Annotated in this window: 31 protein-coding genes; 24 read left to right on the forward strand and 7 right to left on the reverse strand. The window is 70.0% G+C overall.

Features of this window, described 5'->3' with window-relative positions; genetic code table 11:
* From CCN37_RS15185 to CCN37_RS15220, 8 genes are all read left to right on the forward strand, one after another.
* The coding region (locus CCN37_RS15185) for an AfsR/SARP family transcriptional regulator (protein ID WP_210408036.1) at positions 1-2,060 on the forward strand (2,060 nt) is incomplete at its 5' end.
* Positions 2,061-2,103: 43 nt separating this feature from the next.
* Entirely contained in the window at positions 2,104-3,243 is a 1,140-nt protein-coding gene (locus tag CCN37_RS15190; protein WP_143261613.1) for a nucleotide disphospho-sugar-binding domain-containing protein, read from the forward strand.
* Between the two features lie 36 nt (positions 3,244-3,279).
* Positions 3,280-4,068 carry an ABC transporter permease gene (locus CCN37_RS15195; protein WP_246843062.1) on the forward strand — a complete coding sequence of 263 codons (789 nt, stop codon included), beginning with the start codon at positions 3,280-3,282 and terminating at the stop codon, positions 4,066-4,068.
* A gap of 51 nt (positions 4,069-4,119) precedes the next feature.
* Complete coding sequence (locus CCN37_RS15200) at positions 4,120-5,115, forward strand: NAD(P)-dependent oxidoreductase (RefSeq protein ID WP_086821422.1); 996 nt, start codon at positions 4,120-4,122, stop codon at positions 5,113-5,115.
* Between the two features lie 163 nt (positions 5,116-5,278).
* Positions 5,279-10,225, forward strand: a complete 4,947-nt coding sequence (locus CCN37_RS15205; RefSeq protein ID WP_086821423.1) for a non-ribosomal peptide synthetase — start codon at positions 5,279-5,281, stop codon at positions 10,223-10,225.
* A complete protein-coding gene (locus CCN37_RS15210) occupies positions 10,222-20,814 on the forward strand; it encodes a non-ribosomal peptide synthetase (RefSeq protein ID WP_086821424.1) in 10,593 nt (3,530 codons plus the stop codon). The genes CCN37_RS15205 and CCN37_RS15210 overlap by 4 nt, the downstream gene beginning before the upstream one ends.
* Positions 20,811-26,264 carry a non-ribosomal peptide synthetase gene (locus CCN37_RS15215; protein WP_210408037.1) on the forward strand — a complete coding sequence of 1,818 codons (5,454 nt, stop codon included), beginning with the start codon at positions 20,811-20,813 and terminating at the stop codon, positions 26,262-26,264. The genes CCN37_RS15210 and CCN37_RS15215 overlap by 4 nt, the downstream gene beginning before the upstream one ends.
* The gene (locus CCN37_RS15220) at positions 26,261-27,451 is read left to right on the forward strand and encodes a cytochrome P450 (RefSeq protein WP_086821425.1); all 1,191 of its coding nucleotides are present in this window, start codon (positions 26,261-26,263) and stop codon (positions 27,449-27,451) included. Before CCN37_RS15215 ends, CCN37_RS15220 begins: the two co-directional genes overlap by 4 nt.
* A 52-nt stretch (positions 27,452-27,503) precedes the next feature.
* Here CCN37_RS15220 and CCN37_RS15225 read toward each other — a convergent pair whose 3' ends face one another.
* The gene (locus tag CCN37_RS15225) at positions 27,504-28,685 is read right to left on the reverse strand and encodes a cytochrome P450 (RefSeq protein WP_086821426.1); all 1,182 of its coding nucleotides are present in this window, start codon (positions 28,683-28,685) and stop codon (positions 27,504-27,506) included.
* Between the two features lie 115 nt (positions 28,686-28,800).
* Here CCN37_RS15225 and CCN37_RS15230 point away from each other — a divergent pair, with 115 nt between their 5' ends.
* From CCN37_RS15230 to CCN37_RS15275, 10 genes are all read left to right on the forward strand, one after another.
* On the forward strand, positions 28,801-29,583 hold the full coding sequence (locus CCN37_RS15230) for an ABC transporter permease (protein ID WP_246843063.1): 783 nt from the start codon (positions 28,801-28,803) through the stop codon (positions 29,581-29,583).
* Positions 29,584-29,652: 69 nt separating this feature from the next.
* The gene (locus CCN37_RS15235; protein WP_086821428.1) at positions 29,653-29,868 is read left to right on the forward strand and encodes an MbtH family protein; all 216 of its coding nucleotides are present in this window, start codon (positions 29,653-29,655) and stop codon (positions 29,866-29,868) included.
* Positions 29,865-30,818 (forward strand): ATP-binding cassette domain-containing protein, encoded by a 954-nt coding sequence (locus tag CCN37_RS15240; RefSeq protein WP_086821429.1) that lies wholly within the window; start codon positions 29,865-29,867, stop codon positions 30,816-30,818. Before CCN37_RS15235 ends, CCN37_RS15240 begins: the two co-directional genes overlap by 4 nt.
* Before the next feature lie 79 nt (positions 30,819-30,897).
* Positions 30,898-33,231 (forward strand): amino acid adenylation domain-containing protein, encoded by a 2,334-nt coding sequence (locus CCN37_RS15245; RefSeq protein WP_086821430.1) that lies wholly within the window; start codon positions 30,898-30,900, stop codon positions 33,229-33,231.
* Complete coding sequence (locus CCN37_RS15250) at positions 33,231-34,187, forward strand: TauD/TfdA family dioxygenase (RefSeq protein ID WP_086821448.1); 957 nt, start codon at positions 33,231-33,233, stop codon at positions 34,185-34,187. The genes CCN37_RS15245 and CCN37_RS15250 overlap by 1 nt, the downstream gene beginning before the upstream one ends.
* A 27-nt stretch (positions 34,188-34,214) precedes the next feature.
* Positions 34,215-35,243 (forward strand): 2,3-diaminopropionate biosynthesis protein SbnB, encoded by a 1,029-nt coding sequence (gene sbnB, locus CCN37_RS15255; RefSeq protein ID WP_086821431.1) that lies wholly within the window; start codon positions 34,215-34,217, stop codon positions 35,241-35,243.
* Between the two features lie 13 nt (positions 35,244-35,256).
* On the forward strand, positions 35,257-36,264 hold the full coding sequence (gene sbnA, locus CCN37_RS15260) for a 2,3-diaminopropionate biosynthesis protein SbnA (protein WP_086821432.1): 1,008 nt from the start codon (positions 35,257-35,259) through the stop codon (positions 36,262-36,264).
* Positions 36,261-37,247, forward strand: coding sequence for a clavaminate synthase family protein (locus CCN37_RS15265; protein ID WP_086821433.1), 987 nt, complete (start codon positions 36,261-36,263; stop codon positions 37,245-37,247). Before sbnA ends, CCN37_RS15265 begins: the two co-directional genes overlap by 4 nt.
* A gap of 75 nt (positions 37,248-37,322) precedes the next feature.
* The gene (locus CCN37_RS15270) at positions 37,323-38,867 is read left to right on the forward strand and encodes a tryptophan halogenase family protein (RefSeq protein WP_086821434.1); all 1,545 of its coding nucleotides are present in this window, start codon (positions 37,323-37,325) and stop codon (positions 38,865-38,867) included.
* Between the two features lie 4 nt (positions 38,868-38,871).
* Positions 38,872-39,378 carry a flavin reductase family protein gene (locus CCN37_RS15275; protein WP_210408038.1) on the forward strand — a complete coding sequence of 169 codons (507 nt, stop codon included), beginning with the start codon at positions 38,872-38,874 and terminating at the stop codon, positions 39,376-39,378.
* A 50-nt stretch (positions 39,379-39,428) separates the two neighbouring features.
* On the opposite strand, the gene CCN37_RS15280 is transcribed toward CCN37_RS15275, so the two are convergent.
* A complete protein-coding gene (locus CCN37_RS15280) occupies positions 39,429-39,806 on the reverse strand; it encodes a helix-turn-helix domain-containing protein (RefSeq protein ID WP_086821435.1) in 378 nt (125 codons plus the stop codon).
* Between the two features lie 134 nt (positions 39,807-39,940).
* Here CCN37_RS15280 and CCN37_RS15285 point away from each other — a divergent pair, with 134 nt between their 5' ends.
* Positions 39,941-40,792, forward strand: coding sequence for an SDR family oxidoreductase (locus tag CCN37_RS15285; protein ID WP_086821436.1), 852 nt, complete (start codon positions 39,941-39,943; stop codon positions 40,790-40,792).
* A 1-nt stretch (position 40,793) separates the two neighbouring features.
* On the opposite strand, the gene CCN37_RS15290 is transcribed toward CCN37_RS15285, so the two are convergent.
* From CCN37_RS15290 to CCN37_RS15310, 5 genes are all read right to left on the reverse strand, one after another.
* The gene (locus CCN37_RS15290; RefSeq protein ID WP_086821437.1) at positions 40,794-41,381 is read right to left on the reverse strand and encodes an HdeD family acid-resistance protein; all 588 of its coding nucleotides are present in this window, start codon (positions 41,379-41,381) and stop codon (positions 40,794-40,796) included.
* 274 nt (positions 41,382-41,655) lie between these two features.
* A complete protein-coding gene (locus CCN37_RS15295) occupies positions 41,656-43,227 on the reverse strand; it encodes an alpha/beta hydrolase (RefSeq protein ID WP_210408039.1) in 1,572 nt (523 codons plus the stop codon).
* 283 nt (positions 43,228-43,510) lie between these two features.
* The gene (gene hrpA / locus CCN37_RS15300; protein ID WP_086821439.1) at positions 43,511-47,386 is read right to left on the reverse strand and encodes an ATP-dependent RNA helicase HrpA; all 3,876 of its coding nucleotides are present in this window, start codon (positions 47,384-47,386) and stop codon (positions 43,511-43,513) included.
* A 40-nt stretch (positions 47,387-47,426) separates the two neighbouring features.
* Positions 47,427-48,509 (reverse strand): ATP-dependent DNA ligase, encoded by a 1,083-nt coding sequence (locus tag CCN37_RS15305; protein ID WP_086821440.1) that lies wholly within the window; start codon positions 48,507-48,509, stop codon positions 47,427-47,429.
* A gap of 621 nt (positions 48,510-49,130) precedes the next feature.
* On the reverse strand, positions 49,131-50,126 hold the full coding sequence (locus tag CCN37_RS15310; RefSeq protein ID WP_168200684.1) for a phosphotransferase: 996 nt from the start codon (positions 50,124-50,126) through the stop codon (positions 49,131-49,133).
* Positions 50,127-50,650: 524 nt separating this feature from the next.
* Between CCN37_RS15310 and argC the strand changes: the two genes are divergently transcribed.
* From argC to CCN37_RS15335, 5 genes are all read left to right on the forward strand, one after another.
* Positions 50,651-51,673 carry an N-acetyl-gamma-glutamyl-phosphate reductase gene (gene argC / locus CCN37_RS15315; RefSeq protein ID WP_086821442.1) on the forward strand — a complete coding sequence of 341 codons (1,023 nt, stop codon included), beginning with the start codon at positions 50,651-50,653 and terminating at the stop codon, positions 51,671-51,673.
* A complete protein-coding gene (gene argJ / locus CCN37_RS15320) occupies positions 51,670-52,854 on the forward strand; it encodes a bifunctional glutamate N-acetyltransferase/amino-acid acetyltransferase ArgJ (RefSeq protein ID WP_246843064.1) in 1,185 nt (394 codons plus the stop codon). Before argC ends, argJ begins: the two co-directional genes overlap by 4 nt.
* Complete coding sequence (argB, locus tag CCN37_RS15325) at positions 52,851-53,741, forward strand: acetylglutamate kinase (protein ID WP_086821443.1); 891 nt, start codon at positions 52,851-52,853, stop codon at positions 53,739-53,741. Before argJ ends, argB begins: the two co-directional genes overlap by 4 nt.
* Positions 53,738-54,934, forward strand: a complete 1,197-nt coding sequence (locus tag CCN37_RS15330) for an acetylornithine transaminase (protein ID WP_086821444.1) — start codon at positions 53,738-53,740, stop codon at positions 54,932-54,934. Before argB ends, CCN37_RS15330 begins: the two co-directional genes overlap by 4 nt.
* Positions 54,931-55,592: ornithine carbamoyltransferase (locus CCN37_RS15335; RefSeq protein ID WP_086821445.1), on the forward strand; the 662-nt coding region annotated here is incomplete at its 3' end. The genes CCN37_RS15330 and CCN37_RS15335, both read left to right, overlap by 4 nt.

Genomic DNA, 55,592 nt, shown 5'->3' on the forward strand with positions numbered 1-55,592 from the left:
TGGAAGTTCGCGCCGGCGCGACCGAGACCGGGGCTGAGATCGCGGTGGCGGTCAACGGCCAGCGGCAGCGCACCGTGCTCGCCGTGCTGCTGCTCGCTCCCGGCCGGGTCGTCTCGGTCGACAGCCTCGTCAACGCGGTCTGGGAGGGCACGCCACCGGCCACCGGGCGCACCCAGATCGCCATCTGCGTAGCGGGGCTGCGCAAGGCCTTCCGTGCGGCTGGCTGCGCCGACGACGTGATCATCACCAGCTCGCCCGGCTACAAGCTGCTCGCCGACGAGCACGTGATCGACGCGGTGCGGTTCGAGCAGGAGTGCGCCAGCGCCGAGCAGGCCGCGCGCGAGGGCCGGACCGAGCAGGCCGCGGCAGGCGTGCGGGCGGCTCTGGCGCTCTGGCGCGGCCAGGTGCTCGCCGGGATCTCCGGGCAGGCGGTGGAATCCGAGGCCGCGCGACTGGAGGAGCTGCGGTTGTCCGCGACCGAACGGCTCACCGCACTGCGGCTGGAGCTGGGCCAGCACCGCGAGCTGATCGGCGAGCTGACCGCACTGGTGCGCGACCACCCGTTGCGGGAGCAGGCGCGCGCCCACCTGATGCTGGCGCAGTACCGCTCCGGCAGGCGGGCCGAGGCGCTGGAGACCTTCCGCGCGGGCAGGCGGCAGTTCATCGACGAGTTCGGGATGGAACCGGGTCCCGCGTTGCAGGGCCTGCACCGGGCGATCCTCAACGACGACGCCGACCTGACGCTGGCCGAGACCGTCGCGCCGCGGCGGGAGCCGGTGGCGCGCGGGGTGCCCGCGCAGCTGCCGACCTCGCGCGCGCGGTTCACCGGGCGCGCGGCCGAACTGTCCACTTTGGACGGAATGCTGGACGGAACCGGGCCCGCGGTCGCGTTCGTCACCGGAGCTGCCGGGATCGGCAAGACCGAACTCGCGTTGCGCTGGGGACGGCGCGTCGCCGAGCGGTTCCCGGACGGGCAACTCTTCGTCGACCTCCGCGGACACGACGTCGCGGCCGAACCCGTTGGCGCACAAGATGCTCTGGCCGGTTTCCTGCGCGCGTTCGGAGTTCCCGAAGCACGCATCCCGGCCGATCCCGCCGAGCGCTCGGCGCTCTACCGCAGCCTGCTGGACGGCAAGCGGGCGCTGGTCGTGCTGGACAACGCCGCCTCCTTCGCGCAGGTGCGTCCGCTGCTGCCGGGCAGCGGCGACAATGTCGTGCTGGTGACCGGGCGGGACCAGATCGGTGAGCTGCTGGGCGAGCACGGCGCGCTGCGGCTGCGGCTCGCCGCGCTCAGCCGGGCCGAGTCTGTGGAGCTGCTGGACGCGGGCGCGGGCGATAAGGACGCGGCCGGGCGGCTGGCCGAGCTGTGCGGCGGGCTGCCCCTCGCGCTGAGCACCGCCGCGGCGCGGTTGGTGGCCAAACCACACTGGAGCTTGACGCGCCTCGCACGGCTGGCCGAGGACGAGGACCGGCGGCTGGACGAGTTCGGGGTGCGGTCCAGCTTCGACGCGAGCTACCGGCGGCTCTCGCCCGCTACCGCCACGCTGTACGCGCGGCTGGGCGCGCTGGACGTGCCGGACTTCGCGGCGTGGGTCGGCGCGGCGGTGCTCGACCGCGAGCTGGCCGAGGCGGAGTCGTTGGTGGAAGAGCTCGTCGACTCGCAGCTGCTGGAGGTCACCCCGGCGGACGACGGCGCGACGCGCTATCGCTTCCATCCGCTTGTTCGTTGCCATGCAAGGGAAAAGGCGAGCCAGAGCGAGTCCTTCGCCGCGTGCAGGCGCGCGTTCGACATGTGGGGCGCGCTCGCGACGACGGCGGTGGACCAGCAGCCGAGGGATGTTCCCGGCGGGCTCGACGCGCGTGATCTGGTGGGTGATCCGGCCACCTGGTTCGAGACCGAGCGGGCCTCGGTGCTCGCCGCGATCGAGCAGGCGTTGCGGATGGGCTTGGTGCTCCAGGCGTTGGACCTCGCGTCGGCGGCGTGGCGGCTCGGCCACCGCGAGGCCGACGCCGCGCACCCGGTGCTGGCGATGGCCTTGGCCGAGAAGTTGGCCAGCTGACGCTCGATATGGAGCCGATAAGGCGGCTTCCTACCGTGGCCCCATGCGCGTGTTGTTCTTGCCGATTCCCGGAATCGGACACTCCTTCCCGACCGTTCCCCTGGCATGGGCGCTGCGCGCTGCCGGGCACGAAGTGCTCTTCGGCACCGCCTACGCGGGCGTCGCCGTGGAGCGGGCCGGGCTGCCGGTCGTCGACATCGGCCTCGGCGCCGACCAGCCGGAGGTCTTCGCCGAGCTGGAACGGCGCTACCCCGAGCTGAACGCGAAGATGCGCGGTGACAACGGCGCCGGGCTCACCGACATGCTCGAAGCGGTCCCGGTGTTCGCCGGGATCACCGAGCAGATCACGCTCCCGGTGACCGATCTGGCCGAAGCGTGGCGGCCGGACGTGATCGTGCACGGCGCGCTGCACGGCGCCGCGTTGATCGCCGCGGCCAAGCTCGGAGTGCCCTCGGTGGACCTCGGCGACGGTTTCGGCCGGACCGTCGACGTGCCGGAAGCCATGTACGAGAGGCTTTCCCACGCCTTCGCCGAACACGGCGCGCCCGGACTGCCCGAGACGCGGATCAAGATCGACGTGGCGCCGCCGAGCATGGTCGGCGGGTCCTCGGAGGGCTGGCCCATGCGCTACGTGCCGTTCAACGGCGGCGCGGTGGTGCCGGACTGGTTGCCGCCCAACGCTCCTGAGCCGCAGCGGCCCCGGATCGGCGTCACGCTCGGCTCGGTCGCGGTGCACCTCGGCGGGCTCGGCCCGGTCGCGGCGGTGCTGGAGGCCGCGGGTGACCTGGACGCGGAGTTCGTGCTGGCACTGGGAGACGTGGACACCGAATCGCTCGGCCCGATCCCGCCGAACGTGCGGATCGCCGGCTGGGTGCCGCTGTCCGCGCTGCTGCCGACCTGCACCGCGCTGGTCCACCACGGCGGTGGCGGCACCACTTTGACCGCGCTGCACAACGGGGTCACGCAGATCGTGCTGCCGGGCGGTGGTGACGGCAACATCAACGGCGAGGCGGTGGACAAGCGCGGCGCCGGGCTGTTCGTCCGCCCTGAGGCCGTGGACCCCGCGATGCTGGAGCGCGTGGTCACCGACGAGAAGATGCGTTCGGCCGCCGAGGAGGTCCGCGCGGAGATCGCCACGATGCCGACCCCCGCCGACATCGTCTCGCGCCTGGAATCCTTGTGATATCGGGTAAATAAGAGGCGTTCCTACGCTCGAAGCGTGACTTCAGCCATCCGTGCAGACGTGTCGGTGTCGCGGACCGCCCGGCACGTCGTGGCGCTCAGCCGCCGGAACCTGTTGCAGTTGTGGGCGGAACCGCTGCGGCTGGTCGACGCCACGGTCATGCCGATGGTGCTGTCGCTGATCTTCCTGTTCCTCTTCGGCGGGGCGATCAGCAAGGGGCAGGGCGAGTACGTGCTCTACCTGATGCCCGGGATGATGGTGGAGGCCATCGCGTTCGCCTCGCGGGCGACCGGGATCGGGCTGAACCTCGACTTCGCCACCGGGATCATGGACCGCTTCCACGCGCTGCCGATCGCGCGCTCCGCCGTGCTGGGCGGGCGGATCACCGCCGACGTGGTGCGGATGGCCGTCGCGCTGGCGGTGATGTTCGGCTTCGCCCTGCTGGTCGGGTTCCGGGTGCGCACCGGGCCGGTCGAAGTGCTCGCCGCGGTCCTGCTGCTGCTGGCCTTCGGGTCGGCGCTGTGCTGGGTCTCGGCCTACGTCGGGCTGCTCGTGCGCAGTCCGCAGGCCGTTGGCAGCGTGGGCTTCCTGTGGATGATCCCGTTGCAGTTCGGCAGTTCCATGTTCGTGCCGCCGGTGACCATGCCCGGCTGGCTCCAGGCGTTCGCCGCGATCAACCCCGTCACCTCGGTCTGCGACGCGGCGCGCGGCCTGCTGGTCGGTGGTCCTGTCGCGCAGCCCGTGCTGCTGTCGCTGGCGTGGATCGTCGGCCTCACCGCGGTTTTCGCGCCGCTTGCCGTGCGCAGGTACACGCGCAGGAGCTGAACGCTGTTTCACACCGCCCCCTGTGGAGTCCATTGTGGAGAGTGGGAATCGATGAGCAGTCCTTTGGTGGTCGTCCTCGGCGCGTCCGGCTTCGTCGGTACCGCGCTCACCCGGCAGTTCGCCGGCCGCGACGTGCGGCTGCGCTTGGTCTCGCGGCGGCGGATCGTCGCGCCGACCGGCTGCCGGGCCGAAGTGGAGACGCTGGCCAGTGATCTCACCCAGCCCGGTGCGGTGGCCGAGGCCGTCGCGGGGGCGGACGTGGTGATCCACCTGGCCGCGCACATCGCGGGTTCGTCGACCTGGCGCGTTGCCGAGGGCGACACCTCGGCCAAGCGCGTCAACCTCGGGGTGATGCACGAGGTCATCGCGGCGCTGCGCGGGCGGGAGGAGCCGCCGGTCGTCGTGTTCGCCGGCTCCATCTCGCAGTTGGGTGAGCCGCGCGGACCGCTGATCACCGGCCGCGAGCCCGACGAGCCGGTGACGGAGTACGACCGGCACAAGCTCGCCGCTGAGCGCGCGTTGAACGAGGCCACCGCCGGCGGTCTCGTTCGCGGTATCACGTTGCGGCTGCCCACGTTGTACGGTCAGGGAATCGGACCGTCCTCTTTGGAGCGTGGGGTGCTCGCGGCGATGATGCGGCGGGCGTTCTCCGGGCAGCCGTTGACGATGTGGCACGACGGTTCCGTTGCCAGGGACCTGCTGTGCGTTGACGACGCCGCGCGGGCGTTCGTGGCAGCTATCGACAACGCGGACGCTCTTGCTGGGCGTCCTTGGCTGATCGGGACGTGTGTGGCGACGCCGATGGGCTCGGCGTTCCACGCGGTCGCTTCGCTCGTTTCGGAGGTCACGGGCGAGCCTGTCGTGCCGGTCGTCCAAGTTGAGCCTGAGCACGCGGTCACCACCGACCTGCTCGATTTCGTCGTGGGCACAACGGAGTTCGGCTCGGTGACGGGCTGGGCGCCGCGCGTCGAGCTGACGTCGGCGTTGCGTGGGGCTGCGGAGACCATGCACGCCGAGCGCGCTCCCGCGCCTGTTTCGGTCAGCTAGGGGCCGTCGTTGCGTACCCAATGCGGCATTCGTTACGTCTCGCGAAACAAATGCCACATTGGGTACGTAAGCGGGGGTGGGGTGAACGTGGTGATACGGCGGCAATAACGCGGCCTCGTAGGTTTGCGAAAGGCAGAGCCAGGACGCGCTAGGAGCCAGCGGGATGGATGAACAGCTGTCGGCGGAACAGCGGCACCGGATGCTCGTCGAGTGGAACGACACGGCTCGCGATGAGCCTGCGGAGTCGTTGACGCGCTTGGTTGAGCGGCACGCGCGGCGGACGCCGGACCAGGCCGCTGTGCTGTGCGGCGAGGTGCGGCTGAGCTACGGCGAGCTGAACGCCAGTGCGAACCGGTTGGCGCGGCATCTCGCAGGGTTGGGCGTGGGGCCCGAGTCGGTGGTGGCGATCGCGTTGCCCCGCTCGGAGCGCACGGTGGTGGCGATTCTCGCGGTCCTCAAGGCGGGAGCGGCTTACCTGCCGATCGATCCTGGGTATCCCAGGGACCGCGTGGCATTCATGGTGTCCGACGCCCGGCCGGAGATCGTGATCACTGACAGTGCGATCGACCTGCCTGCGGCGAATGTGTTGCTGCTGGACGACCCTGCGGTTGAGAAGGCGATATCTGCTTGCGCCGCAGCAGATCTCGTGGTGGATGTTGATCCGGCGAACCCTGCTTACGTCATCTACACGTCGGGCTCGACCGGGACGCCGAAGGCGGCGGTGATCGAGCGGCGTTCGCTGGACGACCACCTGCTCACCGCCTGCGCCGAACACCCTGCGGTGCAAGGCGTCTCGATCTGGCACACCTCCGTGTCCTTCGCGCACACCGTGCAGCAGTTGTTCCCGCCGTTGGCGGTGGGCGGTTGCGTGCGGATCGCGAGCCTGGAGCCGGGTGTGTCCGATGTGGACATCACGTGCACCTTCCTCAAGGCCACGCCGAGTCACTTGCCGTTGCTGGACGAGCTGCCGGGGAACTTCTCGCCGACGCAGGAGCTGATGCTGTGCGGTGAAGCTCTGCTGAGCGAAGCGGTCGACCAGTGGCGGCGGGCGCACCCGGAGATCAGGGTGGTCGGCGGCTACGGTCCGACCGAGGTCACGTTGCACTGCGCGGAGTTCGTGATGCAGCCCGGGGACGAGACGCCGTCCGGGGTCGTGCCGTTGGGCCGTGTGATGCCGAACTCGCAGGTCTACGTGCTTGATGAGCGACTGCAGCCGGTTCCGCCGGGCGTCGCGGGAGAGCTGTACCTCAGCGGCTCGGGCGTGGCGCGCGGCTACTACCGGCGGCCGGGGTTGTCCTCGGAACGCTTTGTCGCCAACCCTTTCGGTGCTCCGGGCAGCCGCATGTACCGCACGGGCGACCTGGCGCGCTGGCGGGAGGACGGCATCCTGGAGTTCGGCGGGCGCGTGGACAACCAGGCCAGCGTTCGCGGTTTCCGGATCGAGCTGGACGAGGTCGCGGCGGCGGCGGTGTCCCACCCGGATGTGGCCTATGCGGCGGCCGTCGTGCGCGAGGACCGGCCTGGTGACAAGCGGATCGTCTGCTACGTCGTCGCGGCGGGCAAGCCGGTCGACAGGCGGGTGCTGCGCGAGCACATGAGCGAGTGGCTGCCGGAGTTCATGCGGCCGTCGCTGATCGTTGAGCTGGACGCGCTCCCGTTGAACCCCAACGGGAAGGTCGACCGCCGGGCACTGCCAGCTCCGGAGTTCGCCGCAGATGGGCGCGCGCCCGAGACCGACGACGAGAAGGTCCTCTGCGGACTGGTCGCGGACGTGCTCGGACTGCCCTCGGTCGGCGTGGACGACGACTTCTTCGAGCTGGGCGGGCATTCCCTGCTGGCGGTGCGGCTGCTCGGCCGGATCAGGTCGGCTTTCGGCGTCGAGCTGTCGCTGAGCACGGTCTTCGAGTCGCCCACGGTCGAGAAGCTGCTGTGGTGCTTCGACACCGCCGCGAGCGCGCGGCCCCCGCTGACCGCCGTCGAGCGGCCGGAGCTGGTCCCGTTGTCGTCGGTGCAGCGGCGGTTGTGGTTCATCGACCAGTTCGAGGGGCCGAGCCCGAACTACAACGTCGTCTGGGCGACGAAGCTCTCCGGGCGGATCGAACGCCTCGCCCTCGACGCGGCTCTCGTCGACGTCGTCGGGCGGCACGAGGCGCTGCGCACGGTCTTCTTCGAGCACGAAGGCGCGCCCTACCAACGAGTCCTGCCACCCGCTCGCGTGCTGTCCACTGTGGACTTCAGTGAGGAGGCGCTGGCCGCGGCGGTACGGCACACCTTCGACCTCAGCGCCGATCTTCCGGTGCGGGCGACCCTGCTCTCCCGGTCGAAGACCGAGCACGTCCTGCTCCTCGTCGTGCACCACATCGCCGCGGACGGCGGTTCGCTGATGCCGTTGACGCGCGACCTCTCCACGGCGTACGCGGCCAGGGTCGCCGGGAAGACCCCTGACTGGCAGCCGCACGCGGTGCAGTACGCGGACTTCGCGTTGTGGCAGAACGACCTGCTGGCCGCCGAGGAAGAGAAGCAGATCGACTTCTGGAAGCGGACGCTGGCCGGAGCGCCGGAGCTGCTGGAGCTGCCGCTCGACCGCCCGCGCCCGGCTGAGCCGAGCTTCCGGGGCGACCGCGTGCCGTTCTCCGTGGACGCGCGCCTGCACGAACGCCTGGCCGGGCTCGCCAGGGAGACCGGCACCACGATGTTCATGATCGTGCACGCCGCGCTGGCGGCCCTGCTGACCAGGATGGGCGCGGGCACGGACATCACGCTGGGCACCGCGTCGGCCGGGCGCGTCGACGCGGCGTTGGAGGAGCTGGTCGGCTTCTTCGCCAACACCTTGGTGCTGCGCTCCGACACCTCGGGCGAGCCGGGGTTCCGCGAGCTGCTGGGCCGGGTTCGCGCGGCGGACCTCGCGGCCTACGCCAACCAGGACGTGCCGTTCGAGCGGCTGGTGGAGGTGACCAATCCGACCCGGTCCCTCGCGCACACCCCGCTCTTCCAGATCATGCTGACCTACGAGGACGGGGTCGGCTCGCGGGTCGAGCTGCCCGGAGTGTCCACTTCGGACTACCCGATGGGTGCGGGCGTGGCCCGGTTCGACCTGTCCTTCTTCGTCTGGGAGAACCCGGCCGGGGCGGGGATCGACGGCTACCTGGAGTACGCGACCGACCTGTTCGACCGGTCGACGGCCGAGCGGCTGGTGTCCTTCCTGGTGCGCCTGCTCGATGCGGCGATCACCGAGCCGGAGAAGCCGATCGGGCGGCTGGACCTGCTCTCCGAGGCCGATCGGAACGCGCTTCTGGTGGAGTGCAACGACACTGCCGCCGACGTGCCCGACGCACTGCTCACCGAGATGATCGCCGCGCAGGTGCGACGCGTGCCCGACGCCACCGCGGTGGTGTGCGGAGCCGACAGCCTCACCTACGCGGAGCTGGACGCGCGTGCGAACCGGCTCGCGAGGTGGTTGGTGCGCAACGGGGTTGGGCCGGAGCGCTTCGTCGGTGTGGCGCTGCCGAAGTCGACGGAGACCGTCGTCGCGCTGCTCGCGGTGCTCAAGGCGGGCGCGGCCTACCTCACCGTGGACCTGGCCTACCCGGCCGAGCGGATCGCTTACATGCTCGACGACGCGGCCCCGGTGCTGGTGCTCACCCGCTCAGATCTCGCCGCTGGAGTTCCGGCTGACAACCTTGTGCTGCTTGACGAACTGGACCTCAGCGAGCTGTCGGAGCACGAGTTCAGCGCAGCGATCTCCATGCGCAACCCGGCGTTCGTCATCTACACCTCGGGTTCCACCGGGCGCCCCAAGGGAGTTGTGGTCGAGCACCACTCGATCAACCACTACCTGGCGTGGAGCCGTCAGCTGTACACGGAGGTGCGCGGCCGGGCGCTGGTGCACTCCTCGTTGTCGTTCGACCTGACCGTCACCGGGGTTTTCGCGCCGCTGACCGCAGGTGGCTGCGTGCAGCTCATCGAACTGGACGACGAGGGCAGCGCCGACGACGTGGCGCGACCGACGTTCGTCAAGGCGACGCCGAGCCACCTGCCGATGCTGATCAACCTGCCCGCCCGGTTCTCGCCGACCGACCAGCTCGTGCTCGGCGGAGAACCGCTGCTGGGCGAGGTGCTGGACGAGTGGCGGGCGCGCAACCCCACGGCCACGGTCTTCAACGAGTACGGCCCGACCGAGACCACCGTGGGCTGCATGGAGTACGTGATCAAGCCGGGTGACCGCGTTGTTCCCGGCGTGCTCTCGCTCGGCAAGCCCAGCTGGAACACGCAGATGTACGTGCTGGACGGCAACCTCAACCCGGCTCCGGTGGGAGTCGCGGGGGAGCTGTACATCGCGGGCGATCTGGTGACCCGCGGCTACCACAACCGGCAGGGCCTGACCTCGGAACGCTTTGTCGCCAATCCTTTCGGGTTGCCCGGAACGCGGATGTACCGCTCCGGCGACCTCGGCCGGCGCCGCGCGGACGGGCAGCTGGAGTTCATCGCCCGCGTCGACGACCAGGTCAAGGTGCGCGGCTACCGCATCGAGCTCGGCGAGATCGAGGCCGTCGTCGGCCAAGCCCCCGGCGTCGGCGGTGTCGCGGTGATCGTGCGCGAGGACCGCCCCGGGGACAAGCGGCTGGTCGGTTACGTGGTGGCGGACGGGGCGCTCGACGTGGAGGCCCTGCGGGCGAGGTGCGCCGAGTACCTGCCGGAGTACATGGTGCCGTCCGCGTTCGTCACGCTGGACTCGCTGCCGCTGACCCCGAACCGCAAGCTCGACCGCAAGGCGCTGCCCGCCCCGGAGTACGGCGAGTCGTCGAACGGCCGGGCACCCGCGACGCCGCAGGAGAAGATCCTCTGCGAGCTGTTCGCCGAGATGCTGGGCGTTCCCTCGGTCAGCGTCGATGACGGCTTCTTCGCGCTGGGCGGGCATTCCCTGCTCGCCGTGCGCCTGCTCAGCCGCATCCGCTCCGCCTTCGGCGCCGACCTGTCGCTGCGCGAGCTGTTCGAGGCGCCCACCGTCGCCGCAGTGGCCACCGCAGTCACCACTGCTGTCACCGCGAACCCTGTCGAGAAGGCCCGGCCGGCCCTGCGCCGCATGCCGAGGCCGGAGGAGGTCTCGTGATCCCCCTGTCCTTCGCGCAGCAGAGGCTGTGGTTCCTGCACCGCCTCGAAGGCCCGAGCGCCACCTACAACGTGCCGCTCGCGGTGCGGCTCTCCGGTGCGCTCGACCTCGGCGCGCTGCGGGAAGCCCTCGGTGACGTGGTGGGGCGGCACGAGTCGTTGCGCACCTGCTTCCCCGAGGTCGACGGCGAGCCCCGGCAGCACGTCCTGCCTTCGTTCCGCCCCGATGTGTCCATTGTGGACATCACGGAGGACGTGCTGGCGGGCGCGATCACCGAGACCACCAATCGGACCTTCGACCTGACCGCCGAAGTGCCGCTGCGCGTGACGCTCTTCCGGCTCGGCGGCTCCGAGCACGTCCTGCTGATCGTGACGCACCATGTGATCTCCGACGGCTGGTCGACGCGCCCCCTGCTGCGCGACCTGTCCGCCGCCTACGACGCTCGGTCTGCCGGTTCGAGTCCACAGTGGACTGATCTGCCCGTGCAGTACGCGGACTACGCGCTCTGGCAGCAGGAAGTTCTGGGCAGCGAGGACGATCCGGGCAGCCTCATCAGCCGCCAGCTCGGCTACTGGACCGACGCCCTGCGCGGAGCGCCGGAGCTGCTGGAGCTGCCGACGAGCAAGCCTCGCCCCGCCGTCGCTTCCCACCGGGGCAACAAGGTCAGGGTGCGGCTCGCCGCTTCGTTGGCGGAGCTTGCCCAGGAGACCTCGACCACGCCGTTCATGGTGTTGCAGGCCGCAGTTGCCACTCTGCTGACCAGGGTCGGCGCGGGCACGGACATCCCGGTCGGCACGGTGGTGGCTGGGCGCACGGAGGAAGACCTGGAGGACCTGGTCGGGTTCTTCGTCAACACGTTGGTGCTGCGGACGGACACCGCTGGCGACCCGACGTTCCGGGAGCTGCTGGCGCGCGTCCGCAGCGCTGATCTCGATGCTTTCTCGCACCAGGACGTGCCGTTCGACCGTGTCGTTGAGGCCGTCAATCCGGCGCGCAGCCTCGGGCACCACCCGCTGTTCCAGGTCGCCCTCGTGCTGCAGAACGCTGACGCGGACGGGGTGTCCCTGCGCGGCTTGGACGCCGAGGTGCTGCCTACCGACCTGATCGGTATCGCGAAGTTCGACCTGTCGTTCAGCTTGCAGGAGACCGCTTCCGGCGTTGTGGGCACGCTGGAGTACGCGGAGGACCTGTTCGGCCAGGCCGCTGCCGAGGCCCTGGCCGCGAGGTTCGTTCGCCTGACCGAAGCGCTTGTGTCCAATCCGGACAGTCGCATCGGCGAGGTGGATCTGCTTGCTGAGGAAGAGAAGCAGCAGATCGAAGCGTGGAACGACACCGCGCGGCCGTTGCCTGGAGGCGACATCGCTTCGCTGTTCGAAGCGCAGGCGCGGTTCACTCCGGACGCGGATGCGTTGGTTTACGGCGCTGACACCGTCACTTGCGCGGAGCTGAACGCGCGGGCCAACCGGCTGGCGCACCGTTTGGCGGATCTCGGCGTGGGGCCGGAGGTCGCGGTCGGCCTGCTGGCGGCGCGGTCGATCGATCTCGTCGTGGCGATGCTCGCGGTGGTGAAGGCGGGCGGTGTCTACGTTCCGCTGCACCCGAGCTACCCGGCGGCACGGATGTCTTGGGCGATGCGGGAAACGCGGGCCACCGTGCTGCTCACCGACCTGGCCATGGCTGACCGGGACTTCGAGCACGAAGCCACGGTGGTTGTGTTCGACGCGGAGCCGCTTGACGACTACCCGGAAACCGACCTGGGCGTGCGCCCGCATGAGGAAAACCTCGCGTACGTCATGTACACGTCGGGTTCGACTGGGACGCCGAAGGGGGTGGCTGTCACCCACTCCGACGTGATCGCGCTCGCTTCTGACCAGCGGTGGCAGGGTGAGTCGCAGCGGCGGGTCCTGCTGCACTCCTCGCACGCCTTCGACGCGGCGACCTACGAGGTGTGGGCACCGTTGCTGGCGGGGAACCAGGTGGTGATCGCGCCGGACGGCGACATCGACGTCCGCGTGCTGACCGAGGTCCTGCGCTCGCATGAGGTCACGTGCGTCTTCCTCACCACTGCGCTGTTCAACCTTGTGGCAGAAGAGAATCCGGCGGGGTTCTCGACCGTGCACCAGGTGTGGCACGGTGGCGAAGCGGTGTCGCCGAGCGCGGTGCAGCGGGTGCTCGACCACTGCCCGGACACGCGCGTCGTGCACGTCTACGGGCCGACCGAGACGACGACCTTCGCGACGTGTTTCCCGACGCAGGCGCCGTATCGCGCTGAGGGCACCGTGCCGATCGGCCGCGCGATGGACAACCTCCGCGCCTACGTGCTCGACTCCGCGCTGCGCCCTGTGCCGCCTGGTGTGGCTGGGGAGCTGTACCTGGCCGGGGATGGGCTCGCGCGCGGCTACGTGGGGCAGCCCGGGTTGACGTCGGAGCGGTTCGTCGCGTGCCCGTTCGGCGGCCGGATGTATCGCACCGGTGACGTGGTGCGGTGGAACTCCGATGGGCAGATCGAGTTCGTGGGGCGCGCCGACCACCAGGTGAAGGTGCGCGGTTTCCGCATCGAGCTGGGCGAGATCGAGGCTGCGCTGTCCGCGCATTCCTCGGTGGCGCAGGCGACAGTGCTGGTCCGCGACGACCGCTTGGTGGCCTACGTGGCTGCGAAGAGCACGGCTGGGCTCCGCGAGCACTTGGCGCGGCACCTGCCGGAGTACATGGTGCCCAGTGCCTTCGTGGTCTTGGATGCGTTGCCGCTCAACAGCAACGGCAAGGTCGACCGCAAAGCCCTGCCGGAGCCCGACTTCGGCGGTGTCGCGGGCCGGGCGCCGCGTACTGCGCGCGAGGAGATCCTTTGTGGACTGTTCGCGCGGCTCCTCGGGGCGGAGCGGGTCGGCGTGGAGGACAACTTCTTCGACCTCGGCGGGCATTCGCTGCTCGCCTCGCGCCTGGTCAGCCGGGTTCGCGCGGAGCTGGGCGTCGAGCTGAGCATCCGCGATCTCTTCGAGGCGCCGACCGTGGGGAAGTTGGCGGAACGGCTGGCTTCGGCCGAGGGCGCGCGGCCCGAACTGCGGCCCGCAGGAGAGCACGACCAGCTGTCGTTCGCGCAGCAGCGGCTGTGGTTCCTGCACGAACTCGATGGCCCGAGTCCGACGTACAATGTGCCGTTGGCGCTGCGGATGGTCGGCGACCTCGATGTCGACGCCCTGACGGCCGCCCTCGGCGACGTCGTGGAGCGCCACGAGCCGCTTCGGACGGTCTTCCACTCGGTGGAGGGCACCCCGCGACGCCGCGTGCTCGACTGGACGCCGAGCATCACCGTCGCGCAGGGTGATCTGCTGGCGGAGGCCCGTCAGTCGTTCGACCTCAGCGATGATATTCCGTTGCGCGCCAAGCTGTTCAGCTCAGATGGCGAGCACGTGCTGCTCATCCTCATGCACCACATCGCCACCGACGGCTGGTCGCACGGACCGATGTGCCGCGACCTGGCGGAGGCGTACACCGCGCGGCTGGCTGGGAACGCGCCGGACTGGGCGCCGCTTCCGGTCTCCTATGCGGACTACGCGGTGTGGCAGCGGGATCTGCTGGCCACCGAGGAGAAGTCGCAGCTCGACTACTGGCGCGGCGCTCTGGACGGCTTGCCCGAGCTGATCGAGCTGCCGACCGACCGGCCTCGCCCCGCGGTCGCCTCGCACCACGGCGATGTGGTGTCGTTCGACCTCAGCCCGGAGCTGCACGAGCAGATCGTCGCCGTGGCGCGCCAACACGGTGTCACGGTCTTCATGGTGGTTCGCGCCGCGCTGGCCGTGTTGTTGTCCCGCATGGGTGCTGGGACCGACATCGCGCTCGGAGCGCCGGTCGCTGGCCGCTCGGACGAAGCTCTTGACGGGCTGGTCGGCTTCTTCGTCAACACGTTGGTGCTGCGAACGGACCTGTCCGGCGATCCGTCCTTTGTGGACCTGTTGGCTCGGGTGCGGGAGACCGACCTCGCCGCGATGGCGCACCAGGACGTGCAGTTCGAGCGCCTGGTGGAGGTGCTGAACCCCGACCGTTCGCTGGCGCACCACCCGCTGTTCCAGGTCGCGCTGACGGTGAACCGGGGCATCGCGGGCGGGATCGACATGCCGGGCCTCACCGCCACCGCCGAGGACGTGTCCATCGGCGTGGCGAAGATGGACCTGGTCCTGGACGTGATCGAGTCCGACTCGGGAGCGCGGGCGAGCGTGCAGTACGCCACCGATCTCTTCGACCGCGCCACCGTTGAGACCCTGGTCGAGCGCTTCCTCCGCGTGCTCACCGCCGTCACATCCGCTCCTGACACCAGGATCGGCGCGCTCGACGTGCTGAGCGCGGACGAGCGGCACCGGTTGCTGGCTGAGTACAACGACACCGGCGTCGAGCTGCCGGCGGCCACGATCCCGCACCTGTTCGAGGAGCAGGTCCGGCGCAACGCCGATGCGCCTGCTGTGCGGTTCGGCGAGGTCTCGCTGAGCTACGCCGAGCTTTCCGGCCGGGTCAACGGCCTCGCTCGGACCCTCATCGCGAAGGGCGTCGGTCCGGAGCGCGTCGTGGCGCTCGCCCTGCCGCGGTCGCTGGACATGGTGATCGCGCAGCTCGCGGTGCTCACGGCGGGCGGCGCTTACCTGCCGGTGGACCCGGACTACCCCGCCGACCGCATCGATTTCATGCTCTCCGACGCTCAGCCCGTGCTGACGATCACGCAGCTGGACGATCTTTCTGATGGGGCGGCTCCGGTCACCGATGCCGACCGCATCGCCCCGCTGAGCGTGGACAGCCCGGCGTGGGTGATCTACACCTCCGGCTCGACGGGGCGGCCGAAGGGGGTCGTTGTCTCGCATCGCGGGCTCGCCTCCCTCGCGGCGACGCACGTGCAGAACTTCGAGGTGGGGCCGGGCAGCCGTGTGCTCCAGTTCGCTTCGCCGAGCTTCGATGCGGCGGGGTGGGAGTTGTGCATGGCGCTGCTGTCGGGCGCGTGCTTCGTCCTCGCGCCCGCTGAGCGGCTTCAGCCCGGTGAGCCGCTTTCCGCGCTGATCACCGAGCAGGGCATCACGCACGTGACGCTGCCGCCGGTGGCGCTGGGCGTTACTGAAAACCTGCCGACCGGGCTCACGTTGGTGGTGGCGGGCGAGGCGTGCCCGCCGGAGTTGGTCGGCCGGTGGTCGGTCGATCGCCGGATGATCAACGCTTACGGTCCGACCGAGACCACGGTCTGCGCGACGATGAGTTCTCCGTTGTCCGGCACAGTGATTCCGCCGATCGGCCGTCCGATCGTGAACGCCAAGGTCTACGTGCTCGACGCGCGTCTTCAGCCGGTGGCGCCCGGTGTGACGGGCGAGCTGTACGTGACTGGCGCGGGCCTGGCGCGGGGGTATCTGGGGCGACCGGCTCTGACGGCTGAGCGGTTTGTGGCTTGTCCGTTCGGTGGGCGGATGTATCGCACGGGTGACTTGGCGCGGTGGAACTCCGATGGGCAGGTGGAGTTCGTGGGTCGTGCTGACCACCAGGTGAAGGTGCGTGGTTTCCGCATCGAGCTTGGTGAGATCGAGTCCGTGCTGGCCACTCGCGTCTCCCAGGCGACGGTGATCGTTCGCGAGGATCGCCCCGGGGATCGCCGGATCGTGGCTTACGTGGTCGGCGATGCGACTGGTTTGCGTGAGCACGCGGCGAGCCAGTTGCCGGACTACATGGTGCCGTCGGCGTTCGTGGTGCTGGACGCCCTGCCGGTCACGCCCAACGGCAAGATTGACGTGAAGGCGTTGCCTGCTCCGGCGGCCGAGGTCACGGGGGCGAGGGCGCGCAATCCGCGTGAAGAGCTGCTGTGCTCGCTGTTCGCCGAAGTCCTTGGTGTGGAACGAGTCGGCGTCGATGACAACTTCTTCCACCTCGGCGGGCATTCGCTGCTGGCCACCCAGTTGATCAGCCGAATCCGCACGGTCTTCGGTGTCGAGCTGCCGGTGCGCGTCCTCTTCGAAGAGGGCACGGTCGCGCGGCTGGCTGAGCGCGTCGACGGCGCGGAGTCCGCGCGCACCGCTCCGACGCCTCGCCCGCGTCCTGAGCGTCCGCCGCTGTCCTTCGGCCAGGGGCGCCTGTGGTTCGCCTACCAGTTGGAAGGCGCCAGCTCGACGTTCAACGTGCCATTGGTGCTGCGCCTTACCGGCGACCTCGACTGCGGCGCTATGCGGGACGCTGTCACGGATGTGGTGCGGCGGCACGAAACCCTGCGCACGGTGTTCCCGGACAACTACCAGCTGGTCCGCGATGTCTTCGAGGTGCCTTTCACGGTCGCCGAGGTCTCCGAGGACGACCTGCTGCCCGCCGTTCGTTCCGCGGCCGACTTCCCGTTCGACCTGGCCGAGGACCTCCCGACGCGCGCGACGGTGTTCAAGATCAGCGAGGACGAGCACGTCCTGTTGCTGCTGATGCACCACATCGCGGCGGACGGCGCCTCGATCGGCCCGCTGCACGAGGACCTGGCCGCGGCTTACGCGGCGCGGCGGGCCGGGCGTGCTCCTTCGTTGGCGCCGCTTGAGCTGTCCTATGTGGACTACTCGTTGTGGCAGCGCGAACTGCTGGGCACCGAGGACGAGCCGGGCAGCGTCGTCGCGGCGCAGCTGGACTTCTGGCGTAGCTCGCTGGCAGGGCTGCCGGAGCTGATCGAGCTGCCGACCGATCGGCCTCGGCCGGCAGTGGCTTCCTATCGCGGCGCTGACCTGTCCTTCGAGATGGGCGAAGAGCTGCACAAGGCCGTTGTCGCGTTGGCGCGCCAGCACGGTGTCACGGCGTTCATGGTCGTGCGCGCGGCCCTTGTGGCGCTGCTGTCCCGCATGGGAGCTGGCGCGGACATCGCGATCGGAGCGCCGATCGCCGGGCGCTCGGACGAAGCTCTTGACGGGCTGGTCGGGTTCTTCGTCAACACGTTGGTGCTGCGAACTGACGCGTCCGGTGATCCGTCCTTTGTGGACCTTCTGAAGCGCGTGCGGGAGTCCGACCTCGCGGCATACGCGAACCAGGACGTGCCGTTCGAGCGCCTGGTCGAGGTGCTGAACCCGGACCGCTCGCTCGCGCACCACCCGCTCTTCCAGATCAGCATGAACTTCCAGAGCGACGCCGAGTCGTTCTGCCAGCTCGACGGGCTCGACGTCGAACCGATCGACATCGGCGTCGGAACGTCCAAATTGGACTTGCAGTTCGGCTTGCGCGAGTCGTACTCCGCCGACGGCACTCCTGCGGGCGTGAGCGTCAACGTGCAGTATGCGGCCGATCTCTTCGACCACAGCACGGTCGAAGCGCTGTCCGCGCGCTTGCTCCGCGTGCTCGAAGCGGTCGTGGGCGATCCGTCGCAGCGCATCAGCGCGGTGGAGGTGCTTGCCGACGACGAGCGGGCCCGCTTGCTGGACGAGTACAACGCCACCGATCAAGACGTTGCCGCAGCGGTCATCCCGGAGCTTTTCGCCCGCCGTGTCGCGGAGAACCCGGATGCTCCGGCGGTCGTCTTCGAGCGGGAGACAGTCTCCTACGCGCAGCTCGACGCCCGCGCGAACCAGCTCGCCCGACACTTGGCGAGCCAGGGAGTCGGCCCGGAAACCATTGTGGGAGTGGCACTTCCGCGCTCGGTGGACCTGGTTGTCGGCGTGCTCGCCGTGCACAAGGCGGGCGGCGCGTACGTGCCGATCGACCCCGACTACCCGGCTGACCGCATCGAGTACATGATCACCGACGCCAAGCCGGTTGGCGTGCTCACGACTCCCGAGCTGGCGTCGCGGTTGCCCGAGGGCACCACGGTGTTCGAGGTCGGCGGGGTGGCGGACCTGCCGTCGCACGAGCTGGAGCGCCCTGGCCTGACCGTCGACTCCCCGGCCTGGGTGATCTACACCTCCGGCTCGACCGGCAGGCCCAAGGGCGTGGTGGTCGCACACCGCGGCCTGGCCGCGCTTTCGGCGACCCACGTGCAGAACTTCGAGGTCGGGCCAGGAAGCCGGGTGCTCCAGTTCGCTTCGCCGAGCTTCGACGCGGCGGGGTGGGAGTTGTGCATGGCGCTGCTGTCGGGCGCGTGCCTGGTCCTCGCGCCCGCTGAGCGACTTCAGCCTGGTGAGCCGCTGGCCGAGGTGATCCGCGAGCAGGGCGTCACCCACGTGACGCTGCCTCCCGTGGCGCTTGGTGTCACGGAGGATCTGCCGGAGGGCTTGACCCTGGTGGTGGCGGGTGAGGCGTGCCCGCCGGAGTTGGTCGGCCGCTGGTCCGTCGACCGCCGCATGGTCAACGCCTACGGTCCGACCGAGACCACGGTCTGCGCCACGATGAGCGCTCCGCTGTCGGGAGCGGTCGTGCCGCCGGTCGGCCGTCCGATCGTGAACGCGAAGGTCTACGTGCTCGACGCGCACCTTCGGCCTGTCGCGCCGGGAGTGACCGGTGAGCTGTACGTGACCGGGGATGGCCTGGCGCGCGGCTACCTCAACCGGCCTGGTCTGACGGCGGAGCGCTTCGTGGCGTGCCCGTTCGGTGGGCGGATGTACCGCACGGGTGACTTGGCGCGGTGGAACTCCGACGGGCAGTTGGAGTTCATTGGGCGCGCGGATCTTCAGGTGAAGGTGCGCGGCTTCCGCATCGAGCTTGGTGAGATCGAGTCCGTGCTGGCTGCTCGTGTCTCTCAGGCGACGGTGATCGTCCGCGAGGATCGCCCGGGGGACAAGAGAATCGTGGCCTACGTCGTCGGTGACGCGACCGGTCTGCGTGAGCGCGCCGAGAGCCAGTTGCCTGACTACATGGTGCCGTCGGCGTTCGTGGCGCTGGACGCGCTGCCGGTCACGCCCAACGGCAAGATCGACGTGAAGGCGCTGCCCGTTCCGTCCGCCGAAGTCTCCGAGGCGAGGGCGCGCAGTCCGCGTGAAGAGCTGCTCTGCACATTGTTCGCGGAAGTCCTCGGCGTCGGCGAAGTCGGTGCGGACCAGGACTTCTTCGCGCTCGGCGGGGACAGCATCCTGTGCATCGAGCTGGCCACCTCAGCTCGCCGCGCCGGGCTGGTCTTCTCCGTCCGCGACATCTTCCAGCACCGCACACCCGAAGCCCTCGCGCTGGTCGCGACCGGGGACGACACCGCGCCCGTCACGCAGGACGACGACAGCGGGGAGTTCGCGCCCGTCCCGATCATGGAGTGGATGCGCGAGCTGGGCGACCCCTTCGAGGGCTACAACCAGTCCGTCGCCGTGCGCACACCGAAGACCGCCCGATTCGACGACTTGGCGAAGGCACTGCGCGCGGTTGTCGATCACCACGGCGCGCTGCGCACGCGACTGTCCACAAAGGACGAGCGCTGGAGCTTCACCGTCGCGGAGCCGTCTCGGCCCGCGTTGACGAGGGTCGACGTCGCCGGGTTGACCGACGACGAGTTCGCCTCCGTTGCGAAGGAACAGGGTGAGTCGGCGCGGCTGCGGCTGGCTCCGACCGAAGGTGTGCTGCTCCAAGCGGTGTGGTTCGACTTCGGCCCCGACACGGCCGGGCGCCTGCTGTTGGTGGTGCATCACCTCGCGGTCGACGGGGTCTCGTGGCGAATCCTGTTGCCGGACTTGGCCTCCGCGTGGCGCGCCGTGGTCGCCGGGCGCACTCCGTCACTCGACCCGGTCGTCACGTCGGTGGCGTCGTGGTCGCGCCGGATCGCCGAGCAGGCCAAGGAACGCGCCTCCGAGCTCGACCTGTGGCGCTCGGCCCTGGAACAGCCGGAGCCGGTGCTCGGCAGTCGTGCACTCGATCCGAAGCTCGACACCGTTGGCACCGTCCGCTATCTGACCACTGAACTGTCCACTGAGGACACATCGGCGCTGCTGACCACCGTGCCCACCGCCTTCCACGCGGGTATCAACGACGTCCTGCTGACCGGCGTCGCGCTGGCGCTCGGGTTCTGGCGGGGCGGCGGCAGCGAGGTCGTGCTGAACCTGGAGGGCCACGGCCGCGAAGACGTCGTCCCGGGCGCGGACCTGTCCCGCACGGTCGGCTGGTTCACGAGCCTCTACCCGGTCCGGCTCGACCCGGGAACGGCGGACTGGACGGAGGTCCGAGCGGGTGGTCCCGTTGTGGGCCGAGCCCTCAAGGCGGCCAAGGAGCAGCTGCGGGCCGTGCCGGACAACGGGATCGGCTTCGGGATGCTGCGCTACCTCAACGCGGAGACGGCGCGGGTGCTCGCGCCGCTGCCCGTGCCGCAGGTGGCGTTCAACTACCTCGGCCGCTTCGGTGGCAGCTCCGGCGGGCGCGGCAAGCCCGTCGACTGGACCCAGGTCGACGACGTCCCGACGCCGCAGGCTCGGGACCTCGACCAAGCGGTCTCGCACACCTTGGAGATCAACGCGGCGGCGGTGGACGACGCCGAGGGGCCGCGCCTGCGGGTGACCTGGTCGTGGGCCGGGGACCTGCTGTCCGAGACGGCCGTGGCCCGGCTCGCGGAGGCGTGGTTCGACGCGCTGCGCGGCCTGGTGCGGCACGCCGAGGACCCGACGGCGGGTGGTCTCACGCCGTCCGACCTCTCGTTCGGCCTCGACCAGGACGAGATCGACGAGCTCGAAGCGGAATTGGGGATTCTGGAGTGAAGCGATCAGCTCTCGAAGACGTGCTGCCCCTCTCGCCGTTGCAGGAGGGCATGTACTTCCACGCCAGCTACGACGAGGGCGGGGTGGACGTCTACCACTCCCAGTTCGTGCTCGGCCTCGGCGGAGCGGTGGAGCCCGACGTGCTGCGGGCCGCCGCGTCGGCGCTGCTGCGGCGGTACCCCGTGCTGCGCTCGGGTTTCCGGCTGCGCAAGAACGGCGAGCCGATCCAGGTGATCCACCGCGCCGTGCCGGAGGCGTGGGCTGAACTCGATCTGTCCGGAATGGACGATCAGCGCCTTGACGACTTCCTCGCCGAGGACCGGCAGCGCAGCTTCGACCTGGCCAAGCCGCCGCTGATGCGCTTCACCCTGGTCAAGCTCGCGCCGACCGCGTACAAGCTGGTCATCACCAACCACCACATCCTCGTTGACGGGTGGTCGTGGGGCGTGCTGATGGAGGACCTGTTCACCCTCTACGCCCAGCGCGGCGACGCGGCCGGGATGCCGTTGGTGGTGCCGTACCGCAACTATCCGGAGTGGTTGTCCAAACAGGACAGTCAGGCGTCGCTGCGGGTGTGGCGCGAGGCGCTGGAGGGCGTTGATCGGCCCACCGTGCTCGCCCCGGACATCGCGGGGGAGTCCGTCGTGCCCGCGCGGATCACCGTTGCGCCGGAAGGTCTTGGCGCTGAGGTGGACCGCGTGGTGCGGGCCAACAAGCTCACTGCGGCCACACTGGTCCAAGCCGCGTGGGCCTCCGTGCTCCAGGCGGTGACCGGCCGTGAGGACGTTGTCTTCGGCACCACTGTTTCCGGGCGAGCGCCGGAGATCCCCGGTGTGCAGAAGATGGTCGGGATGTTCATCAACACCGTCCCGGTCCGCGTGCGGCTCTGCTCCGACGAGCCGGTCGCGGACAACCTCGTGCGGCTTCGGGACGAGCAGTCGACGTTGCTGGCGCACCAGTACCTCCGGCTCACCGATGTGGTCCGGCAGACCGGTTTGCCGACGCTGTTCGACACGTTCGTGATCTTCGAGAACTACCCCGTCGACTTCTCCGCCCGCGAGATCGCGCCTGGGGTGCGACTGACCGACGTCGGCGGCCAGGACGCGGCGCACTACCCGATCCGGTTGGCCGCCGCGCTGACCGACCAGCGGCTGGAAGTGCTGCTGGAGTACCGACCCGACGTGTTCGACGCCGAAGCCGCGCAGTGGATCGCCGACGCCTACGTGCGGGCGTTGTGGGACGTGGTGCGGCGGTGGGACGAGCCCTTCGGCCAGCCCGTCGAACTGTCCGATGTGGACCGTGAGCGGATGTTCGGCTCTTTCGCGGAAGTGGTGTCGGAACCAGCGGAGCCCGTTCGCTCGCGCCGTCCCCGCGACTCGCGCGAGGAGATCCTGTGCGGCCTGGTCGCTGAGGTCCTGGGGCGGGAGAACGTCGGCGTCGACGAGGACTTCTTCGCGCTCGGCGGTCACTCGCTCAGCGCGATCCGGCTGCTGTCGCGCGTCCGCGCGGTGTTCGGCGTCGAGCTTCCGGTGCGGGTGATCTTCGAGGCGCCGACCGTGGCGTTGCTGTCCGAGCGCGTTCGCGGTGGCGGCTCGACGCGGCCCGCGCTTCGACCTGGGATCAGGCCCGCGCATGTCCCGCTCTCCTCCGCTCAGCGGCGGCTGTGGTTCATCCAGCAGCTCGAAGGCCCCAACGCCACGTACAACCTGCCGATGCCCGTGCGGCTGACCGGCCAGTTGGATCGCCAGGCGCTGATCTCCGCGCTCGGCGATGTGGTGGCCAGGCACGAGAGCCTGCGCACGGTCATCGCTGAGCACAAGGGCACTGCGCACCAATGGATTCTCGACGCCTCGACCAAGCCTGTCGTGCAGGTCGTCGACGTCACGGAGGAGGAGCTGCCCTCGGCGTTGCGCACTGCGGCGGCCACCCCCTTCGACCTCGCCCGTGACCTGCCGATCCGTGGTTGGGTCTTCGCGCTGTCCGAGCGCGAGCACGTGCTCCTGCTGGTGCCGCACCACATCGCCATGGACGGCTGGTCGGCCGGTCCACTGTGGAGCGACCTCGTCGCCGCCTACAGCGCCCGCTGCGCAAGCACGAGTCCACAGTGGACTCCCTTGCCCGCCCAGTACGCGGACTACGCGCTGTGGCAGCAGGAACTGCTCGGCAGCGAGCAAGACCCCGACAGCCTTATCAGCGAGCAGCTGGCGTTCTGGCGGGACACCCTGACCGGCTCGCCGGACTGGTTGGAGCTGCCCACCGACCGGCGTCGCCCCGCCGCGCCCAGCCGCCTCGGCGACACGGTCGAGTTCGCCACCGGGGCTCAGGCCCACGAGGGACTGGCCAAGCTGGCGCACGGCAGCCAGGCCAGCGTGTTCATGGTGGTGCACGCGGCGCTCGCGGCCCTGCTGACCAGGCTCGGCGCGGGCACGGACATCCCGATCGGCACCGCCGTCGCGGGGCGTGGCGACCAGGCGCTGGACGAGCTGGTCGGCTTCTTCGTCAACACCCTCGTGTTGCGCGCCAACACCTCCGGCGACCCGACCTTCCGCGAACTCCTCGCCCGCGTGCGGCAGACCGACCTGGCGGCGCTCGCGAACCAGGACGTGCCGTTCGAGCGCTTGGTGGAGGTGGTCAACCCGGTCCGCTCGGCCGCGCACCACCCGCTGTTCCAGGTGATGCTGGCGTTCCAGAACACCGGGGGCGAGATCAGCGAGCTGCCAGGGCTGACCGCGACCGCGGAGGGCTTCGGCGTCGGCGTCGCCAAGTTCGACCTGTCCTTCAGCGTGCGCGAGACCTTCGACGCGGACGGCGCTCCGGCCGGGCTCGAAGGAGTCCTGGAGTACTCGGCCGACCTGTTCGACCGCGACACCGCCCGCGCGATCACGGATCGATTGGTGCGGCTGCTCACCGAGGCCGCCGCCGACCCGGACCGGGCGCTCAGCGGCCTGGAGCTGTTGTCCGACAAGGAGAAGCAGCAGCTCGTCACACCGCCGACCGCCGCTGAGGTCTCCACCCTGCCGGAGCTGTTCCAGGCGCAGGTCGCGCGCACGCCCGACGCGCCCGCCGTGGAGTGCGAGGGCGTCGTCCTCACCTACGCGGAGCTGAACGCGCGCGCCAACCGGCTCGCCCACCACCTGATCGCCGAGGGCATCGGGCCGGAGAGCATCGTGGCGCTGACGCTGCGCCGCTCGATCGACTACGTGGTCAGCGTGCTCGCCGTGAGCAAGGCGGGCGGCGCCTACCTCCCGGTCGATCCGGAGTACCCGGCGGAGCGCATCGACCACGTGCTCAGCGACGCGAAGCCGGCCATGACGATCACATCGTCCATTGTGGACGGATTGGCGAGTTTCCCGGACACGGACCCCGTCGTCGAGATCACGCCGGATCACCCGGCGTACGTCATCTACACGTCGGGTTCGACGGGCAAGCCTCGCGGGGTCGTGGTCACCCACGCTGGTCTGGCGGCGTTGTCGGCCAACCAGGTCGAGCACTACCGAGTCGACGGCGACAGCAGGGTGTTCCAGTTCGTGTCGCCGAGCTTCGACGTCTCCGTGGCCGAACTCAGCCTCGCGTTGTTGTCGGGTGCGTGCTTCGTGGTGCCGTCGCGTCAGCTCGCGGGCGCCGAACTCGCCGCCGCGCTGGTCGGACAGCGGATCACGCACGTGATGGTGCCGCCGTCGGTGATGAGCGGTGTGCCCAAGGTCGAAGTGCCGTCGCTGCGGGCGTGGATCACCGGCGCGGAAACGTGCCCGGAAGACCTGGTCGACTTCTGGGCGCGCGACCGGCTGATGATCAACGCCTATGGCCCGACCGAAGCGACCTGCGATGTCACGTTCACGGCGTGCACTCCGGGGCGGCCGTTGACCATCGGGACGGCCATCGACGGCATGGGCACCTACGTGCTCGATTCCTCGCTGCGCCCGGTGCCGCCGGGCGTGGTGGGGGAGCTGTACATCGCTGGGCGCGGGCTCGCGCGGGGGTATCTCGGCGATCCCGCCACCACTGCGGCGCGGTTCGTGGCCAGCCCGTTCGGCAGCCCGGGCACGCGGCTCTACCGCACCGGCGACCTCGCCAGGTGGCGCGGGGGCCGGCTGGAGCTGGCGGGTCGGGCCGACACGCAGGTCAAACTGCGCGGCTTCCGGATCGAACTTGGCGAGATCGAGACCGCACTGCGCCGCCACGACGAGGTCGACGCGGCGGTGGCGATCGTGCGGGAGGACCGTCCCGGAGATCGGCGGCTCGTCGCCTACGTCGTCGGGGGCGTGTCTAGCCCAGAGCTGCGGTCCTACCTGGCCACGCGCCTCCCGGACTACATGGTGCCGTCGTCCTTCGTCGCCATGGACGCGCTTCCGCTGCTGCCCAACGGGAAGCTCGACCGCAGGGCGCTGCCGGAGCCGGTCGTCGAGACCTCCGACAGCGCGCCGCGAACCCCGCGCGAGAAGGTCCTTTGTGGACTCTTCGCGGAGGCGTTGGGCGTCGCGGAGGTCGGCGTCGACGACGACTTCTTCGAGCTGGGCGGGCATTCGCTGCTCGGCGTCGAGCTTGCCGGGCGCGTCGGCACGGTCCTGGGCGCGGAGCTGACGGTGCGCGCGGTGTTCGACGCGCCGACCCCGGCTGCTCTGGCCGCGCTGCTCGACGGTGAGCCCACGCAGCGCGATGCCTTCGGAGCGTTGCTTCCATTGCGCACCAAGGGCAGCCGTCCGCCACTGTTCTGCCTGCCGCCGATCGCGGGGATGAGCTGGCGCTACACCGGCCTGCTGCGCTCGCTCGATCCGGAGATCCCGGTGTACGCGCTCCAGTCGCGCGGCCTGGACGGGGAGGAGGAACGCCCGCAGACGATGGAGGCGATGGTCGAGGACTTCGCCGAGCTGATCCGTTCCGTGCAGCCCGAAGGGCCGTACCACCTGGTCGGCTGGTCCTTCGGCGGCAACCTCGCGCACGCCCTCGCGACCCACCTGGAGGACGTCGGCCTGCTCGCGATCCTCGACGCCTACCCCGCCGAGGAGGACAAGCGCGGCCAGTCCGACCGAAAGGCGTTGCTGGCCAGCATGTTCGAGGAGTACGCCAAGGCGTACGGCGACGACGGCGCGGACGTGCCGCAGGACGAGGAGACCTTGCGCGCGCGGATCGTCGACTACCTCGGGCGCGGCGCCAGCGAGCTGAGCCGGCTGGACGAGCGGCGGCGCTCCACCGTGCTGGAGGTGATGGTGACCAACGCGACCCTGGCGCTGACCCACGAGCCCGAGCGCTACCCCGGTGACGTGGTCCTGGTGGTCGCGGGCCGCAGCCGCAAGGACTGGGCCACCCCGGAGAGCTGGAAGTCCACTGTGGATGGAGAGATCATCGTGCACGAGGTGGACTGCCTGCACGAGAACATGATGGAGCCGGGCCCCGCGTCGGAGATCTGCGAGATCGTCGAGGCGGGCCTGCCGCAGGAGGTGCGACGATGACCGTGATCGCGGAAGCCGCCCTGGATCTCGGCGATCCCCAGCTGTACAGCTCGGAGGAGCGCTTCGCGCTGTGGCGGGAGCACGCCGCCGCCGACGCGCTGGTGTGGAGCGGGCCGGGCAGCTCGCCGCGCGGGTTCTGGTCGGTGTTCTCCCACGAGGCCTGCCGCAAGGTGCTCTCGCCGACGGCGCCGTTCACCTCCGAGTACGGCATGATGATCGGCTTCGACGCGGAGCAGCCCGACAACTCCGGCGGCAAGATGCTGGTGGTCACCGATGGCGAGCACCACACCTACCTCCGCCAGATGGTCGCCCCCTTCCTGTCCAAGGCGATGGCCACCACCCTCGGCGAGTTCATCGACGAGGAAGTGCGCGCCAGCGTCGACGAGGCGTTGGAGGCGGGCGGGGCCGACGTTGCCCTGCGCATCGGCCCGAGCCTGCCCGCCGCCGTGGTCTGCGAGGTGCTCGGCGTGCCCGCGGAGGACCGGGAACGCTTGGTGGAGCTGACGAATCACGCCTTCGGCGGCAACGACAGCGCCTTCGACAAGATGTCGCCGAGCGAGGCGCACTCCGAGATCCTCATGTACTTCTACGAGCTGGTGTCGCGACGCCGCCGCGACCCGGGCGACGACCTCGTGAGCACCATGCTCGCGGACGGGCGGCTCGGCCCCAGGGACGTGCTCGTCAACTGCAACAACGTGTTGATCGGCGGCAACGAGACGACTCGGCACGCGATCACCGGCGCCTTCCACGCGCTGAGCACCGTGCCGGAAGCGCTGCCGCGGCTGCGCGAGGACCCCTCGCTGCTGGGCAAAGCCGTGGAGGAGGTCGTGCGGTGGACCTCGCCCGCGATGCACGTGCTGCGGGTCGCGACGGAGGACGTGGAGCTGAACGGCCGCGTGCTGACCAAGGGAACGCCGGTCGTCGCGTGGCTCCCGGCGGCCAACCACGATGAGCGCGTCTTCGCCGATCCCCGTGCGTTCCAGGTGGATCGGACCCCGAACCGGCACCTCGGCTTCGGCAACGGCCCGCACCACTGCCTCGGCGCGGCGCTGGCCCGGGCGGAACTCGCGGCGGTCCTCCGGGTGCTCGCGGAGCGTGTGAAGGAGATTTCCCTTGCCGCGCAGCCGAAGTGGATGCGGTCGAACCTGACCCAGGGCTACGTCGGCTTGCAGGTGGACTTGCACTGAGTCAGTGCACGGGAAAGAGGGGGCGGAGTCCGCCCCCTCTTTTTCCTGTCCCTCAGGCCCTTCGCGCCAGAACCGGCAGGTTGCGCGCGCCGTACATGCCGCCCGACGGGTGGTAGCGGATGTCGGCGTTGGGGTCGACGCGCAACTCCTTGAAGCGATCGAAAAGCACGTTCAGCGCGATCCGCCCTTCCAGCCGCGCCAACGGGGCGCCGAGGCAGAAGTGGATGCCGTGCCCGAACGCCACGTGCGAGGTGTCGCGGCGGATGTCGAAGCGCTCGGGCTCCACGAAGCGCCGTTCGTCGTGGTTGGCGGAGATCACCCACGGCGTGACCATGCTGTTCGCCGGGATGAGGTGCCCGGCGACCTCGACGTCGCGCGTGCTCACGCGGCTGACCGTGGTGAAGGGGGAGCGGTAGCGCATGACCTCCTCCAGCGCGTTCGGGATCAGCGAGCGGTCCGCGCGCAGCTCGGCGAAGGCGTCGGTCCACGTGTCCAGCGTCTGCACCGCGTTGCCCAGCATCAGCGTGGTGGTGAGGTGCCCGGTGTGGAACAGGATCGAGGTGAACTTGACCAGCTCGTCCTCGGTCAGCCGCGAGCCGTCGACCTCCGCGTGCACCAGGCTGGTGATCAGGTCGTCCTTCGGGTCCGTGCGGCGCGCTCGGCAGTGCCCCAGCAGGTACTCGTTCATCTCCCGGGTCGCCGCGTCGAAGACCTCGATGAAGTCGTCCGCGCCCGGGTCGATCACGCCCTGGAGGTCGGTCAGCTGGTCCACCCAGACGCGGAACAGGTCGGCGTCGGCGGACGGCACGCCCAGCAGCTCGGCGATGACGATCACCGGCAGCGGGTGGGTCAGCGCCTCGACGAGGTCGAAGGAGTCCGTGTCGACGCGGTCGAGCAGCTCGGTGGTGACCTCGCGGATGCGCGACTCCAGCCGCGCCACCACCCTCGGCGTGAACGCGGTGTTCGCCAGCCCGCGCAGCCTGCGGTGCTCCGGTGGGTCCATCGAGTTGATGTTGCCGCCGGTGATCGGCTTCAGCTGCTCGAACACCCGGCTGGAGTCGTTGGAGAACACCGAGGGGTCGGTGATCACCCGGTGCACGTCGTCGTAGCGGAACACGTGGTACTGACCGCGGTCGAACCACACCGGCTGCTCCGCGCGCATGTGCCGGAACCAGTCGAACAACGTGTTCCCGCCGTCGACCTCGGGCACGGAAGTGAGTACTTGCTCGGTCATGATGGGTTCCCGTCACGTGGCGAAAGCCTGTTCCGGCCACGCTAGGACGGGACCATATTGGGCGGTTATCCCCGGTGATACCGCCGCGATAGGCCGCGCGGATAGCTTCCGATGCGTGCAGCAGACGAGCGTGTTCCCGGCAAGGGTGCTGCGGCAGTCGCTGGCGATCTGCCGCAGGAACCTGTTGCAGCTCAAGGGCGATCCGTTGCAGGCGTTCGACGTGATCATGCCGATGCTGCTCGCCGGGGTCTTCATCTCGGTGTTCGGCGGGGCCATCGGCGGAGCCGCTGTCGGCGCCGACTACAAGCAGTACCTGTTGCCGGGCATCATGATCCAGGCCGTCTCCGTGGTCTCGATGGCCACCGGCATCGGCCTCAACATGGACTTCGACAGCGGCATGATGGACCGCTTCCGCTCCATCTCGATCGCCCGGTCCTCGGTGCTGATCGGCCGGATCACCGCGGACCTGGTCCGGATGGCGGTCGGGTTGGCGCTGGTGTTCCTGTTCTCCCTCGCCATCGGGTTCCAGCCGAGCGGCGGCGCGCTGGCCACGCTCGCCTCGATCGCGCTGATGCTCGCCTTCGGCGTGGCCCTGGCGTGGATCTCGGCGTTCATCGGCCTGGCCATCCGCTCCCCGCAGACGGTGCAGTCGGTCGGCTTCGCCTGGCTGGTGCCGGTGCAGTTCGCCAGCTCGCTGTTCGTGCCGACCGACACCATGCCGGACTGGCTGCGCCCGGTGATCGAGCTCAACCCGATCACCCTGGTCTGCGACGCCTGCCGCAACCTCATGCTCGGCATCGACGCCACCTCCGCCGTGCTCGGGGCGCTGCTGTGGATCGGCGCGCTGATCGCGGTGTTCGCGCCCGCGTCCGTCGTGTGCTACTCGCGCCGCTCCTGACCAGCGATATGGCCGCAATAAGCCCGCGGCCTAGCGTCGCCGGTGGACAACCACGAAAGGAAGCACGCCATGACGAACCCCTTCGAGGACCCGGACGGCACCTACCTCGTGCTGGTCAACGACGAGGGCCAGCACTCGCTGTGGCCGTCCTTCGCGGAGGTCCCGGCGGGCTGGACGGTCGCGCACGACAAGGACACCCGCCAGGCGTGCCTTGACTACGTCGAGCAGAACTGGACCGACATGCGCCCGCGCAGCCTCGCCACCGCGATGGACCGGGGCCAGTGACGCTGGGGATCGAGGTCGAGCGCCTGGAGAAGCACTACGGCGACCACAGGGCCGTCGACGGTGTCGATCTCCAGGTCCCGGTCGGCACGGTGCTCGGCCTGCTCGGCCCCAACGGGGCGGGCAAGACCACCACGGTCCGCATGCTGGCCACGCTGATCCCGCCCACCGGCGGGCGGGCGCGGGTGTGCGGCTTCGACGTCGCGACGCAGCCGAGGCAGGTGCGCGAGCTGATCGGGCTCACCGGCCAGTACGCCGCCGTGGACAAGGACATCTCCGGCCGCGACAACCTGTACCTGATCGCCAGGCTGCTCGACCTGCCGAAGAAGCGGGCGTGGGCGCGGGTCGAGGAGCTGTTGGAGCGCTTCGACCTCGTCGCGGCGGGCGGCAAGCTCGTGCGCGAGTACTCCGGCGGCATGCGCAGGCGCCTGGACCTGGCCGCGAGCCTGATCGGGAACCCGAGGGTGATCTACCTCGACGAGCCGACCACCGGCCTGGACCCGCGCAGCCGCAACGGTTTGTGGGACGTGGTCCGCGATCTGGTCGCCGAGGGCTCCACCGTGCTGCTCACCACGCAGTACATGGAGGAGGCCGAGGCGCTGGCCGATTCCGTCGTGGTGATGGACAACGGCGTGGTCATCGCCTCGGGCACGCCCGCCGAGCTGCGGGCCAGGGTCGGCGGGCAGACACTGCGCGTGAAACCCGTGCGGGAACAGGACTTGACGGCCGTCGTCAACGCGCTCGCGACCGTGCGGCTCACCGGTCACGTCGACCACGAGGCGGGCTTGGTGCAGCTGCCCATCTCCGGTCCGGACGACCTGACCGACGCCGTGCGCGCGATCTCGGGGTCCGGACTCGCCGTCTCCGCGATCGACACCAGCACGCCGAGCCTGGACGAGGTTTTCCTGACGCTGACCGGGAAACAGCGCGACGTGGTCGAGCTCCAGCGATAACCCCGACGATAACGGGAAAAAATGTCGCGTCGATAGGTTTTCCCTTGAGGCCAGGCTGATGTGAGCGGAGGGGACCTCGATGGGAGCCCGGGACTTCTGGCAGGACGTGCTCGGGGCGGCCGGGTTCACCGCGCTTCCCCGCTGGACCGCACTTGTCGACGCTCCTTCCGGGATCGCGGAGCACGACATCGCGCTAGCCGCGACGCCGTCGGCCGCGGAGCTGCTTGCCGCGCACGCCAGGGTGATGAGCGCGCTCAGCGGTGAGCCGGAGATCCGCACCGGCTACGCGCTTTCAGGTGGGGCGCCGTTGCCTTGCGCGATCGCGGTCGGTGGCACCTGGCCCGAACTTGTTGTGCAGGCGGACAAAGCTGCGACGGAGATCGCCGACCACTCCACCGAGCCGCTGCCCGAGGGCTCGCACTTCGAGGTTGTGCTCGGCGAGATCACGGAGCTACCGGAGGATGTCGTCCTCGCAGTGTCCGAAAAGGACGGTCGGCTTCGTCTGGCCTACCGCACGGAGGCTTTCGACGCCGACCACATCGCGCGGATCGCTGGTTACTACCGCACCGCGCTCGACCGGCCCGGCGCCGCGAGCCTGCTTTCCACCGAGGAGCTGGGCTTCCAGTTCGACGGCCTCGCCGGACCGGAACGCGAACTGCCGGACCGCCGCTTCCACGAGCTGTTCGAGGACCGCGTCCGCCAGCACCCCGACAAGATCGCGGTTGAGCACGGTGAGCACAGCTGGACCTACGCTGAGCTGAACCGCCGCGCGAACCGCATCGGCCGGGCGCTGCGCGCGCGAGGGCTGTCCTCCCAGGACGTCGTCGCCGTTGTGACCGAACGGAATCTCGACTGGCTCGCCTCCGTTCTCGCGATCTTCAAGGCGGGCGGCGGCTACCTCCCGATCGAGCCGCACTTCCCGGCTGAGCGCATCGGCAAGACCCTGCGCCGCGCTGACTGCGCCCTGGTGCTCACCGAACGTGGCAGCACGGACAACCTCGATCAGACAACGGGTTTCACCCGGATCTTCCTCGACGAGATCTACGCCGAGGACCACGACGACAGCGATCTCGGCATCGCGGTCGGCCGGGACGACCTGGCCTACATCTACTTCACGTCGGGCTCCACGGGTGAGCCCAAGGGCGCCATGTGCGAGCACGCGGGCATGGTCAACCACCTCTACGCCAAGATCGACGACTTCGGCATCGCCGAGGGCAGCGTCGTCGCGCAGATCGCGCCGCAGTGCTTCGACATCTCCCTGTGGCAGCTCGTGTCCGCGCTCCTCGTCGGCGGTCGCACGGTGATCATCTCGCAGGCGGCGATCCTCGACGTCCAGCGCTTCATCAGCCTCGTCTCCGACGGCGTGGACGTGATGCAGGTCGTTCCGTCCTACTTGGAGGTCGTGCTCTCCCACCTGGAGGAGCACGAAGGAGACCTCGGCCGCCTGCACTGCGTCTCCGCGACCGGCGAGGCGCTGAAGAAGGAACTGGCTGAGCGCTGGTTCGCCGCCTTCCCGGACATCAAGCTCGCGAACGCCTACGGCCTCACCGAAACCTCGGACGACACCAACCACGAGGTGATGTCCCGCGCACCCGAGCGCGAGCGGGTTCCCTTGGGGCGCGCGGTGAACAACGTGCGCGTGTACGTGGTGGACGACAACCTCAACCCGGTCCCGCTCGGCTCTCCGGGCGAGATCGTGTTCTCCGGCGTGTGCGTCGGTCGCGGCTACATCAACGACCCCGAGCGCACGGCGGCGGCCTTCCGCACCGATCCGCACCGGCCGGGGGAACGGCTCTACCGCTCCGGCGACTTCGGCCGCTGGCTGCCCGAGGGCAAGCTGGAGTTCCTGGGCCGCCGCGACGCGCAGGTCAAGATCCGCGGCTTCCGCATCGAGATCGGCGAGATCGAGAACCGCCTCCTCGGCGCCCCCGGGGTCCGCGACGCCGCGGTGGTCGTGGATCAGGGCAAGACCTTGGTCGCCTTCTACTCGACGCCGTCCGAGCTGCCAGCCGGCCAGCTGCGCGGCCACCTCGCGGCTGAGCTGCCGGAGTACATGGTGCCCAGCCACTTCCACTGGATGCCAACGCTGCCGCTCACCGGAAATGGCAAGATCGACAAGAATCACCTCACCGCGGTCGCCGCAGAGCTGGGCGTTGACGACGTGGCCGAGGCGCCGCGCACCCCGACCGAACGGCGCATCGCCGCCGCGTGGGCCGACGCGCTCGGGGTCGCTCCGGAGAAAGTCGGCCGGGGCAGCCACTTCTTCGACTCCGGCGGCACGTCGCTGTCGGCCGTGCGCATGGTGGTCAAGCTGGACAGGGTGATCTCGCTCAAGGACCTGACCAGGACCCCCGTGCTCGCCGACCTCGCGGCAGCCGTCGACTCGGTGACAGAGAACGGGAGGGCATTGTGATGGACACGCTCAACAGTCGCGTCGAGGAGGGCAAGCCCGCCATCGTCGAGGTGAGCGGTGTCGCGGACGCGGCCGGATGGGCCGAGCGCAACCGGGACGCGCTGCACGAGGTCGTCGCGCACCACGGCGCCGTCCTGGTGCGGGGCCTCGGGCTCAGCGACGTCGACGGCGCGAGCGCGGTGCTGCGGACCCTGGGCGTCGAGCTGATGGCCGAGCGCGAGGCGTTCGCGACGCGGGACAGCCACGGCGAGGGCGTGTACTCCTCCTCGAAGTGGCCGCCGAACCAGCCGATGTGCATGCACCACGAACTCAGCTACGCGCTGGAGTTCCCCGGCCTCATGCTCTTCGCCTGCCTCACCGCGCCCACCGAGGGCGGAGCCACCGCGCTCGCCGACTCCGCCAAGGTGCTCGCCGAGCTGCCCGGCGACCTGGTGGAGCGCTTCGAGCGCGAGGGCTGGCTGCTGAACCGGTGCTACAACGAGGAGATCGGCCTCTCCTGGACCGAGGCGTTCGGCACGACGGACAAGGCCGAGGTCGAGCGGTACTGCTCCGCCAACGGGATCAGCTTCGAGTGGATCTCCGGCGGCGGGCTGCGCACCAGCCAGCGGCGCTCCGCCGTGATCGCCCACCCCGGGAGCGGCGAGCGGTTGTGGTTCAACCAGATCGCCTTCCTCAACCAGTGGACGATGGCGACCGAGATCCGGGAGTACCTCGTCGACGTCTACGGCCAGGAGAACCTGCCGTTCAACACCAGCTTCGGCGAGGGCGGCGAGATCACCCAGGACGTGGTCGAGGTGATCAACAAGACCTACGACTCGGTGACGCTGCGCGAGCCGTGGCGGGCCGGTGACCTGATGCTCGTGGACAACCTGCGGACGGCGCACAGCCGCGAGGTCTTCGACGGCCCCCGCGAGGTGCTGGTCGCCCTTGGCCGACCCACCAGCCTGCCAGCCTGACACCCTGACAAACACGGAGAAACCCTGATGTCCCAACAGGTCCCTTCCTTCTCGGTGATCTCCGGCGGCCAGGTGCAGCGCGCGCTGGCCGGTCAGGAGAAGCCCGTCACGGAGCTGATCGAGGCCGCCTACAAGGTGCACGGCAGCGGCGACACGGTGAACCCGCCGTCGTACTTCCTGCGCTTCCCCGACCGGCCCAGCTCGCGCATCATCGCGCTGCCCGCCTCGATCGGCGGCGGGGTCGGTGTCGACGGGATCAAGTGGATCTCCAGCTTCCCGGAGAACGTCGCCGCCGGGCTGCCCAGGGCCTCCGCCGTGCTGATCCTCAACGACCAGACGACCGGATATCCCTTCGCCTGCTTGGAAAGCTCCATCATCAGCGCCACTCGCACCGCCGCGTCCGCCGTGCTCGCCGCGGACTGGTTCACCCGTCAGCGCGGACGTCCGCCGAGGATCGGCTTCATCGGCACCGGGCTGATCGCGCGCTACATCCACACCTACTTCGCCGAGACCGGCTGGTCCTTCGACGAGGTCGGCGTGCACGACCTGTCCGCCGAGCACGCGTCGGGCTTCCGCGACTACCTGGAGCGCTCAGGGGAGACCGGCCGGATTTCGGTGCACGACAACGCCGAAGCCCTGATCCGCGCATCGGACATCGTCGTGTTCGCCACCGTCGCTGCCGCGCCGCACGTCACCGACCCCGCGTGGTTCGCGCACAACCCGTTGGTGCTCAACGTTTCCCTGCGCGACATCTCCCCGGAGATCGTCCTCGCGTCGACCAACGTCGTCGACGACGTCGAGCACTGCCTGAAGGCGAACACCTCGCCGCACCTGGCCGAGCAGCTCGTGGGCAACCGTGACTTCCTGCACGGCACGCTCGACGACGTGATGGCGGGCCGCGTCGACCTGCCCGCCGATCGCCCGCTGGTGTTCTCGCCGTTCGGGCTGGGCGTGCTGGACCTCGCGGTCGGCATGCACGTCTACGAGCAGCTGCGCGGCGCCGGCGAGCTGACCGTTGTCGACGACTTCTTCCACGAGCTGCGCCGCTACGGCTGAGGAGGTGGGGAGCGTGCCGATCATCTCCGAACCGGAGGACTTCCACGAGGACGACCTGTTCGTCGACCTGGAAGCGACCTTCGGCCGCAGTCTCTACCTCAAGTGCGAGGGCTTCAACTTCGCGGGCTCGATCAAGCTCAAGGCCGCGCGCGAGATGGTCGAGGCGGCCGAGCGCGGTGGTGTGCTGCGGCCGGGCACGGTCCTCGTCGAGTCCTCCTCCGGCAACCTCGGCGTCGCGCTGAGCATCCTGGCCGCCAGCAAGGGTTACGACTTCCTGTGCGTGACCGACGCGCGCTGCAACCTCGCCACCAAGCGGCTGATCGAAACCCTGGGCAGCCGGGTGCACACGATCGTCGAGCCCGACGCTGACGGCGGTTTCCTCGCCGCGCGCCTGCGCTACGTGCGCGAGCTGTGCGCCTCCGACGACCGCTACCTGTGGCTCAACCAGTACACCAACCCGGCGAACTGGAAGGCCCACTACCGCTGGACCGCGCCGTCCATCGCCCGCAACTTCCCCGACCTGGACGTGCTTTTCCTCGGCGCGGGGACGACGGGCACCCTGATGGGCTGCGCGCGCTACTTCAAGGAGCACCGCCCCGGGGTCACCATCGTCGCGGTCGACGCGGCGGGTTCGGTGACCTTCGGGGGACCCGCCGCGCCCAGGATGATTCCCGGCCTGGGCACGGGGGTTCGCCCACCACTGCTCGATGTGTCCTATGTGGACGATGTGGTGCACGTCCCGGAGGTCGACACCGTCCGGGCGTGCCACCGCCTGGCCCGCAAGGGTTTTCTGTTCGGCGGGTCCACCGGGACCGTGGTCAGCGGCGCGCTGCGCTGGCTGGCGGAGTTCGCGCCCGGCGGTGATCCGACCGCCGTCGCCATCGCTCCCGATCTGGGGGAGCGGTACCTGGACTCGGTGTACCAGCGCGGATGGGTCGAGGAGATCTACGGCCCCGACGCGCTCGACCTCGACCACGAGGAGACAGTGACGATGCTGCAATCGATGGGTAGTGCGCGATGACCGTGACCACATATCTCAGGAGCGCGACCCCCAACGTGGTGTCGCTGACCGAAACCGACGCCGCCGCCGTGACCGAGGTCGCCCTCGGCCTGCTCGACGTCGCTGACGGCGTGATCGACGACCCCAAGTGGGTGGCCGCCGCGCGGGAGGCGTGGGACGAGCTCCCCGTCGCCGTGCGCAGGGCGATCCGGCGCTTCCGCCGCGACTCCGGTCCACAAGGGACACTCCTGCTGCGCGGCCTCCCCGTCGGCATGGACACCCTGGGGTCCACGCCGATGGTCGCAGGTTCCGTGCAGCGCAAGGCAACCGTTGGCGCCGCCGTCCTCGCGATGATCGCTTCGGGCCTCGGCGACCCCGCCGCGTTCCTGCCGGAGAAGACCGGCGCGCTCGTGCAGGACGTCGTTCCCGTTCCTGGCAAGGAGACCTTCCAGGGCAACGCGGGATCGGTGCTGCTGTCCTTCCACAACGAGAACGCCTTCCACGAGCACCGCCCCGACTACGTCATGCTGCTGTGCCTGCGCTCGGACCACGAGGGCATCGCGGGCCTGCGCACGGCGTGCGTCCGCCAGGTGCTCGACCTGCTCAGCCCGCGCAGCCGCGACGCGTTGTCCCGCCCCGAGTTCATCACCGAGGCGCCGCCGTCCTTCGGCGAGGGCAACGTCCCCGTCGCGCACGCCGTGCTCACCGGTGCTCCCGAAGACCCCGATCTGCGCGTGGACTTCGCCGCCACGCAGCCGCAGACCGAGGCGGGTTCGGCAGCACTGCTGGAGCTGGGCGAGCTGTTCGAGCAGACCGCGACCAGTTCCGCGTTGACGCCGGGCGATCTCGCGATCGTGGACAACCACGTGACCGTGCACGGCAGAACGGCCTTCACACCGCGCTACGACGGTCAGGACCGTTGGCTGCAAAGGACGTTCTCCCTGACCGGCCTCCGCCGCTCCCGCGCGTCCCGCCCCGGCGACGGCTACGTCCTCATCGACTAACCCGCTTGATAACGAGGTAAAAGAACCGCCGCCTACGGTCGAGCCGAAGGCCGGACGATCCCGAGGAGCGTTGCTGTGATCAAGTCAGTTGTCATTGTTGGCGGTGGCACTGCGGGCTGGATGACAGCCACGTACCTGAAGGAGGCGTTCGGCGACCGCGTCGACGTGACGCTGGTGGAGTCCAAGCGCGTCGGCACGATCGGCGTCGGCGAGGCCACCTTCTCGACCGTGCGGCACTTCTTCGACTACCTCGGCCTCGACGAGCGGGAGTGGATGCCGGAGTGCTCCGCCTCCTACAAGCTCGCGATCCGGTTCCAGGACTGGCGCCGCAAGGGCCACCACTTCTACCACCCCTTCGAGCGGCTGCGCGTCGCGGACGGCTTCACGCTGGCCGACTGGTGGTTGCACCTGGGCGACCGTGGCGAGGACTTCGACCGCAAGATCTACCTCACGCCGACGATGTGCGAGAACAACCTCTCGCCGCGCCTGCTCGACGGTTCGCTGTTCGTGTCCAACCTCGACGGTTCGCTCGGACGGTCCACTTTGGACGAACAGCGCGCGCAGTTCCCCTACGCCTACCACTTCGACGCCGACCTGCTGGCCAAGTTCCTGGCGAAGTTCGGCGCCAAGCGCGGCGTGAAGCACGTGATCGACGACGTGGTGGAGATCGGCCAGGACCAGCGCGGGTGGGTCAGCCACGTCAAGACCCGCGAGAGCGGTGACCTGCACGGCGACCTCTTCGTCGACTGCACGGGCTTCCGCGGCGTGCTGATCAACCAGACGCTCGGCGAGCAGTTCGAGTCCTTCCAGGACGTGCTGCCGAACAACCGCGCGGTGGCGCTGCGGGTGCCGCGCGAGGGCGAGCTGGCCAAGACGATGCAGCCCTACACCACCGCGACCGCGATGGACGCGGGCTGGATCTGGACCATCCCCCTGCACCAGCGCAACGGCCACGGCTACGTCTACTCCGACGAGTTCTGCTCGCCGGAGGAGGCCGAGCGCACGCTGCGCGAGAAGGTCGCCCCCGGCCAGGACGACCTGGAGGCCAACCACATCCGCATGCGCATCGGCCGCAACCAGCGCTCGTGGGTGAACAACGTGGTGGCGATCGGCCTGTCCTCGGGCTTCGTCGAGCCGCTGGAGTCCACCGGGATCTTCTTCATCCAGCACGGGATCGAGCAGCTGGTGAAGCACTTCCCCGACGAGAACTGGGACTCCGGCCTCGCCGACGCCTACAACAGGAAGGTCGCCCACGTCATCGACGGCGTGAAGGAGTTCCTGGTCCTGCACTACCGGGCCACCGAGCGCGACGACACCCCGTACTGGAAGGAGACCAAGATCCGGGCGATCCCGGCGGGGCTGGAGCCCAGGCTGGAGCACGCGCGCTCGCTGCTGATCGACGAGTCCTCGATGTACCCGCACTACCACGGCTTCGAGTCCTACTCGTGGATCACGATGACCCTCGGGCTGGGCCTGGAGCCGCAGCGCCCCCGCCCCGCGCTCGCGCACATCGACCCGGCCAACGCCAGGGCCGAGCTCGCGCGCCTGGCGGCGGAGGCCCAGGAGCTGGTGGAGAACCTGCCCACCTGCTACGAGTACATCGACTCGATCAACGGCTGAGCCCGTGACAGCCGCACCGGTCTCCCGCGACGTCACGGCGGTCCAGGGCTTCCGCGACCTGATGAGCGCCTTCCCCACCGGCGTCTCGGTCATCACCGCGCTCGACGCCGGCGGCGCGCCGCACGGCATGACCTGCACGTCGCTGACCAGCGTCGCGGCTGATCCACCGACCTTGCTGGTGTGCCTCAACCTGCGCAGCGGCACCCTCACCGCGGTCCGGGACAGTGGCGGCTTCGCGGTGAACCTGTTGCACACCAATGGAAAGCGGGCGGCGGAGCTGTTCTCCTCGGCGGCGCCGGAGCGCTTCACCCGCCTGCCGTGGCGGCCTTCGGCCCAGGTCGGCGCGCCGCTGCTGGTCGAGGACGCCTTCGCCACCGCGGAGTGCGTCGTCGCCGGACTGCACGTCGTGGAGGACCACGCGATCGTCATCGGCAGGGTCGTCGACATCGGCCAGCGCGAGGACGACCCGCTGCTCTACGGTTTCCGCGGCTTCTCCTCCTGGGAGCGCTGACACCGTTGCGCGCGAAGGGCTGGGGCCGCTGGTCTCAGCCCTTCGTCGTCTCAGCCCTTCGCCGCGTCGTAAGCCTTGCGCGCGTCCAACACCTCGGGCAGCCGGTCCTCGACGAACTGGACGAGCGCGAACACCTTCTCCGCGGTCTCCGCGCCGAGCGGGGTCAGGCTGTACTCGACCTTCGGCGGGATCACCGGCTGGGCCTCGCGACGCACGAAACCGTCGCGCTCCAACGCCTGCAACGTCTGCGACAGCATCTTCTCGCTGATCCCGTCGACCTTGCGGCGCAACGCGTTGAACCGGAACGTGCCCTCGGTCAGCGCCACCATCGCCAGGATTCCCCAGCGCCCCGTGACGTGCTCCAGCGCGTCCCGCGACGGGCACGCCCGGTCGAAGACGTCGGCGAGCAGCTGCTGGTGGGCGTCCATGCCCTTGACAGTACCCCGCACGCAGCACAACCGAATGTGACAGTACTAACTAGAAGTTGGCGCTAACCAGAAGTTAGTACAAGCTCGGTGGTGAGCGCGGGACGGGCCCGCGCCGCACGGCGAGGAGACCTCCCATGATCGTCATCACCGGAGCCACCGGCGGGCTCGGCGCACTGGTCGTCGAGTCCCTGCTCCAGCGCGTCCCCGCCGACCAGGTCGTCGCCGCCGTCCGCAACCCGGAGAAGGCCCAGGCGCTCGGCGTCCAGGCGCGCGCGGCCGACTACGGCGACCCGGCGAGCCTGGAGCGGGCCTTCGCCGGAGCCGACGTCGTCCTGCTGATCTCCGGCAACGAGTTCGGCAAGCGCGCCGAGCAGCACGCCAACGCGATCAAGGCCGCCGTGAAGGCGGGCGTCGGACGGATCGTCTACACCAGCGCCCCGTTCGCCGACTCGGGTCGGATGGTGCTTGCCGACGAGCACAAGGCCACAGAGGAGGCCCTGCTCGCGTCCGGCCTGACCTACACGATCCTGCGCAACGGCTGGTACCACGAGAACTACGCGCACGACATCGCGGGCGCGGTCGAATCAGGCGAGATCAGCGGCAGTGCGGGCGAGGGCCGCGTGTCCAGCGCCGCGCGCGCCGACTACGCCGAAGCCGCCGCGGTCGTGCTCACCACCGACGGCCACGAGAACAAGATCTACGAGCTCTCCGGCGACACCGCGTGGTCCTTCGCCGAGCTGACCCAGGAGATCGCCCGCGTGTCCGGCAGAGCGGTGTCCTACCGGAACCTCACCACCGAGGAGCACATCGCGCGGCTGGTCGGCGTGGGCTTCCCGGAGCCGGTCGCGGCGGTGTTCGCCGACGTGGACGCCAACATCGCCAAGGGCGGGGTCCTCGACCACACCCCCGGCGTGCTGAGCGCGCTCATCGGCCACCCGACGCGACCGGTCACCGACTACATCGCAGAGCTGCTCAAGGAGAAGTAGCTCAGAGCGCGGCGGTCGTGCCCTCGGCCAGCTCCGCCTCGGCGGCCAGGCGCTTGCCGATGGTGCGCAGCCTGATCCCGACCAGCGTGAGCACGATGCCCCACAGCAGCGCGAAGGCCGCGATCGTGACGACCAGCGCGATCGCGCCTTCGCCGGGGCTGATGAACAGCGCGAGGCCGAGCGCGAGGGACAGGCCGCCGCTGACGAACAGCAGCCACTCCCTGGCGAGGACCTTGCGCAGCCGCCACGCGACACCGATCTGGAGCACGCCCGCCACCACCGACCACGCCGCGATCACGTAGAGCAACGTGAGCGCGGTGATCTCCGGCAGGGCCACCGCCACGATGCCCGCCACCAGGCTCACCGCGCCGAGCAGCCCGGTCATCGCCCGGTCGGCGGACGGCGCCACCTTGTCGGCGAGCGCCACCGCGACGGCCACCACGCCGTCGACGAACGCGTACACGCCGAACAGCGTCACCAGCGCCAACACCGTGATGCCCGGCCAGGCGAGCGCGACGACCCCGAACAGGATCGCGGCCACCCCGCGCACGACCACGAGCCACCATCGACGCAGCAGGAAATCACCCATGCGCTCATGGTCAACCCGGAGTGCTACCGCTGCCACTCGGAGTGCTCACCCCTCCAGGGGAAGGCTGTCAGTCGGGCGGCGGTGTCGACTCATGCGTGATCACGCATACCGTGGGTGCTTCCCGGGGCTCCCACGAGCGTGGAGGTAATGCGATGGAAGAGATGTCGGCCGCTGGCGGCTGCAGCTGCTGCAGCAACTGCACGGGTCCAGGCTGTGGTTGCTGCGGCGGCTGCTAGCCACTGACGCGAGTGGACACGGTGTGCCCGTCGACCTTCTACGGCGGGCACACCGTCGCGTTCGCGGGCATCTTCCCGTCCACCAGGTAGTCCTTCAGCGCGGTCGCGACGCACCCGCTGCCCGTCAGCGCCCCGTGCCCGTTGCTCTGCCAGGTCACCAGCGCCGCGCCGGGCAGCTGCTCCGCGGTCCGCTTCGTGCCCTCCGGCGGCGTCACCGGGTCCGCCGCGGTGTTCAGCACCACCATCGGCCCGGCGTTGGCCGCCCGCACCGGCGGCAGCGGCTGGCCAGGCACCGGCCACGGCCCGCACCACATCAGCCGCTGGCTGAACACCGGCCCGAACAGCGGGCTCCTGGCGCTCCACTCCTTGATCAGCTGAGCCGCGCGGTCCGGCGGGATGCGCACCGTCGTGTCGTTGCACGCGGTGATCATCGAGCCGTCGAAGCGCGCGCCCACCGTGCTCTTGTTCTTGATCACCGGCGCCAGCAGCGCCGCGACCGGCCCGGGATCACCCGATGCGGCCTTGGCCAGCGCGTCCCCGAGCGCGGGCCACGCCGAGCGCTCGCCCAACCCTTCGACCAGCGCGAACATCACCGAGCCGCTGGTGACCGCGAGCCCGTCGGAGCTGGTCAGCGACTTCTCGGCGAGCTTGGCGACCAGGTCGCTCACGGACTTCCGCGGATCGGAGCCCAGCGCGCACCCGCGCCGCACGCAGTCCGACGCGAACTCCGTGAACGTCGCTTCCGTCGCCGCGGCCCTCGCCTGCGCCAGCCCGATCCCGTCCGAGGTCGGATCGGGGGAGCCGTCCAGCACGAACCGCCCCGCCTTGTCGCCGAAGCGCTCGGCGTACACCGTCAGCACGCGCGAGCCCTCACCGCTGCCGATCGCGTGCAGGTGCCGCATCCCCAGCAGCTCGCGGACCTTCTCCAGGTCCGAGGCCGTGCGCCAGGTGTCGTTCGCGGGCAGCTGCTCGTCCAGGTCGAGCATGCACTCCTGCGAGGCCTCCCGCGCGACCTCCAACAGCTCGTTGATCTTCGTCGCGTCCTTGGCCGTCGGGTCGAAGCCGATCAGCCGCTGCCGGATCGACTCCGGCACGCACTGCAGGTGCTCGGACTCGCCCGTGCCGCGCCGGTCCACGCCGACCAACGAGAAGGTGCCCAGCACCTCCGGCCCCAGCTGCTGCGCCAACCGCGCCGCGAACAACGTGCCCGGCTCGCCGTTGACGTCGTTCACCACGACCAGCGGCACCGGCCCGGTCCCGGCCTTCAGCACCGCGATCCGCGTCGTGCCCCGGCCCGGCCTGCTCGGCGAGTCCAACGTGTTGCTGACGCGCGCGCACTCGAAGCGCGTCGCCGACCCCGCCGCCGCGCCGAGCCGGAACCGCGTCTGGCTCGTGCAGTCCGACCAGCTCAGCTTCGCCCCCTCCGGCGCGCCGAGGGGCCGCACCGCCGCGGGCGGCTGCTTGCCGGGCGTCGGAGCGACCACGGGCGGGGCGTCCCCGTCGTGCACCACCGCGGGCCGGTTCGACGGCCCCACCGTGCACGCGGCGCCGATCGTCGCCACCACCAGCGCGACCGCCGTGGCGCCGAAAGCGGCCCTACCTCGTGGCACGCCAAACCCCCTCGCTCCGCGAAACCCACGCAGCCTTTCACGCCCCCCGTGAACCCCAGGTGAGCGCCCCCGGTACGTGCTGAACGACTCGTTCAGTCCGCTCAACCACCTCAACGAGTCATTCACTCCGTTGAACGTGCTGAACGAGTCGTTCAGCCCCAACGACCCGTTCACCACGCCCGAGCCCCCAACGACCCGTTCAATGCGTTCGAAGTACCCGAAAGACCCGTTGGGGCTCGCGCTAACGCCCTGAACGACTCATTCAGGGCGTTGGGGGGGCGGCTCAGATCTGGTCCATGGCGCGGTAGATCCGCTTGTCGGAGACCGGGTACGGCGTGCCCAGCGTCTGCGCGAAGTAGCTGACCCGCAGCTCCTCGATCATCCACCGCACCCGCCGAACCTCCGGCAGGTCCGCGCCGACCTCCGCGACGAGCTCCCGGTACTCCTGCTCCACCGCGTGCACGGCGCGCATGGAATCCCCGTCCCGCTCGGCGTTGGTGCTGAGCTTCGCGATCCGCTGCTCGATCGCCTTGAGGTAGCGGGGGAGTTGCGGCAGCTGAGCAGATCCCGTCGCGGCCACGAAATCCGGACCGACCAAAGTGGACAGTTGAGCCCGGATGTCCGCCAGCGCCGCACGGGAAGCGGGGAAGTCGGGCGCGTCGGACAGCGCGCGCTGCACGGCCTGCCACGCGGCGACGACCTGCTGCACGTGCCCGAGCACGTCCATCATCACGTTGCCCAGCTCGGCGCGGACCTTGTGCCGCAACGCCCCGAAGCCCTCGGCGTTCCACGCGGGACCACCGGCACCGGCGACGATGTGGTCGACCGAGCACGCCGCGCAGTCGGCGAGCAGCGCGCCGACCCCACCGTGCGGACTGGAGCTCAGCGTCAGCTTGGCCTGGTTGGACAGCCGCCCGTGCACGAGCTTGATCGGCGACGGCGACCCGAGCAGCAGCAACCGCCGCGTGCCGAGCCACATCGCGCGCCGCTGCTCGTCCTCGGTCTCGAACATCCGCACCGCGACGCTCGTCCCCGCGTCGACCAGCGCCGGGTGGGCGGTGACCGCGTAACCCGCGCGCTGCTGGGTGAACGTCCTCGGCAGCTCGCCGATGGTCCAGTCGGTGAGCCCGCTGCGCTCCACCGCGTTGCCCGCCGTGGACAGCTCGCGCTGCACCTTCGACTTCAACTGCCCCTTCAGCGCGCTCAGGTCCTTGTGCTCGGCGACCTTGGCGCCCTTCTCGTCGACCACCCGGAAGGTGACCTTGAGGTGATCCGGGACCTTGTCCAGCTCCCACGCGTCGGGCGCCACCGCGACCCCGCCCAGCGCCTGCAACTGCGTCTCCAGCTCGGCCAGCAGCAGCGCGCCAGAGGGTTTCAGCCGCGCCAGCAACGCGTTCACGTAGTCCGGGACCGGGACGAAGTTGCGCCGCAACGCCTTCGGCAGCGACTTCAGCAGCGCGGTCAGCAAGTCCTTGCGCAGACCGGGAACCTGCCAGCTGAACGGCTCCGGCTCCAGCTGGTTGAGCGCCGCGACCGGCACGTGCACCGTGACACCGTCCGCGTCGGTACCCGGTTCGAACTGGTAGGTCAGCTTCAGCCGCAGATCCCCGTAGTGCCACTCGTCGGGGTAGTCGGCGTCGCTGACCCCGCCGACGCGCTCGTTGATCAGCATCGAGCGGTCGAAGGTCAGCAGCTCCGGCTGCTCCCGCCGGGTCTTCTTCCACCAGGTGTCGAAGTGCCGCGCGGAGATCGCCTCGGCGCCGACCCGCTTGTCGTAGAACTCGAACAGCGTCTCGTCGTCGACGACGATGTCCCGCCGCCGCGCCCGGTGCTCCAGCTCCTCGACCTCGGCGAGCAGTTCCCTGTTGGTGTGGAAGAACTTGTGCCCGGTCTCCCAGTCACCCTCGACGAGCGCGTGCCGGATGAACAGCTCCCGGCACAGCTCCGGGTCGACCTTGCCGTAGTTCACCTTGCGACCGGCGACGATCGGGATGCCGTAGAGCGTGACGCGCTCCAGGGCCATCACCGCGCCCTGCTTGCGCTCCCAGTGCGGCTCGCTGTAGTTGCGCTTCACCAGGTGCCCGGCCAGCTTCTCGATCCACTCCGGCTCGATCTTGGCGGCGACCCTGCCCCACAACCGCGTGGTCTCGACCAGCTCGGCCGCCATCACCCACCTCGGCTGCTTCTTGAACAGCGCCGAGCCGGGGAAGACGGAGAACTTCGCGTTGCGCGCGCCGAAGTACTCGTTCTTGGCCGGGTCCTTCATGCCCACGTGCGAGAGCAGGCCCGCCAGCAGCGCCGTGTGCACCTTCAGCGGATCGGCGGGCTCGGAGTTGAGCGTGATCCCGAGCTGCTTGGCCACCTGGCGCAGCTGGCTGTCGATGTCCTGCCACTCCCGCACCCGCAGGTAGTTCAGGAACTCCGCCTTGCACAGCTTGCGGAACCTGTTGGAGGACAAGGCTTGCTGCTGCTCGCGCAGGTAGTTCCACAGGTTCAGGTAGGTGACGAAGTCCGAGTCCTTGTCGCGGAAGCGCGCGTGCTGCTGCGCCGCCGCCTCCTGCTTCTCCACCGGCCGCTCGCGCGGGTCCTGAATGGACAGAGCGGCCGCGATGATCATGACCTCGCGCGCGCAGCCGTTGTCCTCCGCCTCCAGCACCATCCGGCCAAGACGCGGGTCCACCGGGAGCTGAGCGAGCTTGCGCCCGATCGGCGTGAGCTTCTTCTCCTTGGTGTCCAAGGCGTTCAGCTCCTGCAACAGCTGCACGCCGTCGGAGATGTTGCGCTTGTCCGGCGGCTCCAGGAACGGGAACCCGGCGATGTCGCCGAGCCCGATCGAGGTCATCTGCAGGATCACCGAGGCGAGGTTCGTGCGCAGGATCTCCGGCTCGGTGAACTCCGGGCGGCTCTCGAAGTCCTCCTCGGAGTACAGCCGCACGCAGATGCCCTCCGACACGCGACCGCAGCGGCCCTTGCGCTGGTTCGCCGAAGCCTGCGAGATCGCCTCGATCGGCAGCCGCTGCACCTTCAACCGGTGGCTGTAGCGGGAGATCCGCGCGGTACCCGGGTCCACGACGTACTTGATGCCCGGCACCGTCAGCGAGGTCTCCGCGACGTTGGTCGCCAGCACCACGCGGCGCCCCCGGTGCGACTGGAACACGCGGTGCTGCTCGGCGGCGGACAACCGCGCGTACAGCGGCAACACCTCGGTGTCGCGCAGGTCGAGCTTCTCCAGCGCCTCGGCGGTGTCGCGGATCTCCCGCTCGCCGCTGAGGAACACGAGCACGTCGCCCGGCCCCTCCAGCGACAGCTCCTCCACGGCCTCGCAGATGCCCTGGATCTGGTCGAGGTCCTCCGCCTCCGGCGCGTCCGGGTCGGACAGCGGCCGGTAGCGGAGCTCCACCGGGTAGGTCCGGCCCGAGACCTCCACGATCGGCGCGTCCCCGAAGTGCCGCGAGAAGCGCTCCGGGTCGATCGTCGCCGAGGTGATGATGATCTTGAGGTCCGGGCGGCGCGGCAGCAGCTGCTTCAGGTAGCCCAGGATGAAGTCGATGTTGAGGCTGCGCTCGTGCGCCTCGTCGATGATCAGCGTGTCGTACTGGTGCAGCTGCCGGTCGTTCTGCAGCTCCGCCAGCAGGATGCCGTCGGTCATCAGCTTGACCAGCGTGTTGTCGCTGCCCTGGTCGGTGAAGCGGACCTTGTAGCCCACCACGTCGCCGACCTCGCCGCCCAGCTCCTCGGCGACCCGCTCCGAGACCGTGCGCGCGGCGATCCGGCGCGGCTGCGTGTGCCCGATCAGCCCCCGCACCCCGCGCCCGAGCTCCAGGCAGATCTTCGGGATCTGGGTGGTCTTGCCGGAGCCGGTCTCCCCGGCCACGATCACCACCTGGTGGTCCCGGATCGCTTCCAGGATCTCGTCCTTGCGCTGGCTGACCGGCAGCTGCTCGGGATAGGAGATCGTCGGGACCGCCGCGCGCCGTTGGACGACGCGCAGCTCGGCCTTCTCCACTTCGGCGGAGAGGCGTTCGACCAGCCCCTGGCGGTCCTTCGCCCGGCGGGCCCCGTCGAGTCGACGGCGGAGGCGGCGCTCGTCGCGGAGCATCACCTCGGAAAGACGATCTGCCAGGGCTGTCAGCGGAGACTTCGTGACCGGTGTTCCCATCGCCCTACCAGGATAGGTCCCCGCCGCGCCTCAATTTCCGCTAGTCCGCCGCTCGCACGTCCCCGGAGAGCACCGAGGGCAGGTCGTAGCGCGCCGGCTGCTCCAGCTGGTCGTAGCCGCAGGACGCCGCGTCCCGGTCCGGCCGCCACCGCGCGAACTGCCCGTTGTGCCGCAACCGCGCCGGGTGCGCGCCCTCGGTCTGGCTGTAGGAGATCTCCAGCACGCGCTCCGGCCGCAGCGGCTCCCACGCCTGCTCGCCCTTGCGCCAGCGGTTCTCCCCGCCCGGCAGCCTGCGGTCGGTGTGCTCGCCCAGCCACGGGTGCCCGTCCTCGGCGCCTTCCCGCAGCGGCGCCAGCTCCTCCACCAGTTCCCGCCGCCGCGCCATCGTGAACGAGCCGACCACGCCCACGTGGTGCAGCACGCCCCGCTCGTCGTGCAGCCCCAGCAGCAGCGACCCCACCGCCTCGCCCGGCTCCGCCTTCACGTGCCACCGGAACCCCGCCACCACGCAGTCCGCCGTCCGCGCGTGCTTGATCTTGCTCAGCACCCGCTTGTTCGGCGAGTAGGGCGCGTCCGCCGGTTTGCCGATCAGCCCGTCCAGCCCCGCGCCCTCGAACAACGTGAACCACTCGCGGGCCGTCGCCGGATCGTCGGTCACCGGCGTGATGTGCACCCGCTCGCCCTGCGGCAGCACCTCCTCCAGCCGCTCGCGCCGCGCGCTGAACGGCTGCTCCAGCAGGTTCTCGTCACCAACCGCGAGCAGGTCGAAACCAATGAACCGTGCGGGCGTTTGTTCGCTGAGCAGGGTGATGCGGCTCTTCGCCGGGTGGATGCGCTCCGTCAGCGCGTCGAAGTCCAGTTCGCCGTCGCGCTCGATCACCAGCTCCCCGTCCACCACGATCCGCTCCGGCAGCTCGCTGCGCAGCGCCTCGCACATCTCCGGGAAGTAGCGCGCCAGGTCCTTGCCGTTGCGCGACTGCAGGTACACCTCGTCGCCGTCCCGGAACACGATGCACCGGAACCCGTCCCACTTCGGTTCGTACCAGAGGCCGTCCCCGTCCGAGACCGCCTTCACGGGGCTCGCCAGCATCGGTAGGACCGGGGGAGTCAACGGCAGCGCCATAGCCGCGCATTCTCACAGCTCACCCCGACATCCGCAGCCGCTCACCGCACTCCACGACCGCTCACCGCACCCCAGTCACTCCCGCGCGTTCGCTGGTCGTCACTGACCCGCCTTCGGCACGAGGAAGCCCTGAACGACCCGTTCAGTGCGCTCAACGCACCAAACGACCCGTTCAGTGCGTTGAAGTACCTCAATGACCCTTTCAGTGCATAGGCCGCCACCGCAGAACAAGCGCTGCGGCTCTGAGCGAACGACTCTTCCGCGCAGGCACGACGCCCCCGCCACAATCACCCGAAGATCACGGGACGTGCTCAAAAGCCCTGATCACAGCCTCGCGCTGACCACGTCCCGGCAGTTGTCCACATGGCGCCGGGTTGTCCACAGCGTGCGCCGAAGTCGATCTCCGAAGGGGGCGGGGCTGGGATACTGGGACCGGGGACGCCCCCCTGGGAGGGCGGGGGCTGGAAAAAATCAGGAACGAGGAGCTGACGGAGCGATCAGGGCGGATCAGCCCGAGCGAGCTCAAGCCGAGAGAACGAGCTGGGGACAGGGGACGGTCCAGCGCGTGGAGCGGGAACGTCGTGGCAGCGACGCCCCGCCCCACGCTCGATCAGCGGCTGGTCAGAACTGGTCCGCCAACAGCCAGCGCAGGCTCCGCGCGGCCAGCAGCTTGTTCGGCAGCGCCCGGATCAGGCCCGGGATCAGCTTGGCGCTGCGCTCCATGTCATCGGGGCCCTGCGCGCCCTGACCGATCGCCCTGCGGGCCACCGCCGCCACCCAGTCGACCTCGTTGCCCAGGTCACCGGCGGCGTCGACCACGTCGAGGGGGCGCTCCAGCGCACCGCCAGCCGCGCGGTAGCCGGAGATGACCTGCCGCAGCGTCTCGCGCACGGGGCCGTCGTCCTGGTTCCACCCGGACACCGACAGCGCGCAGCCGGCCAGGTCCTCGCGCGGCACCTTCGCCGCGGCCATGTCCCAGTCGACCAGCACCGGACCCGTCGCGGCGACCAGCACGTTCTTCGCGCGCAGGTCGGCGTGGGTGAGCAGGTCGGGAAGCCAGCGGGTGGCCGCGATCTGGGTGAGGTCGTAGATCTCCTCCACCACCGGCGCCAGCGCGGACAGGTCGCCCGCCCACTCCGCGCCCGCGTCCTTGGACAGGTCCACCAGGTCCTGCCAGCGCGTCGCCTCGGTGGTGCCGGTGGGCGGGAACGCCCAGCGCGGTTCGGCGGGCATGGCCAGCGAGTGCAGCGCGGCCAGCGTGCGCCCGGCCCAGTTGCCGACGACACCGTCGATGGGCTGGCTGATCGAGCGGCCGTTCACCCATCGGTGCACCCGCACGGTCGCGGGCGGCGCGTCCTCGACGGGCACCTCGGCCACCACGCCGCCGCTGGGCGGGGGCACGGGCTCGGGCATCCGGATGCGAGCGCCCCACGCGGCCAGCTCCAGCCGCCACGCCGCCTGCAACCACGGCATCCACTCCGGGTTGTCCTGGCGGTTCATCTCCTTGACCGCGTACGACCCGCGATCGGTGTCCAGTCGCCACATCCGGTGGACGTGGCCGCCGGGAACGGCACGGAGCTCAGCACGGGCCTGGCCGAGTCCGAAGACCTCCGCCACGTCCTGTGCCCGCAGCGTGCTCCTACGTCGCCCACCGGCGGCGCACAACTGCGGCCTGGATGGACTGGCGTAACTCTGGGTAATCATCTTCTCGGCATTCTTGGTCACCGCCGCCTTGGCGAGGGTTGCGCGGATGAGGCCTGACGTGGCCGTGGTGAGTGGGTCTCTCCTCCTGACCAGGGGGCCGCCGGTGGTCCCGGGTACCCCGCCGCTGTGGTTCTAGCCCTCGGCGCTGGTGGTCACCGCAGGCTGTTCGAGGCCAAAACTAAGCGAGCACTTCGGCCGAACGGCCGCTCAGCGGGGGCCGTGCGCCGAATAGACGGTGAGCATCGGTGGTCGTCCACGACAGTTCGGCCGGACGTAAGAAACGTGACCGCGTGTCGCCCAGAGGTCGCTGGACGGCGGCAGCCGGACGCGCCGAACGGTCGAGAGGTTTAGGCGAATCAGTGAGACCCAGGCCACATCCCGGTTACCGCGCGTGAAATCGCTTGAGTGAAATTGCATCGCGACGCATAATCATGCGTATGCCAATTCGGGTCGCGGTCGCCGGTGCGAGCGGGTATGCGGGCGGGGAGCTGCTGCGGCTGCTCCTCGGGCATCCCGAGGTCGAGATCGGCGCGCTCACCGCGGGCGGCAACGCGGGCACGCCGCTCGGCGCGCACCAACCGCATCTTGCTCCGCTCGCCGACCGCACGCTGGTCGAGACGACGGTCGAGCAGCTGGCCGGCCACGACGTCGTCTTCCTCGCCCTGCCGCACGGGCACTCCGCCGAGATCGCCGCGCGCCTCGGCCAGGACGTGCTCGTCGTGGACTGCGGCGCCGACTACCGCCTGGCCGACCCCGCCGCGTGGCAGCGCTGGTACGGCGGCGAGCACGCCGGGACCTGGCCCTACGGGCTGCCGGAGCTGCCGGGCAACCGCGACAAGCTGCGCGGAGCCCGCCGGATCGCCGTCCCCGGCTGCTACCCGACCGTCACCTCGATCGCGCTCGCCCCGGCGCTGGCGGCTGGACTGATCACCCCGGAGGTCGTGGTCGTCGCCGCCTCCGGCACCTCCGGCGCGGGCAAGAGCCTCAAGCCCAACCTGCTCGGCTCCGAGGTCATGGGCTCGGTCAGCGCCTACGGCGTCGGCGGCGCCCACCGGCACACCCCGGAGATGACGCAGAACCTCTCCGCCGTCGCGGGTCGCCCGGTCTCGGTCTCCTTCACGCCGCTGCTCGTGCCGATGTCGCGCGGCATCCTCGCCACCTGCTCCGCCCCGCTCGCGGCGAGCGCCTCCGGCGTGCGCGAGGTCTACGAAGCCTTCTGCGCCGACGAGCCCTTCGTCCACCTGCTCCCCGAGGGCAGTTGGCCCGCCACCTCCTCCACGCTCGGCGCGAACACCGTCCACCTCCAGGTCACCGTCGACGCCGACGCGGGCCGCCTCGTGGTGGTCGGCGCCGAGGACAACCTGACCAAGGGCACCGCCGGCGGAGCCGTGCAGTGCATGAACATCGCACTCGACCTGCCGGAGACCACCGGCCTGCCCACCGTGGGAGTCGCACCGTGACCAGCTTCCTGCCGCACCGCCGCTCCGGGGTGACCGCACCGGCGGGCTTCCGCGCCGCGGGCATCCACGCGGGCATCAAAGCCTCCGGCAAGAAGGACCTCGCGCTCGTCGCCAACGACGGACCCCTCGACGTCGCCGCCGGCGTGTTCACCACCAACAAGGTCAAGGCCGCGCCCGTCCTCTGGTCGCAGCAGGTGCTGACGCAGCACCGCGTGCGCGCCGTCGTGCTCAACTCCGGTTGCGCCAACGCGTGCACCGGCCCGGAAGGTTTCCAGGACACCCACGCCACCGCCGAGAAGGTCGCTGAGGTCCTCGGCTGCGGAGCCGGGGAGATCGCGGTCTGCTCCACCGGCCTGATCGGCGAGCGCATCCCCATGGACGCGCTCCTGCCCGGCGTCGACACGGTCGCCACCGCGCTCGCGAGCACCGACGAAGCCGGGATCGACGCTGCCACCGCGGTCATGACCACCGACAGCGTCCCGAAGTACGCGGAGCTGAGCCACCAGGGCTTCACGGTCGGCGGCTTCGCCAAGGGCGCGGGCATGTGCGCCCCCAACATGGCCACGATGCTCAGCGTCATCACCACCGACGCCGTCATCGACGCCGAGCTGGCCGACGCCGCACTGCGCGCAGCGGTGGGCACGACCTTCAACCGCCTCACCGTCGACAGCTCCACCTCCACCAACGACACCGTGCTGCTGCTGGCCTCCGGAGCCTCCGGGGTCACTCCGACCGCCGACGAGTTCACCGCCGCGCTGACCGGGGTGTGCCTGGACCTCGTGCGCCAGCTCCAGGTCGACGCGGAAGGCGTCACCAAGCTCGTCAGCATCACCGTCTCCGGCGCGACCGACGACACCGACGCCGAGCGGGTCGCCCGCGCGGTCGCCGACGACCCGCTGGTCAAGACCGCGTTCTTCGGCTCCGACCCCAACTGGGGCCGCATCGCCATGGCCGTGGGCAAGGCGGACGCGGCCGTCGACCCGGACCGCCTCGACATCACCCTCAACGGCGTCAAGGTCTGCGCGGGCGGAGTGCGCGGCGAGGACCGCTCGCTCGCCGACCTCAGCGGCAAGGAGATCACCGTGCTCGTCGGGCTCGGCCTCGGCGGGGGCACGGCGACCTTGCTCAGCACCGACCTCTCGCACGCCTACGTCGAAGAGAACTCGGCGTACTCGTCGTGAACGTCAAACTGGCAGCGGACAAGGCCGCCGTTCTCATCGAGGCTCTGCCGTGGCTGCAACGCTTCCACGGCGCGATCGTCGTCGTGAAGTACGGCGGCAACGCCATGATCGACGACGAGCTGAAGCACGCTTTCGCGCAGGACATGGTCTTCCTCCGCACCGCGGGACTGCACCCGGTCGTCGTGCACGGCGGCGGCCCGCAGATCAGCGCGATGCTCAACCGCCTCGGCATCCCCGGCGAGTTCCAGGGCGGCCTCCGCGTCACCACGCCGGAGACCATGGACGTGGTCCGCATGGTGCTGGTCGGCCAGGTCGGACGCGAGCTCGTCGGCCTGATCAACAAGCACGGCCCGCACGCGATCGGCATGTCCGGCGAGGACGCGAACCTCTTCACCGCGCAGCGCCGCACCGCCACCGTCAACGGCGAAGCGGTCGACATCGGCCTGGTCGGCGACGTGGTCTCGGTGAACCCGGACGCGGTGCTCGACATCATCCAGGCCGGGCGCATCCCGGTGGTCTCCAGCGTCGCGCCGGACCCGGAAGGCGTGGTGCACAACGTCAACGCCGACACCGCGGCGGCCGCGCTGGCCATCGCGCTCAAGGCGGAGAAGCTCGTCGTGTTGACCGACGTCGAGGGCGTCTACGCCGACTGGCCGGACAAGTCCTCGCTGATCGACCGCATCGACGCCGCCGCGCTCGAAGGGCTGCTGCCGAGCCTGGCCAGCGGCATGGTGCCGAAGATGGAGGCCTGCCTGCGCGCGGTGCGCGGCGGAGTCCCCAGCGCGCACGTGATCGACGGCAGGCTGGCGCACTCGGTGCTGCTCGAAGTCTTCACCAGCTCGGGGATCGGAACGATGGTCACGCCAGGAGAGGAGCCGCAGCAATGATCACCTCGAACCAGGAGGGCACGCAGCGCTGGCGCTCCGCCCTGATGGACAACTACGGCACCCCCGGCCTCACCCTGACCAGGGGCGAGGGCTCCTCCGTCTGGGACGCCGACGGCAAGCGCTACCTGGACCTGCTCTCCGGCATCGCGGTCAACTCCCTCGGCCACGCCCACCCCGCGATCGTCCAGGCGGTGACCGAGCAGATCTCCACCCTCGGCCACGTCTCCAACTTCTTCTCCGCAGGCCCCACCGTCGAACTCGCCGAGCGCCTGCTCGACCTCCTCGGCGCGCACGGCAACGGCAAGGTGCTCTTCTGCAACTCCGGCGCCGAAGCCAACGAAGCCGCCTTCAAGATGTCCCGGCTCACCGGCCGCACCAAGATCGTCGCGACCGAGGGCGGTTTCCACGGCCGCACCATGGGAGCGCTCGCGCTGACCGGCCAGCCCGCCAAGCGCGACCCCTTCAAGCCGCTGCCGGAAACCGTTGTGCACGTGCCCTTCGGCGACACGGCCGCGCTTGAGTCCATTGTGGACGGTGAGACCGCGGCGCTGGTGATCGAGCCGGTGCAGGGCGAGAACGGCGTGATCGTCCCGCCGGACGGCTACCTGCTCGCGGCGCGCGAGATCACGGCACGGCACGGCGCGCTGCTCGTGCTCGACGAGGTGCAGACCGGTATTGGTCGCACCGGCAGCTGGTTCGCCTTCCAGCGCGCGGGAATCGTGCCCGACGTCGTCACGATCGCCAAGGGCATCGCGGGCGGACTGCCGCTCGGCGTGTGCGTCGGCATCGGCGCTGCGGCGGACCTCCTCGGCCCCGGCCAGCACGGCACCACCTTCGGCGGCAACCCGGTGTGCTGCGCCGCCGCGCTCGCGGTCCTGCGCACCATCACCGAAGAAGGACTGTGCGAGCACGCCGCCGCGCTGGGCAAGGACATCGCGGCAGGCATCGAGGAGCTGGAGCACCCGCTCGTGCGGGGCGTGCGCGGAGCCGGACTGCTGCTCGGCGTCACGCTCAACCAGCCGGTCTCCGCCGCCGTCGCCACGGCCGCGCGCGAGGCGGGCTTCCTGATCAACAACGTGCAGCCGGACACGATCCGCCTCGCGCCGCCGCTGATCCTCACCGACGACGAGGCCGCCAGCTTCGTCACCGCCTTGCCCGCACTGCTCGACACCGCGACCGAGGAGACCAAGTGAGCCTGCGCCACTTCCTGCGCGACGACGACCTCAGCCCCGACGAACAGCTCGCCGTGCTGGACGTCGCCGCCGAGCTGAAGGCCGCGCCGCAGGGCCGCACCCCGCTCGCTGGGCCCAAGGGCGTCGCGGTGATCTTCGAGAAGAACTCCACCCGCACCCGCCTCTCCTTCGAGGTCGGCATCGCCCAGCTCGGCGGCCACCCGGTCATCGTGGACGGCCGCACCATGCAGCTCGGCCGCGAGGAGACCATCGAGGACACCGCGCGCGTGCTCTCCCGCTACGTCGACATGGTGGTGTGGCGGACCTTCGCGCACGCCCGCATCGAGGCGATGGCAGGCGCCGCGACCGTCCCGGTGATCAACGCGCTGACCGACGAGTTCCACCCGTGCCAGGTCCTCGCCGACCTCCAGACCATCCGCGAGCGCTTCGGCAAGCTCGCCGGGCTCACGCTGACCTACCTCGGCGACGGCGCCAACAACATGGCCCACTCGCTGCTGCTCGGCGGCGTCACCGCGGGCATCAACGTCCGCATCGGCGCCCCGACCGGCTTCCAGCCGCTGACCTGGATCTACGACGCGGCCAAGCAGCGCGCGGCGGAGACCGGCGCCACCGTCGAGGTCGTGCACGACCCGAAGGCCGCCGTCGACGGCGCGGACGT

This window comes from Allokutzneria sp. NRRL B-24872 (assembly GCF_002155965.1).
Taxonomy (GTDB): Bacteria; Actinomycetota; Actinomycetes; order Mycobacteriales; family Pseudonocardiaceae; genus Allokutzneria.

What these genes read in the sequence shown, in the direction of transcription:
- CCN37_RS15190 (WP_143261613.1), top strand. Translation starts at nt 2,104, where the DNA reads ATGCGCGTGTTGTTCTTGCCGATTCCCGGAATCGGACACTCCTTCCCG.
- CCN37_RS15200 (WP_086821422.1), top strand. Translation starts at nt 4,120, where the DNA reads ATGAGCAGTCCTTTGGTGGTCGTCCTCGGCGCGTCCGGCTTCGTCGGT.
- CCN37_RS15205 (WP_086821423.1), top strand. Translation starts at nt 5,279, where the DNA reads ATGGATGAACAGCTGTCGGCGGAACAGCGGCACCGGATGCTCGTCGAG.
- CCN37_RS15220 (WP_086821425.1), top strand. Translation starts at nt 26,261, where the DNA reads ATGACCGTGATCGCGGAAGCCGCCCTGGATCTCGGCGATCCCCAGCTG.
- CCN37_RS15225 (WP_086821426.1), bottom strand. Translation starts at nt 28,685, where the DNA reads ATGACCGAGCAAGTACTCACTTCCGTGCCCGAGGTCGACGGCGGGAAC.
- CCN37_RS15235 (WP_086821428.1), top strand. Translation starts at nt 29,653, where the DNA reads ATGACGAACCCCTTCGAGGACCCGGACGGCACCTACCTCGTGCTGGTC.
- CCN37_RS15245 (WP_086821430.1), top strand. Translation starts at nt 30,898, where the DNA reads ATGGGAGCCCGGGACTTCTGGCAGGACGTGCTCGGGGCGGCCGGGTTC.
- CCN37_RS15250 (WP_086821448.1), top strand. Translation starts at nt 33,231, where the DNA reads ATGGACACGCTCAACAGTCGCGTCGAGGAGGGCAAGCCCGCCATCGTC.
- sbnB (WP_086821431.1), top strand. Translation starts at nt 34,215, where the DNA reads ATGTCCCAACAGGTCCCTTCCTTCTCGGTGATCTCCGGCGGCCAGGTG.
- CCN37_RS15265 (WP_086821433.1), top strand. Translation starts at nt 36,261, where the DNA reads ATGACCGTGACCACATATCTCAGGAGCGCGACCCCCAACGTGGTGTCG.
- CCN37_RS15280 (WP_086821435.1), bottom strand. Translation starts at nt 39,806, where the DNA reads ATGGACGCCCACCAGCAGCTGCTCGCCGACGTCTTCGACCGGGCGTGC.
- CCN37_RS15285 (WP_086821436.1), top strand. Translation starts at nt 39,941, where the DNA reads ATGATCGTCATCACCGGAGCCACCGGCGGGCTCGGCGCACTGGTCGTC.
- CCN37_RS15290 (WP_086821437.1), bottom strand. Translation starts at nt 41,381, where the DNA reads ATGGGTGATTTCCTGCTGCGTCGATGGTGGCTCGTGGTCGTGCGCGGG.
- hrpA (WP_086821439.1), bottom strand. Translation starts at nt 47,386, where the DNA reads ATGGGAACACCGGTCACGAAGTCTCCGCTGACAGCCCTGGCAGATCGT.
- CCN37_RS15305 (WP_086821440.1), bottom strand. Translation starts at nt 48,509, where the DNA reads ATGGCGCTGCCGTTGACTCCCCCGGTCCTACCGATGCTGGCGAGCCCC.
- argC (WP_086821442.1), top strand. Translation starts at nt 50,651, where the DNA reads ATGCCAATTCGGGTCGCGGTCGCCGGTGCGAGCGGGTATGCGGGCGGG.
- CCN37_RS15330 (WP_086821444.1), top strand. Translation starts at nt 53,738, where the DNA reads ATGATCACCTCGAACCAGGAGGGCACGCAGCGCTGGCGCTCCGCCCTG.